This window comes from Desulfoferrobacter suflitae (assembly GCF_022603395.1).
GTDB classification, from domain to species: Bacteria; Desulfobacterota; Syntrophobacteria; order Syntrophobacterales; family Syntrophobacteraceae; genus Desulfoferrobacter; species Desulfoferrobacter suflitae.
The window spans coordinates 1-57,671 of sequence record NZ_JAIBKA010000002.1 but is presented as its reverse complement, the minus strand read 5'-3'; the positions used below and the strand labels follow the sequence as shown (position 1 = coordinate 57,671).

Annotated in this window: 53 protein-coding genes (1 of these 53 running past the window's edge); 26 read left to right on the top strand and 27 right to left on the bottom strand. The window is 54.7% G+C overall.

Annotated elements, in window-relative coordinates; genetic code table 11:
- Both K1V27_RS03185 and K1V27_RS03180 read left to right on the top strand, forming a co-directional pair.
- Nucleotides 1–919, top strand: partial view of a molybdopterin-dependent oxidoreductase gene (locus K1V27_RS03185; RefSeq protein ID WP_258928079.1) — the 3' end only. 2,603 nt of this gene lie to the left of the window's left edge; the window shows 919 of its 3,522 coding nt (coding positions 2,604–3,522); its start codon lies off the left edge, out of view; its stop codon occupies nt 917–919.
- Nucleotides 906–1,814 (top strand): glycosyltransferase family 2 protein, encoded by a 909-nt coding sequence (locus K1V27_RS03180; RefSeq protein ID WP_258928078.1) that lies wholly within the window; start codon nt 906–908, stop codon nt 1,812–1,814. The genes K1V27_RS03185 and K1V27_RS03180 overlap by 14 nt, the downstream gene beginning before the upstream one ends.
- A gap of 37 nt (nt 1,815–1,851) precedes the next feature.
- Here the strand turns inward: K1V27_RS03180 and K1V27_RS03175 are convergent, their stop codons facing one another.
- A complete protein-coding gene (locus K1V27_RS03175) occupies nt 1,852–3,144 on the bottom strand; it encodes an ABC transporter substrate-binding protein (RefSeq protein WP_258928077.1) in 1,293 nt (430 codons plus the stop codon).
- Nucleotides 3,141–4,469, bottom strand: coding sequence for a ribosome biogenesis GTPase Der (der, locus tag K1V27_RS03170; RefSeq protein ID WP_258928076.1), 1,329 nt, complete (start codon nt 4,467–4,469; stop codon nt 3,141–3,143). The genes K1V27_RS03175 and der overlap by 4 nt, the downstream gene beginning before the upstream one ends.
- 259 nt (nt 4,470–4,728) lie before the next feature.
- On the opposite strand from der, the gene K1V27_RS03165 reads away from it, so the two are divergent.
- Nucleotides 4,729–5,754, top strand: coding sequence for a Tim44 domain-containing protein (locus tag K1V27_RS03165; RefSeq protein WP_258928075.1), 1,026 nt, complete (start codon nt 4,729–4,731; stop codon nt 5,752–5,754).
- Here the strand turns inward: K1V27_RS03165 and K1V27_RS03160 are convergent.
- Together K1V27_RS03160 and K1V27_RS03155 are read right to left on the bottom strand one after the other, a co-directional pair.
- A complete protein-coding gene (locus K1V27_RS03160) occupies nt 5,728–6,405 on the bottom strand; it encodes a hypothetical protein (protein WP_258928074.1) in 678 nt (225 codons plus the stop codon). The two genes, K1V27_RS03165 and K1V27_RS03160, sit on opposite strands and share 27 nt — an antisense overlap.
- Nucleotides 6,406–6,510: 105 nt before the next feature.
- The gene (locus K1V27_RS03155) at nt 6,511–7,401 is read right to left on the bottom strand and encodes a DUF1848 domain-containing protein (protein ID WP_258928073.1); all 891 of its coding nucleotides are present in this window, start codon (nt 7,399–7,401) and stop codon (nt 6,511–6,513) included.
- Nucleotides 7,402–7,562: 161 nt separating this feature from the next.
- Between K1V27_RS03155 and K1V27_RS03150 the strand changes: the two genes are divergently transcribed.
- Both K1V27_RS03150 and K1V27_RS03145 read left to right on the top strand, forming a co-directional pair.
- Nucleotides 7,563–7,733, top strand: a complete 171-nt coding sequence (locus tag K1V27_RS03150) for a hypothetical protein (protein ID WP_258928072.1) — start codon at nt 7,563–7,565, stop codon at nt 7,731–7,733.
- 149 nt (nt 7,734–7,882) lie between these two features.
- The gene (locus tag K1V27_RS03145) at nt 7,883–8,968 is read left to right on the top strand and encodes a class I SAM-dependent methyltransferase (RefSeq protein ID WP_258928071.1); all 1,086 of its coding nucleotides are present in this window, start codon (nt 7,883–7,885) and stop codon (nt 8,966–8,968) included.
- A gap of 2 nt (nt 8,969–8,970) precedes the next feature.
- On the opposite strand, the gene tsaB is transcribed toward K1V27_RS03145, so the two are convergent.
- The 9 genes from tsaB to rpsB all read right to left on the bottom strand — a co-directional run bounded on the left by tsaB (nt 8,971) and on the right by rpsB (nt 16,799).
- Nucleotides 8,971–9,681 (bottom strand): tRNA (adenosine(37)-N6)-threonylcarbamoyltransferase complex dimerization subunit type 1 TsaB, encoded by a 711-nt coding sequence (gene tsaB, locus K1V27_RS03140; protein WP_258928070.1) that lies wholly within the window; start codon nt 9,679–9,681, stop codon nt 8,971–8,973.
- A gap of 13 nt (nt 9,682–9,694) precedes the next feature.
- Nucleotides 9,695–10,780 (bottom strand): RIP metalloprotease RseP, encoded by a 1,086-nt coding sequence (gene rseP, locus K1V27_RS03135; protein WP_258928069.1) that lies wholly within the window; start codon nt 10,778–10,780, stop codon nt 9,695–9,697.
- A gap of 10 nt (nt 10,781–10,790) precedes the next feature.
- Nucleotides 10,791–11,957 carry a 1-deoxy-D-xylulose-5-phosphate reductoisomerase gene (locus K1V27_RS03130; RefSeq protein ID WP_258928068.1) on the bottom strand — a complete coding sequence of 389 codons (1,167 nt, stop codon included), beginning with the start codon at nt 11,955–11,957 and terminating at the stop codon, nt 10,791–10,793.
- Nucleotides 11,958–12,094: 137 nt separating this feature from the next.
- On the bottom strand, nt 12,095–12,925 hold the full coding sequence (locus tag K1V27_RS03125) for a phosphatidate cytidylyltransferase (RefSeq protein WP_258928067.1): 831 nt from the start codon (nt 12,923–12,925) through the stop codon (nt 12,095–12,097).
- Nucleotides 12,926–13,006: 81 nt separating this feature from the next.
- Nucleotides 13,007–13,771, bottom strand: coding sequence for an undecaprenyl pyrophosphate synthase (uppS, locus tag K1V27_RS03120; protein WP_258928066.1), 765 nt, complete (start codon nt 13,769–13,771; stop codon nt 13,007–13,009).
- 3 nt (nt 13,772–13,774) lie between these two features.
- Nucleotides 13,775–14,329, bottom strand: coding sequence for a ribosome recycling factor (frr, locus tag K1V27_RS03115; protein WP_353740522.1), 555 nt, complete (start codon nt 14,327–14,329; stop codon nt 13,775–13,777).
- On the bottom strand, nt 14,322–15,059 hold the full coding sequence (gene pyrH / locus K1V27_RS03110) for a UMP kinase (protein ID WP_258928064.1): 738 nt from the start codon (nt 15,057–15,059) through the stop codon (nt 14,322–14,324). Before pyrH ends, frr begins: the two co-directional genes overlap by 8 nt.
- A 208-nt stretch (nt 15,060–15,267) precedes the next feature.
- On the bottom strand, nt 15,268–15,882 hold the full coding sequence (gene tsf, locus K1V27_RS03105; RefSeq protein WP_309573995.1) for a translation elongation factor Ts: 615 nt from the start codon (nt 15,880–15,882) through the stop codon (nt 15,268–15,270).
- A gap of 80 nt (nt 15,883–15,962) precedes the next feature.
- Complete coding sequence (gene rpsB / locus K1V27_RS03100; RefSeq protein WP_258928062.1) at nt 15,963–16,799, bottom strand: 30S ribosomal protein S2; 837 nt, start codon at nt 16,797–16,799, stop codon at nt 15,963–15,965.
- 483 nt (nt 16,800–17,282) lie between these two features.
- On the opposite strand from rpsB, the gene rfbB reads away from it, so the two are divergent.
- The 11 genes from rfbB (at nt 17,283) to K1V27_RS03045 (ending at nt 29,883) form a co-directional block, all read left to right on the top strand.
- On the top strand, nt 17,283–18,356 hold the full coding sequence (rfbB, locus tag K1V27_RS03095) for a dTDP-glucose 4,6-dehydratase (protein ID WP_258928061.1): 1,074 nt from the start codon (nt 17,283–17,285) through the stop codon (nt 18,354–18,356).
- A 90-nt stretch (nt 18,357–18,446) separates the two neighbouring features.
- On the top strand, nt 18,447–19,376 hold the full coding sequence (gene rfbA / locus K1V27_RS03090) for a glucose-1-phosphate thymidylyltransferase RfbA (protein WP_258928060.1): 930 nt from the start codon (nt 18,447–18,449) through the stop codon (nt 19,374–19,376).
- 11 nt (nt 19,377–19,387) lie between these two features.
- Complete coding sequence (rfbD, locus tag K1V27_RS03085) at nt 19,388–20,287, top strand: dTDP-4-dehydrorhamnose reductase (protein WP_258928059.1); 900 nt, start codon at nt 19,388–19,390, stop codon at nt 20,285–20,287.
- Between the two features lie 45 nt (nt 20,288–20,332).
- Nucleotides 20,333–22,480: a VTT domain-containing protein gene (locus K1V27_RS03080; RefSeq protein WP_258928058.1), complete on the top strand. Its 2,148-nt coding sequence runs from the start codon at nt 20,333–20,335 to the stop codon at nt 22,478–22,480.
- Between the two features lie 542 nt (nt 22,481–23,022).
- Nucleotides 23,023–24,060, top strand: coding sequence for a 3-deoxy-7-phosphoheptulonate synthase (gene aroF / locus K1V27_RS03075; protein WP_258928057.1), 1,038 nt, complete (start codon nt 23,023–23,025; stop codon nt 24,058–24,060).
- A 143-nt stretch (nt 24,061–24,203) separates the two neighbouring features.
- Nucleotides 24,204–25,685, top strand: a complete 1,482-nt coding sequence (locus K1V27_RS03070) for an anthranilate synthase component I family protein (RefSeq protein WP_258928056.1) — start codon at nt 24,204–24,206, stop codon at nt 25,683–25,685.
- 25 nt (nt 25,686–25,710) lie between these two features.
- Nucleotides 25,711–26,313 (top strand): anthranilate synthase component II, encoded by a 603-nt coding sequence (locus K1V27_RS03065; protein WP_258928055.1) that lies wholly within the window; start codon nt 25,711–25,713, stop codon nt 26,311–26,313.
- Nucleotides 26,314–26,339: 26 nt separating this feature from the next.
- Complete coding sequence (gene trpD, locus K1V27_RS03060) at nt 26,340–27,359, top strand: anthranilate phosphoribosyltransferase (RefSeq protein ID WP_258928054.1); 1,020 nt, start codon at nt 26,340–26,342, stop codon at nt 27,357–27,359.
- Between the two features lie 119 nt (nt 27,360–27,478).
- A complete protein-coding gene (gene trpC / locus K1V27_RS03055; RefSeq protein ID WP_258928053.1) occupies nt 27,479–28,285 on the top strand; it encodes an indole-3-glycerol phosphate synthase TrpC in 807 nt (268 codons plus the stop codon).
- Nucleotides 28,272–28,994, top strand: coding sequence for a phosphoribosylanthranilate isomerase (locus K1V27_RS03050; RefSeq protein ID WP_258928052.1), 723 nt, complete (start codon nt 28,272–28,274; stop codon nt 28,992–28,994). Before trpC ends, K1V27_RS03050 begins: the two co-directional genes overlap by 14 nt.
- Before the next feature lie 343 nt (nt 28,995–29,337).
- On the top strand, nt 29,338–29,883 hold the full coding sequence (locus K1V27_RS03045) for an NUDIX hydrolase (protein WP_258928051.1): 546 nt from the start codon (nt 29,338–29,340) through the stop codon (nt 29,881–29,883).
- Nucleotides 29,884–29,956: 73 nt separating this feature from the next.
- On the opposite strand, the gene K1V27_RS03040 is transcribed toward K1V27_RS03045, so the two are convergent.
- The 5 genes from K1V27_RS03040 to K1V27_RS03020 all read right to left on the bottom strand — a co-directional run bounded on the left by K1V27_RS03040 (nt 29,957) and on the right by K1V27_RS03020 (nt 36,996).
- Nucleotides 29,957–30,667: a TVP38/TMEM64 family protein gene (locus K1V27_RS03040; RefSeq protein ID WP_258928050.1), complete on the bottom strand. Its 711-nt coding sequence runs from the start codon at nt 30,665–30,667 to the stop codon at nt 29,957–29,959.
- Between the two features lie 101 nt (nt 30,668–30,768).
- Entirely contained in the window at nt 30,769–32,130 is a 1,362-nt protein-coding gene (locus K1V27_RS03035) for a nicotinate phosphoribosyltransferase (protein WP_258928049.1), read from the bottom strand.
- A 72-nt stretch (nt 32,131–32,202) separates the two neighbouring features.
- On the bottom strand, nt 32,203–34,755 hold the full coding sequence (locus K1V27_RS03030; protein WP_258928048.1) for a PEP/pyruvate-binding domain-containing protein: 2,553 nt from the start codon (nt 34,753–34,755) through the stop codon (nt 32,203–32,205).
- A gap of 353 nt (nt 34,756–35,108) precedes the next feature.
- Complete coding sequence (locus tag K1V27_RS03025; protein ID WP_258928047.1) at nt 35,109–35,681, bottom strand: hypothetical protein; 573 nt, start codon at nt 35,679–35,681, stop codon at nt 35,109–35,111.
- Between the two features lie 100 nt (nt 35,682–35,781).
- Nucleotides 35,782–36,996 (bottom strand): sulfite exporter TauE/SafE family protein, encoded by a 1,215-nt coding sequence (locus K1V27_RS03020; RefSeq protein ID WP_258928046.1) that lies wholly within the window; start codon nt 36,994–36,996, stop codon nt 35,782–35,784.
- A 989-nt stretch (nt 36,997–37,985) separates the two neighbouring features.
- Here K1V27_RS03020 and K1V27_RS03015 point away from each other — a divergent pair.
- The 7 genes from K1V27_RS03015 (at nt 37,986) to K1V27_RS02985 (ending at nt 45,022) form a co-directional block, all read left to right on the top strand.
- Nucleotides 37,986–38,387 (top strand): response regulator, encoded by a 402-nt coding sequence (locus K1V27_RS03015; RefSeq protein ID WP_258928045.1) that lies wholly within the window; start codon nt 37,986–37,988, stop codon nt 38,385–38,387.
- 175 nt (nt 38,388–38,562) lie between these two features.
- On the top strand, nt 38,563–40,644 hold the full coding sequence (locus tag K1V27_RS03010) for a molybdopterin-dependent oxidoreductase (RefSeq protein WP_258928044.1): 2,082 nt from the start codon (nt 38,563–38,565) through the stop codon (nt 40,642–40,644).
- A 30-nt stretch (nt 40,645–40,674) separates the two neighbouring features.
- Nucleotides 40,675–41,178, top strand: a complete 504-nt coding sequence (locus tag K1V27_RS03005) for a 4Fe-4S dicluster domain-containing protein (protein ID WP_258928043.1) — start codon at nt 40,675–40,677, stop codon at nt 41,176–41,178.
- A 73-nt stretch (nt 41,179–41,251) separates the two neighbouring features.
- Complete coding sequence (locus K1V27_RS03000) at nt 41,252–43,432, top strand: FAD-dependent oxidoreductase (protein ID WP_258928042.1); 2,181 nt, start codon at nt 41,252–41,254, stop codon at nt 43,430–43,432.
- A 49-nt stretch (nt 43,433–43,481) separates the two neighbouring features.
- Nucleotides 43,482–43,694, top strand: coding sequence for a hypothetical protein (locus tag K1V27_RS02995; protein ID WP_258928041.1), 213 nt, complete (start codon nt 43,482–43,484; stop codon nt 43,692–43,694).
- Nucleotides 43,695–43,794: 100 nt separating this feature from the next.
- On the top strand, nt 43,795–44,244 hold the full coding sequence (locus K1V27_RS02990; protein ID WP_258928040.1) for a CBS domain-containing protein: 450 nt from the start codon (nt 43,795–43,797) through the stop codon (nt 44,242–44,244).
- A gap of 19 nt (nt 44,245–44,263) precedes the next feature.
- Complete coding sequence (locus K1V27_RS02985; RefSeq protein WP_258928039.1) at nt 44,264–45,022, top strand: 2Fe-2S iron-sulfur cluster-binding protein; 759 nt, start codon at nt 44,264–44,266, stop codon at nt 45,020–45,022.
- A 10-nt stretch (nt 45,023–45,032) separates the two neighbouring features.
- Here the strand turns inward: K1V27_RS02985 and K1V27_RS02980 are convergent, their stop codons facing one another.
- Nucleotides 45,033–45,743, bottom strand: a complete 711-nt coding sequence (locus K1V27_RS02980; RefSeq protein WP_258928038.1) for a DUF4410 domain-containing protein — start codon at nt 45,741–45,743, stop codon at nt 45,033–45,035.
- A 521-nt stretch (nt 45,744–46,264) separates the two neighbouring features.
- Between K1V27_RS02980 and K1V27_RS02975 the strand changes: the two genes are divergently transcribed.
- The gene (locus K1V27_RS02975) at nt 46,265–46,972 is read left to right on the top strand and encodes a fumarylacetoacetate hydrolase family protein (RefSeq protein ID WP_353740521.1); all 708 of its coding nucleotides are present in this window, start codon (nt 46,265–46,267) and stop codon (nt 46,970–46,972) included.
- Between the two features lie 5 nt (nt 46,973–46,977).
- On the opposite strand, the gene K1V27_RS02970 is transcribed toward K1V27_RS02975, so the two are convergent.
- On the bottom strand, nt 46,978–47,583 hold the full coding sequence (locus tag K1V27_RS02970) for an NAD(P)H-dependent oxidoreductase (protein WP_353740520.1): 606 nt from the start codon (nt 47,581–47,583) through the stop codon (nt 46,978–46,980).
- 91 nt (nt 47,584–47,674) lie between these two features.
- Between K1V27_RS02970 and K1V27_RS02965 the strand changes: the two genes are divergently transcribed.
- Nucleotides 47,675–49,843, top strand: coding sequence for a PhoPQ-activated protein PqaA family protein (locus K1V27_RS02965; protein WP_258928035.1), 2,169 nt, complete (start codon nt 47,675–47,677; stop codon nt 49,841–49,843).
- Between the two features lie 180 nt (nt 49,844–50,023).
- Here the strand turns inward: K1V27_RS02965 and cydB are convergent, their stop codons facing one another.
- From cydB to K1V27_RS02930, 7 genes are all read right to left on the bottom strand, one after another.
- Nucleotides 50,024–51,040, bottom strand: coding sequence for a cytochrome d ubiquinol oxidase subunit II (cydB, locus tag K1V27_RS02960; RefSeq protein WP_258928034.1), 1,017 nt, complete (start codon nt 51,038–51,040; stop codon nt 50,024–50,026).
- Nucleotides 51,033–52,436, bottom strand: a complete 1,404-nt coding sequence (locus tag K1V27_RS02955) for a cytochrome ubiquinol oxidase subunit I (protein WP_258928033.1) — start codon at nt 52,434–52,436, stop codon at nt 51,033–51,035. The genes cydB and K1V27_RS02955 overlap by 8 nt, the downstream gene beginning before the upstream one ends.
- Nucleotides 52,437–52,540: 104 nt before the next feature.
- Nucleotides 52,541–53,086, bottom strand: coding sequence for a pyruvoyl-dependent arginine decarboxylase (locus K1V27_RS02950; RefSeq protein WP_435051659.1), 546 nt, complete (start codon nt 53,084–53,086; stop codon nt 52,541–52,543).
- A gap of 118 nt (nt 53,087–53,204) precedes the next feature.
- Nucleotides 53,205–54,548, bottom strand: a complete 1,344-nt coding sequence (locus K1V27_RS02945; protein WP_258928031.1) for a thiamine pyrophosphate-dependent enzyme — start codon at nt 54,546–54,548, stop codon at nt 53,205–53,207.
- Nucleotides 54,541–55,659, bottom strand: coding sequence for a transketolase C-terminal domain-containing protein (locus K1V27_RS02940; protein WP_258928030.1), 1,119 nt, complete (start codon nt 55,657–55,659; stop codon nt 54,541–54,543). The genes K1V27_RS02945 and K1V27_RS02940 overlap by 8 nt, the downstream gene beginning before the upstream one ends.
- Complete coding sequence (locus tag K1V27_RS02935; RefSeq protein ID WP_258928029.1) at nt 55,640–56,452, bottom strand: carbon-nitrogen family hydrolase; 813 nt, start codon at nt 56,450–56,452, stop codon at nt 55,640–55,642. Before K1V27_RS02935 ends, K1V27_RS02940 begins: the two co-directional genes overlap by 20 nt.
- A gap of 75 nt (nt 56,453–56,527) precedes the next feature.
- On the bottom strand, nt 56,528–56,959 hold the full coding sequence (locus tag K1V27_RS02930; protein ID WP_258928028.1) for an MOSC domain-containing protein: 432 nt from the start codon (nt 56,957–56,959) through the stop codon (nt 56,528–56,530).
- 409 nt (nt 56,960–57,368) lie between these two features.
- On the opposite strand from K1V27_RS02930, the gene K1V27_RS02925 reads away from it, so the two are divergent.
- On the top strand, nt 57,369–57,671 hold a 303-nt coding region (locus K1V27_RS02925; protein ID WP_258928027.1), incomplete at its 3' end, for a nitroreductase family protein.

Genomic DNA, 57,671 nt, shown 5'->3' with positions numbered 1-57,671 from the left:
TACCATGATACGCAGAGCGGCAAGGAGCCGCAAGGTACCTGTGTGGCAGATGACCGGTCATGCGGATTCCTTGTCTCCGTTTGCCTCTATTGCTGTCCATACGCCGCCCGATTCCTGGCAGAATGTGTTGCAGGCATTGCACCGGGCGGTTCTGGGCAAGAGCTCTGAATTCACTCCCGCTGAGTTCGGCATGGCTGGCGGCGATTGGCAGAATCTGGTGCAGGCAATCTCCAAATCTAACGGCTTGGCCGTCGTGTTTCCCGAAGATCTCTTAGATTCCGACGGAGATGCGGGTGTGGTCGAGGCGTTGCTCCAACTTGCTTTGGATTGCGGTCAATCGAAGCAGGCGGAAGGGGCGGGCATTTATCCCATAACCTCCGAAATTAACTCTACAGGCGCTCTGCTCATGGGACTGAGCCCGGCTTTTCTGCCCGGCTTCAGGGATGTTTCAAGTGCGGGAAATCGCAAGGTCTTCCAGGAGGCATGGCAGGTGGAGGAGTTGCCCGGTGAATATGTATCCGACATGGAAGAAGCCCTGGAAGCAGGACGCATTAAAGGCTTGGTGGTGCAAGACGCAGCATTGCTCTGGGAGAGAGACAAGAAGCGATGGCAGCGCCTGTTGAGCAATCTGGAGCTGCTGGTGCTGCTGGAAAGCGTCCCCAGCCCAGCCATGAAACTGGCTCATGTGGTCTTGCCGTTGGCTGCATTCGGCGAACACCTCGGCACGGTCATTAACCTGGAAGGTCGTCTGCTGAAGCTGGCGCAAGTTTTCTCCCCCGAGGGCGAATCCATGGCGGACTGGGAAGTGATACAAAAAATCATGGCAACCCAGGGAGTAACATTTCCACGAGACATGGCTGCCATTCATGATGAAATCAAGGCTCTGGTACCTCCTCTGAAGGACGGTGATTGGGCTTGAGATGGTCAGTGTCATCATCCCCACCTACAATCGAGCAGACCTGGTTAAAGAAGCGCTCGATTCCGTTCTGGCTCAGACCTTAGACGGTCTTGAAATGGAAGTGATCGTGGTGGATGATGGCTCCAGTGATAACACACGGGTGGTCATCGAGTCCTGCGGTGCGCCGGTGAAGTATTTTTGTCAGCCCCACCAAGGCGTGAGTGCGGCTCGCAATACAGGAATCAAGGCAGCCAGTGGAACCTGGTTGGCCTTTTTGGATTCGGATGATTTGTGGTTGCCGGAAAAACTTCAGGGGCAGCTTAGTTTCTTTCGGCTTCATCCAAACTTGCGCATCTGCCAAACGGAAGAGTTGTGGCTGAGAAACGGGCTGCGGATAAATCCCAGGGGCTACCACAGGAAGCCTTCGGGCTATTGCTTTTCCGCATTGCTGGAGCGCTGCTTGATCAGCCCCTCGGCAGCCGTGTTGCAGCGAAGCCTGCTGGATGAGGTCGGTTTGTTTGATGAAACGTTGCCGGCCTGTGAGGATTACGACTTGTGGCTGCGCATCGGCTGCAAATATCCAATCGGTCTGGTACAGCAACCTTTGGTCGTGAAAAGAGGCGGGCGCTCGGATCAGCTTTCCACCACCGTTGCCGCTCTCGACAAGTATCGCATCACCGCCCTCGTGAAGCTCCTGCGCGCCGGAGTGCTGACTTGTCGTCAGCAGGCATTAACCATGCAAGTACTGGTAAAAAAGTGCAGAATTTATGGGACAGGTTGTGTAAAACGAAGAAGAATCAAGGAGGCAGAAAGAATCTTTTCGTTGCCGGACACAGTTGCTCAAGAAATCGGCTTCCCCCTGAAAATTGCCGGGCATGATTGCCATGAGCTTGGATGGTTCAGCTCTTCAGCCTGAACCATCCCGCAAACCGCTCAAGCGGTATGATCCAGGATCATCGAGGGTCCGTGGAATTTCCACCGGAGGCTGAACTCAGGCGCTTCGATCGGTTCTCTTCCGGCTCGACCGGAACGAACCGCCCGTCACGAAAAGTCATGACCCGAAGGGGACGCTCGGGTTTACCATCCGAATCAAAATAAACCGGCCCTGCCAAGCCTTTGTAGGCATTCAAGGGATTATTGAAGCTGAGAAAAAACGCACCTACGCCAGAACGATTAGTTGGTCCCCTTTCGAGTAGTTCTCCCAGCCAGGACATGGCATCATATCCGAGCACCGCCAGACGTTGAGGTTCCCGCCAGTACTCCTCGCGAAACCGTTCCCGGAACTGTTTGACCGGCTCCGCTTCATCATCGGCGACCAGTGCCGAGCGCATCACAAAAAGCCTGTCCAGGTAGTCTCCCAGAAGATCTTCAATGAGAGCGCCTGTGTAGCTGCGAGGCGCAAGAAAACGGCCGGTGTATCCCTTTTCTGCAAGGGCGCGGATGATTTCAGCTCCCCAAAAGGGAGATCCTGCGAGCCAGATGAGCGGGGGATCCAGCTTAAGAATTTCATCGATGGCACCATCCGCAAAAAGACCATCAGCATCACTGACAAATTCTGCGGTTGTCAGGTGCAACTCCTGCGCCCTGCGCAGGAAAGATTCATACAGAAGCTCACTGTAGATGGACGAGTTGTGAACTACTGCGGCTGTCCTGGTCCCTTCCCAGTGTGCGGCAACCGTTGCCGCATATGCGCCCTCTTCGCCGTCCAGGCAAACCAGAGGCAGAAACGATTCATATTGCGTCAATTGTTGGTGCGAACCGGCGGGCAGCAAAGCGAGCAAGTTGTTCCTCTCGAGAAGGGGAGCCATCTCGATGAGTGAGGCGATCGGCAAGTGGGCAATGATAACAAGGGTGTCGGGATTATGGGCCATTTCCTCAGCCAGCCGCAACGTCTCGCGAGAGCCGGAACCGGCGTCCCCGACCGCCAGTTCAACCGGTATACCCTTTTTCTTGATTTCTTTCCAGGCCAGCTCAATTCCCTGATGCAGCAGTTGGCCCTCTGTCTGAAAAGGACCGGTCAAGGGTAGCAGCAGCGCGATACGCGGATTAGCGATGGGTGGTTCGGCTTCGACCTCCTGCTCGCCATTCACAGGGGTGCCGGGCCTGTGATGATCCTCTCTGGAAAGCCACACAAACAAGCTACCAATGAGCAACAAGAAGCAGATGACGGCACCGATCAGAAACTTTGGACGCGTTTGCTCTCTTTTGCGCGGCGGTTTGCGTCTACTTGATGGAGCGATTTTCACCGTTGCCGCTCCCCCTTTTGACGTCCGCGAAATACGAGGCGAATCGGGGTCTTGGTAAGGCCGAATGCTTCTCTAAACTGGTTGGTGAGGTAGCGCTCATACGAAAAATGAATGGATTCCGGACGGTTGCAAAATAAGACGAAGGTAGGGGGTCTGACCGAAGTCTGGGTGGCATAATAGAACTTGAGAGGTCTTCCCGCAACCTGCGGTGGTTCGTGGCGCTCCAGTGCCTGCTCCAGTGCGCGGTTCACATGACCGGTGGTAATACGTTGATTGTATTGTTGAAAAACCTCAAATACGGTGGGTATGACCCTGGCCACGCGTTTGCCCGTCAACGCGGAAATAGTCAGTATCGGTGCGAATGGTAGAAACTTGAACCGCTCTTGAACTCCTTCCATAAACAGCTTGGTTCGTCTGGGGTCGGTATCGATTGCATCCCACTTGTTGATGCCGATGACACACGCGCGGGAACGTTCCTGAACATAGCCCGCAATATGCAAATCCTGATCGGTAATGCCTTCACCGGCGTCCGTCAAAAGGACCGCTACATGGCTCCGATCTATACTCTGCAATGCCTTTATAACGCTGATTTTTTCCAGTTTCTCCCTGGTTCTGCCTTTACGCCGAATCCCCGCCGTATCGATCAGCACATAGCGTTGTCCAGCGTGTTCAAAGGGGGAATCGATGGCGTCTCGCGTGGTGCCGGGGATCGCATCTACGATAACACGAGGCGCCCCCAGGATGCGATTGGTGAGGGTCGATTTCCCGACATTAGGACGGCCTACAATGGCAACACGAATCTCGTTGGGCTGTTCGACCTCGGTCATCTCCGTTGTGCGGATACTCTCCAGCAGATCGCTCATGAGTTCCCCCATGCCGAACCCATGAGCCGCGCTGATGGGGTGAAGCTTGTCCAGGCCGAGCTCAAAAAACTCGGAAATGTTCTGCTCTTGTCCAGGGCCGTCTATTTTGTTTACCGCGTAGTACACGGGTTTGGAAGTCCGCCGCAGGAGATTCACCAGTGCTTTATCTTCCGGATGCAAACCCGTTTTGCCGTCGGCAATAAACAGGATGAGATCCGCCTCATCTACGGCAAGACGGATCTGCTCTCTGGTCTGTTCATCAAGATCTTTGAATTCATGGCTTACAAAACCGGCCGTGTCAATGATGGTGAAAGGCTTCCCTTCCCACGTCACCTGTGCGTAATTGCGGTCGCGCGTGACGCCCGGAACATCGTCCACCAGTGCCTGCCGTCTGCGACGGATGCGGTTGAACAAGGTTGATTTGCCCACGTTGGGTCGGCCTACGATGGCTATCAGGGTCATACCATTATCTTTCCAGCAAAACGTTAGTCAGCCAGGGATGATTTGCGATCCTAAAAGAGCAAGTAATAGGGAAATTGTCAACAAGGCAGCATGGTGATCCAGGTGCGCCGGCCACATTGGCATGGAGAACTACCGGTTTATGTTGCCTTCGTGGGACCCGTTTGTTAATAGTCCCAGTGAAAATTGACCCGTGCAGCTTCACGTTTTATCGCAGCCCTTAACAGCTTTGCAGAAATGAATCAGAGAGGATAGTTGAACGATGCAGGATAGAAAGCTTTGGCGTTGGACCGTGGTGTTTGCTTTCATTTTCTTTTTTGGTGTAGCACTCGTCTATGAAACGAGTGCCTGGGCCCGGGCCGGAGGCGGCCGCTCGTTCGGCAGCCGCGGCAGCCGATCCTTGTCAACTCCACGGTCTCCATCCAACCCGGCATACAATTCCCCTAATGTTGCGCGACCAGGTGCCACGAGCAATCCTCAAGCCGCCGCATCCCCATTTTCAGGCGGTTGGAGTCGCAGCCCGTTCACTCAGGGACTGTTGGGTGGCCTGGCCGGTGGATTTCTTGGCAGCATGCTGTTTGGCGGCAGCGGTCATGCTTCTTCAGGAGGTGCCGGGGGAGGCGGTATCGGCATGCTGGATCTACTGCTCATTGGTTTGCTGCTTTACCTTCTGATGAGGTTTTTTAAGTCGCGTCGAGCACGCAGTTCCGCATCCGCCAGCTATTATGGTGGAGCGGGTGTTCCTGTCGACCGCACGCAAGGATCGGCCCCTCCTTCCCGGCGTATTGAACCTTCGCACCGAGGACAATATTCCGCAGCTTCGGGCAGCACGACGGAACTGGAGACCGGCCTTGGTCAGATTCGCCAGTTCGACCCTTCCTTCACCGAAGAGGGTTTCAAGGAATTGGCCCAGGATATGTTTTTCCGTATTCAGGCCGCGTGGATGAACCGAGACCTGCAAGGCATTGAACACATGCTGACCGATGAGATGCGAGATTCCCTCCGTGATGAGTTCAGCGTGATGAAACAGCAGGGGAGGATCAACCGGCTGGAAAACATTGCCGTGCGCAAAGTGGAGCTGGCTGAAATATGGCAGGAGAGCGGCAAAGAGTACATCACGGTGTGGTTTACCGCCAACCTTTTAGACTACACTGTGGACGATAAAACGGGCCAAGTGGTCGAGGGTGATCGCCTGAACCCGGTCAGGTTCGAAGAATTCTGGACTTTTTGCCGTGATATCGGGTCTGATTCCGACTGGCGGTTATCGGCCATTCAGCAGAACACATAAGCGTCGGCAGGTTTCTATCAGCCGGGACGGATCAAGGAGGGTGCAAAAATCGACATCCTCCATCAAATTCCGGCATTCGTCGACGGCGAATGTTCGGCAGGGGTTGGGGCGCCATGCGTGAATCGAACAGATGCTCAAGCCCTGGCCGTTCGCTTCCCACAGGAAGGCACAGAACCTGTGGTTGGCTCCCAGTCCATCCGCGAAAAGCCTTTTCCAGGCCGGGGGAATTTCGGTGCCGGCGGGAAAATCCGCCAAACCGCTTGCGATCTCGCAGCAGCCTCCGCAGTGAGTGCAATAGCCGGTATCATGCGGCAGGGCGTGAAATGCGTCAGGTGGGACCACCTTAATCGCAGGTAGTTTGCGGTGCAGGTCGAGCCACTCGTGTACCTCACTAAAAACGCCGCACCTTTCCGTCACAATGCTGAGCAGCGCCGCGCGTTTCTGATGCGGCGGCATGCTCTGCCAGTGAGCTTCCGTCTCTAGAATCATCACGTTGCGAAGCAGAAATGTCAGGGGAAACATTGGATGGTGCAGAACTTTGTGCATGGGTGCGAGATGGCAGCCAGGCCTCACCAGGGCAGGGGAATCCAAGATCGCACGGCGCAATTTTCCCATTTCTACCTGCAGCATCGATGGCCCCTTGATTTTCATCTCATTAATCATCCAACAACGGTTACACGAGCCTGCCGTCCTGAATGTAAATGGTCGCTTGCGCAGCGGCAGGTGTCAAGCCCGGGAACCGGGTCAACAACATCATCAGCAGGCGCAGCCAAGCAACGAAGGGGAATGGGCATCATGTTGCAGGTAGTTTTTTCGGGCGCGCTCATGGCTGCTGGTTGCATAACAGTAGCGGCAGTCAAACAGACAGGAATCGTACATGCCAATATCTTTGCTCACGTCGCATCCACAGTATTTTCTTTGATACCGGTCTTTTTCAGTTTTCATATCCACCCGGAAGACCTCCGATAGGTAGTCGGCATCGATGCATTTTCCGGCTTTGATCCGGCAGTCTGAAAAATCGGTTGCCTGGGCACAGCTGAATAGTTCCATCTCGGTCTGTCCTGCCGTGTCCGCTAGAAACGGCAGCAGCACGGCAATCTTTGAGGCGTCTTCCCCATCAATGGCTAGCCCTTGTTCGGTCAGCGCACGCAGCCTTTGAAGCGACTTTCGATAGATGTGAACCGGACTGATGATGCATCGGTTGGTGTAGCCTCTAAGGGAGCGGGCTATGGATGCAAAATTGCGACGATGGAATTGGAGGTCGGTCACATTGCTCAACACGATGGGATCATAGCGCCAGATGACTCGACTCGGACCCAAACGATCACTCAATTCACGGAAAGTTCGTACAGAATTTTCGATGGCGGGAGTGTTTGCATCCAGCAGACGCGGGTTGTTTAATATGGTGAAGTAAAAAATATAGCGGTAGCCGCATGTGTCCAACTCGTCCAGAAAGGGAATCATGGGATGGGGATTGCGGCTCCAAAATACAACGGCTTCAACGTCGCCGGTCGCCAGGGATACGCGCGAGACCTGCCTGGGGTTGAAGGGATTCGGTACAGTGCAATAGCCCGCGCGTATGCGGTTCATGAACCACCTGGCATAAAACGCAGGGATGTCTGTGCGGCGGCTGGCACTGATGATCACGCCGAAAACCTTCGAATTCTTCCGCTGGGGTAACCGTTTGGATGCATGACTGTTCTCTAAGCAACCCGGTTTTTTTGGTGAAGCGCTTCAAACCAAACCGTCAACTATAGTAAGATGTGCTCAATTATGACACAGGCGTGACTCAATTGGGAGGGTTTAGAATGCATTGGATATTCTATGTGGCTGCGGCTGCTGTGACCGCACTCGCCATCTATGTGCAGATAAAGAGAATCGAAAAGGGGTCGGACGAGAGTGCTGCGGCACCGCATGAAAATAAGGCGCCGCAGCAAACAAAAAAAAGTGCAAGACAAAAAAACAGCAGGCGGCATTAGTGTTGATTTTGCATGATGATTGCGTCGGGTAATGCGCACTCAACACCGCGGCTGAAGATGCGATGCGATGAATGAATGGCCCGGCGCAAACGTTTCTGCTTCGTCGTGGCACAGGATCGTGACAAGCTTAAATGAAGGATGGGGGTTATTTGAAATTGAAAGGGAGAGCTTTTTCGGAAAAGATGGTTGAGGTCTTGAACTACGGCGCAATCAATCTGGCTATGGCCATAGGCTACAGAACCGGACTTTATGATGTCTTGGACACCTTCGACACGCCGCAGCCCATTACCGCCATAGCGCGAGAATCCGGGCTGAATCCTCGATACCTCCAGGAATGGATGGGCGTCATGGTAACTGCAGGGATCATTGAAATTTCCCATTCAGCCGACGGTGAGCACCGATTTTTTTTGCCCAAAGAACATGCTGATTATATCACTCGGCGCGCGGGAAATTCCAACCTCGGGGTGTATACTCAGGAAATTCCTCTCCTCACGCTGTGCGCAATGGAAGAGGTATTCCAGGGGTTTCACACGGGGCAGGGGATCGACTATCATCATTACCCGAAGTTTCAATCCTTCATGTCCGAACTGGCCGACGCCAAGCATCGCAAAATACTTGTAGACCAGTTCCTCCCTTCCGTGGACGAGGGAAAGCTTGTCGAACGTCTCAAACGGGGCATCCATGTGTGCGATGTGGGGTGTGCGGAAGGCGTGGCCGTGCTGCTGATGGCTCAAGCATTTCCCAACAGCCGTTTCCTCGCCCTGGACCTGTCGCCGGAGGCAATCCGGATGGCTCGCGAGGGGGCTCACCGCCGGCAGGTAACCAACGTAGAATTCCTCATCTTGGATGCAGCAACCCTCGAAACCCATGAAAGGTTCAGTCAGCGATTTGATTATGTTACCGCATTTGATTCCATTCACGATCAGACACGGCCAATGGAAACCTTGCGCGGAATACACCACATCCTGGCCGATGGAGGTCTCTTTTCCATGGTGGATATCGCGGCACAAACGGATATGGCCGAAAACCTCGACCATCCCATGGCGCCTTTTCTGTATACCGTCAGCCTCATGCACTGCATGCCGGTTGGATTGGTGGATGGCGGGGCTGGCCTGGGGATGATGTGGGGACGTCAAAAGGCGTTAGAGATGCTCAAAAAGGCCGGCTTCAAAGACCTGGAAGTGGTGGAGATGCCGTTTGACGCATTCAATTGGCACTTCTTGTGCCGCAAGTGAACTCACTCACGCCTTATCCGTTTTTGCAGGGCGTTCCTGTGAATTTCCGCCTCGGATGGACGAACATAGAGAGGGCTGCTGTGAACGGGGTCCTCGCCTTTGCCCGCTGACAGCTTCTGCATGGCCAGGTATCCCACCTGGGAGGCTCTGATCATATGGCACGGCGGCGGAGCTTCAATGATCAGATCTCCCAGCTTCGCCAGCAACTGATTCTTATACAGCAGCCAACCGTCCCCGCAGACTATGGTCTTTTCGGTGACATGACGGACAAGGTGCTCCGGCTTATCGACCAGATAGACTCCCTGCAGAATCTGCCGTCCCTGGCCGTCCGGTCTGTAGAGACCGAAATAGACTTCCTTTTTTCGGGCATCGAGCACCGGGCATACCGGGTGGTGGCCAAACCCGAGGCCACCAGCCAATGCATCCAGGGAAGGGATGCCCACAAAATCTTTCGCCAGGCACCAGGCCAGCGTCTTGACGGTGCTCAAACCGATGCGTAACCCGGTAAAGCTTCCCGGGCCGGTGGTGACGGCGAATCCATCCACATCCTGCAGCGTCCAACGGGCCTGCCGCAGAACATGATCGAGGGACGCGAGCAGGCGTCGATTGTGGGTTTTCGCCGATTGCAGATACCACTCGGCCACCACCTGATCATCCTGCAAAAGAGCCACGCTGCCGGCTGCTGTCGAGGTATCGACTGCTACAATCTTCACGTGCGCCGCCTGGTCAGGGCGCCGGACTGGGTTGGCCGGTGATCAAGCGCATGATGTCGTTGTAGAATACAAAAATCATCAGCACGATGAGGAAAACCATGCCGATGCGTTGCGCCATTTCTATCTTCTTCATGTCGATGGGTCGCCCCAAGATGGCTTCAATGAAAAAGAAGAAAAGATGTCCACCATCCAGAACCGGAATCGGAAGCAGGTTCAAAATGCCGAGATTGATACTGATCAGGGCGGTGAAATAGATCAGATTCAAAATTCCTTCCTGCGCCTGTTGACCTGTCATCTGGGCTATGAGCAGAGGACCGCCAAGGGTCTGCAGGGGAACAACCCGTTCGATCAGCTTGACCACAGTGAGCAGAAACAGCTTGCTCAGATTCCATGTCTGGGCCAGGCTGTAATACCCGGCCAGGAGAGGATTGACCCTCTTGACATTGAATTTTCCCGCAGCAGAGATACCAATCACCGGCCGCTTGATCGACTCCCCGAAAATATTCTTAATTTCCCGGCTCTGCGGTGTTACTGTGATGACCTTAACTTCTTCGCCCCGTTGGATTTCCATCACCAGGGGCTGTTCTCCGTGTTCCTGAATCATATTCGAGAGCTGGTCCCATTGTGAAACGCTCTCTCCGTTGATCGTCAATACCAGGTCTCCCGACCTCAGCCCCGCCTGCTCTGCCGGTGACGCGGGATTGACCGAACCGATCTCGGTGGTCATCTGCGGTATCCCTGCAACCGCATAGACCAGAGCAAAAATGATGATGGCAAACAACAGATTTGAAGAAGGTCCGGCCAGCACGATCCCGATACGCTTCCATACGGATTGTGCGGGAAAGCTCCTCTCTTTGTCTTGTTCAGGGACTTCTTCCTCGGCATCCTCTCCCAGCATCTTCACGTAACCCCCAAGGGGAACCGCGGATATGCAATATTCCGTTTCGCCGCGTGTCACGCTGACAATTCGGGGGCCAAATCCCAGGGAAAAACGCAGCACCCGCACTCCAGCCCATTTGGCTACGAGAAAATGGCCAAGTTCGTGAACAAATATTAAAATCCCGAGGACCACAACGGTGGCAATGATCGTTGTCAGCAAAATGGAACCCTCACTTCTGATTGACTAAACGCTCGGCTTCCAACCGAGCCCACTTGTCCGCCGCAAGGATTGCGTCGAGATCAAGTTCGCCTGAAATTTGGTGGTGCTTCATCACACTTTCTATCAATCGGGCTATATCCAGGAATCCGATCTTTTCCTCCAAGAATGCGTTAACCGCCACTTCGTTGGCAGCATTGAGCACCGCCGGCATGGTGGAACCCCGGGCACATGCTTCATAGGCAAGGCGCAGGCAGGGGAATCTATCCGTGTCCGGCGGATAAAAAGAAAGCTTCTGCAAATGGAACAGGTCCAGCGGTGGATTCCTCACCGGCAATCTCTCCGGATAAGCCAGAGCATAGGCAATAGGAATGGTCATATCGGGAATCCCCAACTGGGCAATAACCGATCCGTCGATGTATTCGACCATCGAATGCACGATACTCTCCGGGTGGATATGGACGTCAATCTGATCGGTCGGAACGCCAAAAAGCCATTGCGCCTCTATGACCTCCAATCCTTTATTCATCAATGTAGCGGAATCAATTGTGATTTTTCTTCCCATGGACCAGTTGGGGTGCTTGAGCGCACCCTGCGGGGTGACCTTGGCAAGCTCCTCCAAGCTTTTTTGAAAAAACGGTCCTCCCGAGGCTGTCAACAAAATCCTGCGCAAGCTTTTCCTGTGGTTCCCTTGCAGCGACTGAAAAATAGCGCTGTGTTCGCTGTCGACCGGAAGTATGCTGATGCCGTTTTGGATGGCCAATTCCATGACAATTTGGCCGGCAATCACCAGGGTTTCCTTGTTGGCCAGCGCCAGGTGCTTGCCTGCCTTGACGGCGGCGATGGTCGGCAGCAGACCGGCCGCCCCCACCATGGAGGAAAGTACCATATCGACTTCGGGCAGGGTGGCGACCTGTTCATAGCCCGAAGCGCCGTAGACAATTTCCGGTTGTGGATCACCCGGGCCCAAAAGCCCGGACAATTCTTCGGCCAACTCCCGGTTGAGCACCGCTACCAGTCGAGGTTGAAAGGTTCTAATTTGCTCAAGCAGCAGGGAAACATTGCGACCTGCCGCCAACGCCGCCACCCGAAAGCGATCCGGAAATTGTTGAACCACATTTAGAGTGTTTGTACCGATTGATCCGGTGCTTCCGAGGATACTCAGAACTCTGTTCGCCATAACAACAACCGTCAGCTCCTAGTGAGCTGCATCTCAAGCGGAACGCGGGTTAGTGCCTTCACCGTGCGCAGAGTATGCGAGGGAATTGCTCCTCTGTGTGGAGCTTCATGCCTACTCATGACTATCGACTTTAACCGTTATGGGTAATCAATCCAATGCAAAAAAAACCAAACCACCGGAAATACGAAAAGCAGGCTGTCCAGTCGGTCCAGAATGCCCCCGTGTCCCGGCAAAATGTTGCCCGCGTCCTTCACTCCGCAGAGTCGTTTGGTCAGAGACTCGATGAGATCGCCGATCTGTCCGATGATTACCAAAATCAAACTCAGCAAGATCAACCACTTTATGGGTACCGCCCCAAGGAACAGGGAGCCGAACAACGTTCCGACCACAATCCCTCCCATCACGCCCCCCAATGACCCCTCGATGGTCTTGTTGGGACTGACTTGTGGGTAGAGTTTGTGGCTCCCGAAATACTTGCCAGAGTAAAGTGCACAGGCATCGTTGGCGATGGTGATCAGCAAAGCAAAAAAGACCCAGCGATTTCCGGAGCTCAAGGGCTGTATTAGCAGCACGTAAGATAAGAGATAGGGAACATACAGCCAACCCAGGACGAATCGGGCCGCGCGCGAGATACCGCCGGAATCAGTCGGGGCGGCGAAAAGCGTGGTGGAAAATGCTGCAAACAGGACAAGGAAAAGGGCCCCATGGAGCCCTATCGGCCCTAAACCGGATGCTCCAAGGGGGAACAGCAGGCCTGTTGCCACATAAAAGGCCTGCCACCAAAACGGCAAGCCCCTCTGGAAGACCATTGACTGAAATTCCCAAAGTCCGATTCCGGCAAGAACTGCCACGAGTGCGGTCCAGCTCCAGTAAGGGCCGATGGTGAGCGCGATAACAACCGGGGCCGCCAATAATAAGGCTGTAGCCCAGCGTTGGACATGGGGATCCCAATGATGCCGGCTTGACATATCAGCCGTTAACCCGCAATGAGGTCACGCGGAACGCTGAAGACCATCCCTGTTGGTTGACGGTTGCCAGCCCGCATCGGGTCATTGCTGGCTTCCGGCGGCACAACGTTGCGTTGGTGTCTGATCATCATAATAGGTACCGAAGCGCCGTTCGCGCTTTTGATAATCCCTCAGTGCCGCAAGAAATTCTTCTTCCCTGAAATCCGGCCAGAGCACATCGGTGATGTAGAGCTCAGCGTAAGCAAGTTGCCACAACAAAAAGTTGCTCACCCGGTATTCACCGCTTGTGCGGATAATCAGGTCCGGGTCGGGTGTGCCTCGAGTGAACAGGTAGCTGGAAAAAAGCTCACCTGAGAGTTCTTCGGGAGAATACCTGCCGCTGCGCACATCTTCAGCAAAAAGCCTCGCAGCCCTCTCGATTTCCTGCCTTCCGCCGTAATTGACGGCGAGATTTACCACCAGCCGATCCAGGTGCTTGGTCTGCTCGATTACCTTCAACAACTCCCGAACCACATCGTCCGGTATGCCCTCCAGGTCACCAATATGACAAACACGAATTCCCTTGTCGAGCAGTTCCGGCAACTCTGAAATCAGGAACTTCTTGAGCAGGTGCCAGAGGGCATCCACTTCCGAGGGCGGCCTTTGCCAGTTTTCTTTGGAAAAGGCGTACAAGGTCAGGTAAGGAATCCCAAGTTCCCGGCAACTGCGCACCACCGCTCTCACCGAATTGGCCCCTTCTTCATGGCCGACGATGCGGTTCAGGAATCGTTTCTTGGCCCAACGGCCGTTGCCGTCCATAATGATGGCTACATGGCGCGGAAGTTGATCGACATCCAATTGATGCATCCCTTAGATTTCCAGAACTTCAGTTTCCTTGTTGTTGTACGCTGCGTCAATGTTGCCGATGAATGTGTCCGTGATTTTTTGAATTTCGTCCTGTGCTCTGAATTGATCGTCCTCGGATATTTCCTTTTCTTTCTTGAGGTCCTTGATCATCTCATTGGCGTCGCGGCGGATGTTGCGCACGGCAACTTTGGCTTCCTCCGCCATTTTCTTGATGATCTTGACCAGGTCGCGGCGACGTTCTTCCGTGAGCGGAGGAACATTGATACGAATGATCTTGCCATCGTTCATCGGCGTCAGGCCAAGTTCGGATTTCAATATGGCCTTTTCCACTTCCCCTACGATGGTGGTATCCCATGGCTGTATCATGATCGTCCGCGGTTCAGGAATGGTGAGAGTTGCCAATTGATTTAACGGTGTCGAGGTCCCGTAATATTCCACTCTGATGCCGTCTACCAAGGCAACTGAAGCTCTTCCCGTGCGCAGTCTCTTGTAATCCCGCTCCAGACTTTCGAGGGCTTTTTGCATGCGATCCCGTGCATCTTCATAGACATCATTCAACATGACCGAATCCCTCCACCACTGTGCCTACAGGTTCACCCAGAATCACCTTCTTGATGTTGCCGCGAGTTTTCAGATTGAAAACCACGATCGACATATCCTGATCTCTCGCCAGAGAAATGGCGGTTGCATCCATCACCTTAAGATTCTTCTGCAAAACTTCGGTAAAGCTAATCCTGTCAAATTTCACCGCGGCGCGATCCTTTTCAGGATCAGTGCCGTAAACCCCATCCACTCTCGTTGCTTTGAGCAATACTTGGGCATTGATTTCCACGGCCCTCAATGCGGCCGTGGTATCCGTGGTAAAGAACGGGAGACCCGTGCCCGCCGCAAAGATCACGATCCGCCCCTTTTCCAGGTGTCTGATGGCCCGGCGCCGGATGTAAGGCTCAGCCACCTCCTTCATATCGATGGCCGACTGCACCCGAGTAGCAATTCCATGCTTTTCCAGTGCCTGCTGCAACGCCAAAGCGTTCATCACGGTGGCCAGCATGCCCATATAGTCTGCGGTGGAACGATCCATTCCCTGGGAAGCACCGGACACTCCGCGGAAAATATTGCCCCCGCCGATGACCAGGGCAATCTGGACCCCCATTTGGTGGATTTCATCGATCTCGTCCGCGATTTCTCTCAGCACGTCAGTGTCAATGCCGTAGGGCTCCTTGCCCATGAGAGCTTCTCCGCTGAGCTTGAGAAGAATTCTGCGGTACCGGGGTTTCTGCTGGTTCATTGCCGCCTGCCGTCATGATCGCGTGCCGGCTGGATCGCTCCTGCCGATCGGTAAGTGATGAGGGCGCCTGACCTGATTAGCAGGTCCGGTAAGTCCAGTTGGATCACGCTGCAAGGCTTCACTCTCGCCGCACGCGCTACCCCGCGGAACATCCAAACCGCGCTGCCGGCACCCTGACACGGAGATTTCCCAGGGCATATCGACGAATCTATTCAGACCCCAGTTGGTATCGGCAGAAGCGCCGGATGACAATCTTTTCGCCGATTTTTGCGACCAATCCATTGAGGTAATCTTGTATGGTTATGTTGGGATCCCTCACATAGGCCTGTTCCATGAGCACCGATTCTTCATAGAACTTGCGCATTTTTCCTTCGACCATCTTTTCCAGAATGTTTTCCGGTTTGCCCGATTCCCTGGCCTGATCCATATAGATGGCCTTCTCGCGCTCTATCACTTCTGCGGGAACATCTTCACGTTGAATGCCAAACGGGTTTGCCGCGGCGATATGCATGGCAACATTCTTTACAAATTCTTGAAAATCTTCGCTCTTGGCAGCAAAATCGGTTTCACAGTTCACTTCCAGCAATACCCCCAGACGTCCACCCCCATGAATATAAGCGTGGACCATCCCCTCCGATGCCTCTTTGCCGGCGCGCTTCATGGCTTTGGCAAGGCCCTTTTTGCGCAGCAAATCGATGGCTTTGTCCATATCGCCCGCGGTGTCCTGAAGGGCTTTCTTGCAATCCATCATGCCGGCATTTGTGGCTTCCCTTAATTCTCGCACCATTGCAGCTGTAACTTCCAACTGTATCCTCCTGTCCATCCATACATGTGACAATCAAACAACGTAAAATAGAAAGAAGCCGGGTGTTTCCGGCTTCCTTCCGCTTGATCAATTGACGGCTATTCCGTGTCTTCAGTTTCCGTTGTGGATGCGCCCACCGGATTGACTATCTCCACGATGGGACCGCTTTCTTCTTCACTGAGCAACTGCCCGGCCGGAACCTCTTCCAGGTAAGTCGATTCCTTGTCCTGCACAGCCTGCTGAGCTTCCTCGTAGCGCCGTCGTCCTTCTATGCAGGCATCGGCCATTTTGGAAGTGATGAGCCGGATGGCCCGGATGGCATCATCGTTGCCCGGGATGGGATAGTCGATCATATCCGGGTCGCAGTTGGTGTCGACAACGGCAACAACCGGAATACCGAGTCGGTTGGCTTCGGCTACCGCTATTTTTTCCCGCTGTGTGTCCACTACGAACAGAATTCCGGGCAGCCGGGTCATTTCCTTGATTCCGCCCAGGTTTTTTTCCAGTTTTTCACGTTCGCGCTGCAGGGAAAGAATTTCTTTCTTGGGAAACCGATTGATGCTCCCGTCCTCGACCATGGCATCCAGTTCTTTAAGACGATCGATCCTCAGTTTGATGGTCTTAAAGTTGGTCAGCATGCCACCCAGCCAGCGCTGATTGACATAGTACATGCCGCATCGCTGGACTTCTTCCTGAATGGTATCGCGGGCCTGCTGTTTGGTGCCGACAAATAGAACCGTTTCGCCGTTTGCCGTGCCTTCAACTACGACCTGATAGGCTGCGTGGAACAAACGAACCGTGCGCTGCAGATCGATGATATAGATGCCGTTGCGCGCGCCAAAGATGTAAGGTTTCATCTTGGGGTTCCAGCGGCGCGTCTGGTGGCCGAAGTGAACTCCCGCTTCCAACAATTGCTTCATACTGACGATGGCCATACAAATCTCCTTCTGGTTGAGCCTCCACCCTTCATAACCCGCGTTGTCGATCGTTTCGGGCACCAAAAGGTTTTCAGGGTGTGCGGTTAAAAGCAAATCGTATCTTTTTAACATGATCGCCAAAATAGTTGCAACAAAAAATACACACCCATTGCTTATTAAGGTTCGTGCGATTGTAAAAGGTTTAACGTTTGTTGACAATCTCAGCAAGTCAATATAGGAAATGATGCGTAACCGTTGCAGTGTATTTTCCCCGCGTGCGCAAGCCGCACAAGCTGCATCGGGCAGGCTGTTGCGATCCAGGAGGATGGCGCCTGGGGTGCTGCTCTGCCATCACGCTCAGTGCCGGAACCCGCCAGGTTCGAATCTCACTGGAATTCGGCCGCTTCGGTGGTGCCTTCTGGGAATGACCTGGGAGCGGTATTTTCGGGCAAGCTCATCGACAAGGGGATGTGTTTGTCGTAATGGAAAAGCGAAGCCGTCATGAATAAAAAGACTTTGCTGGTAACCGGCGGGGCCGGTTTTATCGGCAGTAATTTCGTACTCGCTGCATGCAAACGGGGCCATGCCCGCATTGTGAACTTCGACCTCCTGACTTACGCCGGTAATCTGAAAAATCTTGACTCCTTGAGTGGACATTCCGACTATGTTTTTGTTCAGGGAGACATTGCCGATCGGGACCTGGTGGGCAGCGTCCTGGCCCGATATAAACCCGACGGCGTGGTCAATTTCGCTGCAGAATCGCATGTTGACCGATCCATTGCGGGTCCCGAGGCATTCATTCGCACCAATGTGGTGGGCACGTTCAACTTGCTCGAAGCAGTTCGCAGCTATTGGCTCGACCTTACAACGGCAGAGCGTGGCGCCTTCCGCTTCCTGCATGTTTCCACCGATGAAGTGTACGGTTCGCTCGGACCTGATGATCCAGCGTTTACGGAAACAACTCCGTACGCCCCAAACAGCCCTTATTCCGCTTCCAAGGCCGCCAGTGATCACCTGGTCAGAGCTTACCACCACACCTACGGGATCCCCTGCCTCACCACCAATTGTTCCAACAACTATGGTCCAATGCAGTTCCCGGAAAAACTCATTCCGCTGATGATCTTGAACGCATTGGAAGGGAAACCGCTGCCGATTTATGGCGATGGGCGGAATGTGCGCGACTGGCTTTACGTGGAGGATCATTGCGAAGCCATCAGGCGGGTTCTGGAGCACGGTCGTGGCGGAGAGATCTACAATGTGGGTGGGCGCTGTGAGAAAACCAATCTGGAAGTTGTTCACAGCATCTGCAACCTTCTGGATGAAATGCGCCCTCAATCTCCCTTTAAACCGCACACGTCACTCATTACTTTTGTCAAGGATCGGCCGGGGCACGATTGGCGTTATGCCATCGACTGCAGCAAAATAGAAAGGGAATTAGGTTGGAGCCCCCGGGAAACATTTGACAGCGGCCTCAGAAAGACCATTGACTGGTACCTGCAACAGGCCGATTGGGTTCAATCGATCAGGACGGGTGCCTATCGAGCATGGATCAGGAGTCATTATGGAGCATCCTGAGACCGTTCGACAGGCTGCAAATATTTGCTTGCCTGGGGCGCTGCCATTCAACCGGGTTGCAAGCCGAACCCAGCTATCGAGGGTTGCGAAATGATCGACTCGTGTAACACTAGCCAGAGCCATTTAGCGGTACACCAATGGAGGGGCATTATCCTCGCCGGCGGCGCTGGCACCAGGCTTTATCCCATCACCAAGGTGGTCAGCAAGCAGTTGCTGCCGGTCTATGACAAGCCAATGATTTACTATCCCCTGTCGATTCTGATGTTGGCCGGAATCCGTGACATTTTGGTGATATCTACTCCGGAGGATCTGCCCAGATTCAGATTGCTGCTGGGGGACGGCAGTCAGTGGGGTGTCCGGTTTTTCTACGAGGAACAGGCAAAACCCGAAGGGTTGGCGCAGGCGTTTATCATTGGTCGAGAATTCATCGGCCGCAACAAAGTCTGCCTGATCCTGGGGGACAATATCTTTTACGGGCACGGTTTCAAATCAATCCTGCGCAGGGCCGTAAGCCTCGAGAAGGGGGGCCTGATTTTCGGCTATTGGGTGCGTGATCCCGAGCGCTACGGCATCGTCGAATTCGATCCATGCGGGACAGTGATGGGCATTGAAGAAAAACCGCAGCAACCCAAATCCCGCTACGCGGTCCCCGGCCTGTATTTTTATGACAACGATGTCATCGACATTGCCGCGAATTTGCAACCCTCGGCACGCGGAGAGCTCGAAATCACGGATGTCAACAAGGAATATTTGAGACGTGGGGAGTTGCGAGTCGAATTGCTCGGCCGCGGATTTGCCTGGTTGGACACCGGTACGCACGATTCGCTCATTGAGGCGAGCAGTTATATCGAAACCATAGAGAAACGCCAGGGGCTGAAGATCTCCTGCGTTGAGGAAGTGGCCTACCGCATGGGTTTCATCGATGCCGAACAAGTCAGGAGACTTGCTGAGCCCATGAAGAAAAATGGCTACGGACTCTATCTGCTCAACATTTTGCAGGACGAGGTCATTTTCGAATAAGGATTCTTGTGATGCGAGTTCTTGTGGTGGGAAGCAACGGCATGCTGGGGCGGGATCTCATGTCCACTCTGGTGCAAACGGAATATACCGTATTTGGCCTCGACATACCGCAGATCGACATCACCCGGCAACACGAGCTGTCTGGTGTTGTGCGGGATTTGTCCCCCGCTTTGATCATCAATTGTGCGGCTTATACCGCCGTTGATAAGGCGGAGCAGGAAACCGAGCTGGCTTTTTCGATCAACCGTGATGGTTCTGCAAATCTGGCGACCGTCTGTCATGATCAGGGCATCCCGCTGATTCACATATCCACCGATTATGTATTCGATGGAACCGGCAGACGACCTTACCGTGAGAGCGATCCTGCCAGCCCCATCGGCGTCTATGGTCGGAGTAAATGGGAAGGGGAAGAAGGGGTTCGGGACCACCTGCGGGAGCATCTCATCGTCAGAACTGCCTGGTTGTATGGAGTTCAGGGGAACAACTTCGTCAAGACCATTCTCCGGCTGAGCAGGGAAAAAGAGCGGATCCGAGTCGTTGCCGATCAGTTTGGCTGCCCGACCTGGGCGCGCGATCTTGCCGAGGGTCTGGCGCGCATGGCCACACTGATTTCGGATGATCCAGCATCGGTCCAATGGGGTACCTATCACTTTTGCGGTCAGGGGCAGACTACTTGGCACGGCTTTGCCGAAGCCATTGTTGCCGAAGGACGGCGCAGAGAGGAACTCAAGGTGCAACAGGTTGTCCCGGTAACGACCGCCGAATATCCGACTCCCGCCGCTCGGCCATCCTGGTCTGTGCTGGATTGCCGTAAGCTGGAAGAAAATTTTGGGATAGTCCCGCGCCCGTGGCAAACAGGCTTGAGTGAGATGATGGAGGAGCTTTACAGAGGAGACTTCCCACGGCAGTAATCCATCCGTATATCACGTGCCCAAGTCACCAAATGGCGGTGGACTGTGCCGAGTGAACCTGTTCTGAAGGAAGGCAGGAACTGCTGGCGCATCGCCCAGGCAGATCGTGTATCCTTTTTAGTCGATGCCGCATCCTATTTTTCGGCGTTCGTGGGAGCGCTAAAGCACGCCCAAAAATCCATTCTCATCGTTGGATGGGACATTGACAGCAGAGTTTCCCTGGTGCGCGGCGATGAAACCATGAAGCTGCCGAACCGTCTCGGAGACTTCCTTAATACAGTGGTATCTCGCGTCGATGGCCTGGAAGCGCATGTGCTCGCCTGGGATTTCGCCATGATTTATGCTCTGGAGCGTGAACCTCTGCCGATTTTTAAACTCGGTTTGAGTACTCACAGGAGACTGCATTTTCGACTGGATGGACGCCACCCGGTAGGCGCATCCCACCATCAGAAGATTGTGGTAGTGGATGACCGAGTCGCTTTCGTAGGCGGTATCGACCTGACCAGATTTCGCTGGGACACGCCGGAGCATGCAGCGGACGATCCCCGCAGGGTCGATGAGAGTGGCCGGAAGTACCGGCCGTTTCACGACGTGCAGATGGCGGTTTCGGGCAGAGTCGCTGCGGTTCTGGGAGATTTGCTGAGAGAGCGTTGGCTGCGGGCGACGGGGGAGCGGCTGAATGCTCCGCAGTTGGAGACGGAAACAGACTGTTGGCCGCCCGGTTTGCACCCTGACCTGAACGATGTGGCGGTAGCCGTTGCGCGCACGGAACCGGCTTATGAGGATTATTCCGAAGTCCGTGAGATAGAAGCTCTTTACTGCGATGCCATCGGTTCTGCACGGCGCTTTATCTATATTGAAAACCAATACCTCACTTCCAAGGTGGTGGGAGATGCTCTGGCCAAACGCCTGCAAGAGGAGGATGGCCCGGAAATTCTCATCATTCTTCCGGAAAAGAGCTCGGGGTGGCTCGAAGAGTCCACCATGGATGCTTTGCGGGCTCGTCTGCTCAAGCAGCTTCAGGAGAGCGACCGGTATGGTCGGTTGGGCGTTTATTTTCCGCATATGCCGGGTCTCGGCGAGGATTGCATCAATCTTCATTCCAAAGTGTTGGTGGTCGACAACAGGTTTGTGCGCATCGGGTCGTCAAATTTGAGCAATCGGTCCATGGGCTTTGATACGGAATGCGACCTGGCCATCGAAGCCGCTGGTGAGGAGCGGATTGAAAAGGCCGCAGGAGGTTTTCGCAACCGGCTGCTCGGCGAGCACCTCGGAACTTCAGCCGAAGCGGTCGCAGAAACAATCGCTGCAACCGGATCATTACTCCAGGCCGTCGATGAGTTAGCCGGGCAAGGACGTAGTCTGCGACCGCTGAACACAAAGGTGCCCGAATTCTTGCAGGATCTGATGGAAAGCGCCATATTGATCGATCCTGAAAAACCGGTCGATCCGGATCAGCTCATGCATCAGTATGTGCCCAAAGATGTTGGAAAAACCTGGAACCCTCGACTCATTGGCAGCATAATACTGCTGACGGCCCTGCTCGGCTTTGCGGCAGCCTGGCAGTGGACGTCCTTGAAGGACTGGCTGGATCTCGAGTCGATCATTGGGCTGGCAAAAACCATTCGAGAGGACCCGTTCGCTCCGCTGATCGTCATCGGCGTCTATATTGTGGGCGGTCTGGTGAGTTTCCCCGCGACCGTTCTGATTGTTGCCACTGCCATTACCTTTGGACCTTTGTATGGTTTTGTTTACGCCTTGCTGGGCTGCGTACTGAGTGCGGTGTGTGCGTTTGGAGTGGGGCATATGCTGGGAGGAGAGGTTTTGCGCAGGTTTGCCGGCAGGCGCATCAACCAGATCAGCCGCCAACTGGCCAATCGCGGACTCCTGGCCATTATGATCATACGCCTGGCGCCGGTGGCTCCCTTCACGGTGGTCAATATGGTGGCCGGTGCCTCCCACATCAAATTCTGGGATTTTACCTGGGGAACAGTCTTCGGCATGGCCCCCGGGCTTTTTGCGGTGACTCTTTTTGGCGATCGCCTGGAGTATGCAATGCGCAATCCGAGTCTCAAGAGCACGGCCCTGCTGGCCGGAATCATCATGGTTATTGTTGCGGCCAACCTAATGTTCCGCAAATGGCTCGCGAAACGGGATGATGCCGGTTTAAAAGATGATCACAAGGCCGGCTAGCGGTGTTTATTAAAGATAAATATTCAAAATAATTTCTTGACATGCGATTGGGTTTGTTGTTACAGAAAGACCGTGTTTATGGAAACTAGGAAAGGCAGTCATATGGACAGCGATCAATTTGCAGCGAAATGTTTCTGGTGCTGGTGGTGGAGCAAAGACCGGACGGGTGTGCCGAGGAGGTCTTAACGAGCTGACCATCAGCTGAATGGATATTAAAGGACCGTGGGCCACCTGGCCCCCGGTCCTTTGTTTTTGTAAAAGGGACCGTGGGGATTTGCCCCCCGGTCCTTTTTTTTTCAGGACTGACTTGGGAAGTGTCTGAGCGTAACGGCCTCACATCATCTCGGCACACTACCGCCAGGGCGACGGAGATCGGATGATGTGCGCGGTCACCGCATTCCAGGAGATAACAGCATGACTGAACAGTACTTTTGAGCCGTTCCTGAGCATATTTTCGACCGGTATCAGGTGGTGCGGAAACGGATTGCTCAGTGCGCCGTGGCGCATTTCATTGGAATCGACAAAAAATGAGGAGAACCAAAATGCTTGTGGTCATGAACAAGACGGCAACAGCGATGGAAATCAATGCGGTGGTTGCCGCCATCGAGGCAAAAGGTCTAACGGCCCGTCCTATTCCCGGAGGTCAAAGGGTCGCCATTGGCGTTTTGCACAACCAGGGTCACATCGACGCATCCCCCTTCCTGGGGTTGCCCGGAGTGAAGGAAGTGATTCCGGTTACGCGACCCTATAAGCTGGTCAGCCGAGAATTCCAGCCGGACGACAGCATCATTCGGGTCGGTGAGAATGCCATCGGCAACGGTCATCTGACTATCATTGCCGGCCCGTGCGCCATTGAAAGTGAACGGCAGGCTCTCACCATTGCGAGGCTGGTCAAGCAGTCGGGTGCTAAACTGTTCAGGGGCGGAGCATTCAAGCCGCGCACTTCTCCCTATGCATTCCAAGGGCTTGGAGAAGATGGCTTGAAAATCCTGGCACGAGTGCGGGATGCGACAGGCATGCCGGTGGTGACAGAAGCCATGGACCATGAACTGTTTGATTTGGTGGAAGAATATGCCGACGTGGTCCAGATAGGAACGCGCAACATGCAGAATTTCAGCCTGCTGCGCCGCGCCGGCCGTTCGGATAAAGCGATTCTGCTGAAGCGGGGGCTGTCAGCAACGATCGAGGAGTGGCTGATGGCGGCCGAATACATCATGGAGGCGGGCAATGCCAGGGTGATTCTGTGTGAAAGAGGGGTGCGCACGTTTGCCCATCACAGCCGCAATACCCTCGATCTTTCAGCGGTCCCGGTCGTTCAAAAGGAAAGCCATTTGCCGATCATTGTCGACCCGAGTCATGCGGCCGGGCGGCGTGACCAGGTCATTCCGCTGAGCCGGGCGGCCGTTGCGGTCGGAGCTCATGGGCTCATGGTGGAGGTGCACCATCAGCCGGAGACGGCCCTCAGTGACGGCGCTCAGTCCCTCTATCCGGAGCAGTTCACAGAGCTCTGCTCACAGGTGGCGCCAATTTTCAGGATATTTCGCCCTGACGGCATTGCCCCCGTCATCTCGATACCTTGATAGTCCTGGAAGTGCTATGGCTGCTTCAAACCCGACCACAACAAACGGTGAAAATCCAAGGCTTGCTTACCGAATGCACCGGCTGCTGCAGTTGTAAAATGCACCTGCAGTTGTTGCCTTCAATGTCCCTGGGAGATGAAACAATGAAGATCGCACGCTATCCGGAAAAGGAAGAGTTTTTTAGGCTGTCCGAACGGGGGAACCTGGTGCCCGTCTGCCTGGAAATTTTGGCGGATGCCGAGACTCCGGTCTCTGCCTTGGCGAAATTCTATCGAGGAGACGGGCCGCTGTTCCTGCTTGAAAGTATGGAGGGAGGAGAACGCTGGGGGAGGTACAGCTTCCTGGGTGCTTCCGCCCAGGGACAGATTCGTGTTTTCACAGACCGGGTGGAGGTCGACAATGGCTCTTCCACACAGCACCTGCCCCATCAAGGTGATCCCCTGGCAGTCCTGCGTTCTCTCATGGAAAAATACAAGCCGGTTTCTCTCCCCGGCCTCCCACGGTTCTGGGGCGGCATCGTGGGCTATCTGACCTACGAAATGGTTGCATTTTTTGAAGCCATTCCCAATCTGCTTCCGGAAGACAAGCCTTTGGCCCATTTCATTTTGCCGGATCAACTGCTGATTTTTGACAATGTGCGCCATACCATGACGCTGGTGGCCTATGCGTTTCTGGAGGGTAAGGACCCTGCGCAGGTTTACGAAGACTGCCTGAACCGCCTCGATAACATGCAGGCCATATTGAATCAACCAATTGCGATAGAGCAGCAGGCTTCGATCCCTCCCTGCAAGCTGAAGGCGCGGGTAGACCCCGAATCGTTTCGCTCTCAGGTCCGGCGAGTGAAAGACCATGTGGCTGCCGGCGACATCATACAGGCGGTCATCTCGCAACCCTTCGAATGCGCACCTCCCCCCGACCCCTGGTGGCTGTATCGCGGGCAGCGCTACATCAATCCATCCCCTTATCTCTTCTTTCTGCACCTGGGTGAGACAGTCCTGGTGGGGTCCTCGCCGGAAACGATGGTGCGCCTGGAAAATGGGGTGGCTACCCTACGCCCCATTGCGGGAACCAAACCGAGAGGCAAGAGCGAGCAGGAGGACAGGAAGTTGGCTGACGAACTTTTGCAGGATCCAAAGGAGAGGGCGGAGCACCTGATGCTCGTGGATCTGGGGCGAAACGACCTGGGCAGGGTGGCCGAGACCGGCACGGTGCAGGTGACCGACCTGATGATCGTGGAGCGTTATTCCCATGTGATGCATCTGGTTTCCAACATCTCCTGTGACCTGAAGACCGGCTGCGACGCCTGGGATCTGTTGCGGGCGACTTTCCCGGCAGGAACTCTGTCAGGGGCGCCCAAAGTCAGAGCCATGGAAATTATCGCCGCCATGGAAAAGGAGCCCCGGGGACCGTATGGCGGGGCGATTGGCTACTTCTCTTTCACCGGGAATATGGATCTTGCCATCACCATTCGCACGGCTTGCATCCAGGATGGAAAGCTTACCGTCAGGGCGGGAGCCGGAATAGTGGCGGATTCTGATCCCGAACGAGAACGGCAGGAAACCGTCAATAAAGCCATGGCCATCGATAGGGCGCTTCAATTGATCAGGGAAGCGGCCGATTCCTGAAAATTCACACAGCTTGGAGGTCATCATGATCGTCATGATTGATAACTATGATTCATTTACCTATAATCTTGTCCAATACTTACAGATGCTTGGGGCGGACGTGAAAGTGGTCCGCAACAACGTGGTTTCGGTGGATGACGTCAAATCATGGAAGCCCAGGGGAATTGTGATTTCCCCGGGACCCGGGGGACCTGAATCGGCCGGAATTTCCATTTCCCTGATTCAGGAATGTTCGGGCCACATTCCCATTCTGGGCGTTTGCCTCGGCCATCAGGCCATTGCGGTCGCCTTCGGGGGCAAAGTCATTCGCGCGCGGCACCTGATGCATGGCAAGGTCTCCACGGTCACAACGGATGGTGAGTCGTTGTACCAGGGAATCCGCTCTCCATTTCAAGCCATGCGTTATCATTCTCTGGCGGTTTCAAAGGAGCAGCTGCCGCCCTGTCTGCGAGTCACTGCACAGGCGGAAGATGGTGAGATCATGGGTATCAGGCACATGCATCATCCAACGGAGGGAATCCAGTTCCATCCCGAATCCATCATGACTCCGGTGGGAAAAAGATTGCTGAGGAACTTTTTGAATAAATCGAATGGCATGGGCAAAGACGAGAAGCATACTGTTGGGTAGTTGCCGGGAAAAGGAGAATTGAACCAATGATTCAGGAAGCGGTGAAGAAAATCAGCAAGAGGCAGGATTTGGATGAAGCTGAAATGGCCGAAGTGATGACCGAAATCATGTCGGGCAATGCCACCGACGCTCAAATTGGTGCTCTTATGGCTGCTCTTGCCACCAAGGGAGAGACTTTTTCGGAGTTGGCCGGGGCTGCCCGGGCCATGCGCCGCAAGGCGACCAGGATTCAGGCTTCGGCCGATACCGTGGTGGATACCTGTGGAACCGGCGGAGACAGAGCCCGCACTTTCAATATTTCTACGACTTCTGCTTTTGTTGTGGCAGGTTGCGGGGTTACCGTTGCCAAGCACGGCAACCGATCGGTTTCCAGTCAGTGTGGCAGCGCTGACTTACTCGAGGCTCTGGGCATGCATCTGGATGTGGTGCCGGAGGTGGTGGAAGAGGCTGTGCAGGAAATAGGCATAGGATTCCTGTTCGCTCCTCTGTTTCACGGAGCCATGCGGTATGCAGCCAAAGCGCGCAAAGAGGTGGGCATCCGTTCCATATTCAATATGCTTGGTCCGCTGACCAACCCGGCCGGAGCCAACTGCCAGCTGCTTGGCGTGTATGCTCCGGAATTGACGGAAATGTTTGCCGAAGCGCTGCGTTTGCTCGGCAGCCGCAGAGCCTTTGTTGTACATGGCCATGACGGATTGGACGAGATCACCATTTGTGCTCCCACGCGCGTGTCCGAATTGGCTGACGGTTTGATCAAGACTTACGATCTGACCCCCGATCAGCTGTTGGGAACAAGTGCGCAACCACAGGATCTCGAGGGGGGTGATCCCGTTCAGAATGCACAAATCACCCGGCAAATCCTTGCCGGGGAAAAGGGTCCCAAACGCGATGTGGTGGTGGTGAATGCGGCAGCCGCCCTCATTGCGGCGGGTGTTGCGGGAGACTTTGCCGACGGTGTTAAGCAGGCGGAAAACTCCATCGATTCGGGTTCAGCCGCGGCCAAACTCGACGCGCTGATCCAGTACACCAGGGACAATGCGCCTTGATGTTTCGCTGCCGCGCCTGAGGGGGTTAAACATGGCGCAGTGATCCTGATCGATGTCGTTATCCTTTAACGAACAGGTGGATTCATCCGCGTGAACTACCATGAGAATGTGAGCCCCATATGCAATCAGACTTTTTGACTACCATTCTGGAAAAGAAAAGAAAAGAAATCGAAGAGGCCCGAAAAAAAGTCCCGGCAAGGGAGCTACGCGCCAGAGCAGAAGAGCGCACCGTTCGGCGCTCTTTCTTTGGACATCTGCAAGCTCCCGGCACCCACGGAGCGAATATCATTGCCGAAATCAAGCGCGGCTCGCCTTCGCGTGGGAAAATACGCGAATCACTGGATCCCGCTCAATATGCGCGCCTTTATGAGGAGGGAGGGGCGGCCGCCATATCCGTTCTCACGGATCAGACCTTTTTCTTCGGCAGCTTTGAAGATCTGCGCAGGGCACGGGAAGCAACCCGACTTCCAGTTCTGCGAAAGGATTTTATCCTCTCGAGCTACCAGATCTATGAATCCTGCGCCCTGGGGGCCGATGCCGTGTTGCTGATCGTGAGGGCACTCGCTTCCGAACAGCTCAAAGACCATCTGCAGCTCTGCACAGAGCTTCAATTAGACGTTTTGGTAGAAGTTCACTCGGAAGCCGAGCTCGAGGGCGCGACCCGGGCGGGCGCCCGTCTGATAGGAATCAACAATCGCGACCTGACCAGCTTCAAAACAGACATCCAAACCTCAATGCGTATGGTGCGGCTGCTCCAAGCGGATCAGGTTGCGGTGGCAGAAAGCGGCATTCGTACTCGCAAACAAGTCGAGGAGCTTTTGCAGGCCGGCATATGGAACTTTCTCATTGGTGAGAGTCTGGTGCGGGCAGAAGATCCCTCCTTGTTTCTCAGAGAACTGTTGGGGCAAGCGGATGATACTCTCTGAAAACACTGCCGAACCGCGGTTCGGCGAGGCACCGCAAGTTAAGATATGTGGCCTGACTCATCCCGATCAGGCGCTGGCCTGTGCGGAGCTCGGTGCGGATGCCATCGGCTGCGTGTTCTACCCTCCCAGTCCCCGTTATGTGACTGATGAGCAGGCTGCGGAAATTTGCCGCCGGTTGCCCCAGCATGTCTGCACCGTTGGGGTGTTTGTCGACGAGACCTTTGTAACCATTATGCATAAAGTCGAGCACTGCGGATTACAGGCGGTGCAGTTGCATGGACGGGAAGATCCCGATTTAACGGATAAGTTGATGCTGGAGGGGCTCTTGGTGATCAAGGGACTTTATGTCAATAAGCAGCCTTCCATTGAAACGGCGGACTTGTATCGAGTGACAGCATACCTGGTGGAGTGCGCGGGCGGGGCGCTGCCCGGCGGCAATGCGCTGCAATGGGATTGGAGCTCGGCCGCGACGATCTGCCGGCGCAAACCGGTGATTTTGGCAGGAGGCTTGAACCCCGACAATGTAGCCCAGGCGATACGCTCGGCATTGCCGGCCGGCGTCGATGTCAGCTCGGGCGTCGAGGCCTTTGCCGGAATAAAGGATATAGACAAGGTAAGAACGTTCCTGGAAGCGGTCGCCAGGGTGAGCCTGCCGGGAAGCTGCTACAAGGTTTTCCCTGAAACCCGTGGCAAGTGCCTTGAGGTCTAGGTTCGAGACGTTTATGATAAAATTTTGCGGATCCACGCCATGAGCGCCGATTTGAACTTTTTTACGGTGCAAAGTTATTTGTCAGCCGCCCATGAACGCAGATCAGACAAGGCTTCTGGGTGCAGCTGTGGCGGCTGGTCGGGGTGACTCTACCCATCCTACCTCAAAGTGATTACGGGCAGTGCCGTAATGCCTAGGATCGGTAGAGCGAAGCGAAACTCATCAACAAGGCCTGCAAATGAGGAAAGGGGCTGAATGACATGCCTCATGATGTTGAGCGAGCGTCGGTTTGACGACGGAAAGAAAGAAGCTCTCAATCGGAAATTGCTTACAGGAAATCAGCATGAATTTTTGCAGTAAGTGCGGCGCTCAGGTGACCTTGCGCATTCCCCCGGAAGACGATCGGCCGCGCCATGTATGCGATCGCTGCGGCACCATCCATTATGAAAACCCGAAGATGGTGGTGGGCTGCATAGCGGAAAAGAACGGACAAATATTGCTCTGTCGCCGCGCGATACAGCCCGGATACGGTAAATGGACTCTGCCGGCCGGCTACATGGAAAACAATGAGACGGTTTATGAAGGCACCAGGCGCGAGGCGTGGGAAGAAGCCGGAGCAACAATCCAGGACCTGACGCCGTTTGCCCTTGTGAATCTGTCATTCATAAGCCAGGTCTATCTGATGTTTCGGGCTCGCCTGGTGAAAACCAATTTCACTTCGGGGGGAGAGAGTCTTGAAATTCGGCTGTTCGAGGAAGCGCACATTCCTTGGGATCAGCTGGCATTCCCGGTGATCCGCGAGACGTTAAGGCTTTATTGTGCCGACCGCCCACGGGGTGCATTCTCTTTTCACGTGTGCGACCTGCATGCTGACGGTCGAGTCGGTTGAACGCCCTGGCGTTCCGTGTGGTTCAATTTTACAGCTGAAGGGGCAAATTCTTCGGTTTCTAAGCGGAAGGCTGCTACACCGCCCTTTCCCCCTTGAACTTCTTGACGATGACGGGAATGAAGAGGGAAAAGATGAACAACCCAACAGAGACAAATACCCTGGTAGAAAGGATTTGCCCCCAATCCCCGGATGCCCAGATCTGCTTGAGAGTGCCGAAAAAGAACGCGATGACAAACGTTCCCACAACGATGCCCAGGGCGGTGCCGGCAAAATAATCCCAAAAGCGCACCTTGGTGATGCCCATGCCGAAGTTCATGGGAGTGAAAGGGAAATAAATCAACCGCAGATACAAAACCGTTGTAAACCCGTTTCGCTCGATGGCATCATCATATTTTTGCAGCCGGTCGCCGGCCAGGGATGCCGCAAATTCTCTGCCTAAGGTTCTGCCGATTAAGAAGGAAGCGCTCGCACCCAGCATTGCCCCCAGCCACACCCAGACAAATCCCCAGTACGGCCCGAATAGCGCGGCACCCAGGCCCGTCAGGAGACTTCCGGGAATAAACAGGCACACGCCCACTGCATAGATGAAGATAAAGGCTATCGGCGCCCATGCACCTGCGGCCTCCAACAATTGGCTCAAAGCCGCAACGGTGAAATGCTCCTTGACGGGGGAAAAACGCACCAAATAGACGGCAAACAGGATGAACGCGAGCAGTATGAAAGCCTTGATAAGAGACCCGGTGCTGCGTGATCCGGGTCGTGCGGGATTGCTTCTCGATTCCAATGTAAAGCCTCCTGCCATCACAACTGTTGTGCGGTGCGGATTTGCGAGGTGGGCACAGTTATCCCCCCTGGCAGCCTCACTGCAAGACGATTGTTGGTTTATCAGCTCTCCCCCAGTTCCTTTTGTCTGGTCTTCTGTACAACTTCCTCCTGCAGCTTCTGCAGGCCGGTTCCCAGTTCAACCGGGTACAAATTCGGCTTCTCGATGGCCTTGTAAGCGTCGTCGAAGGTGGCGAATTCGTCGCAAAAGCGATCCCGTATTTTCTCCAGAGGCTCCGGTGCATACAGCCTTTTCCCGCCCTGCATGACCATTTTCAACAAAGGATCCCCGGTGAGTACCTCATGACGCAGCCCAATGACGTCCTTCACGGTTCGGCTACCTTGTTTCAACCGGAATACCTGCTTTTTGCCCACGAGGGTCTTCTTGCCGCTGCTCAATTTCAAAACCGGTCGTCCATCGTATTCCACCAACTTATAGGCCATGTCGTTGTAGGGGGCATCAGCGGACACCCCCATTTTCGTCCCCACTCCAAAGGCGTCGATTTTACACCCCTCCCGGACATATCTCGCGATTTTGAATTCGTCGAAACCGCCGCTGGCGAAAATGCTGACCTTGTCCAGTCCCGCCTCATCTAAGATCTTGCGCACGTCTTGACTCAGCTGCGCCATATCCCCGCTGTCCAGTCGGACCCCCTGAAGCATCTCTCCCCGCTCGAGCATCTCTCTGCCCACAACAGCTGCTTTGCGCGCCCCTTCCAGGGTGTCATAGGTATCGATGAGCAGCACGGTGTTCTTGGGAAAGGTTGCGGCAAAGGCTCGGAAGGCGTCGATTTCTTCGTCAAAACTGGTGATGAAAGAATGCGCCATGGTGCCCGATGCCGGAATGTTGTAAATCTTTTCCGCCAAGACATTGCTCGATCCCGCAAATCCGGCAATGTAACTGGCTCTGGCCACTTTCAAGGCGGCATCGGTTCCCTGCGTGCGTCTCAATGAAAAGTCCACCAAACCCCGCCCGGCGGCCGCATGAAAACAGCGTGCCGCTTTGGAGGCAATGGCCACCTGCAAATTGATGGCGTTGATGATAAAGCTTTCCACCATCTGAGCTTCGATGATGGGCGCGGTGACCTCCAGCACCGGTTCATCCTTAAAAAACAGGTGCCCTTCGGGAATCGCATGGACATCGCCGGTGAAACGCATCCGGCTCAAGTAGTGGAGAAAGTCCTGGGAAAAACGCCCGGTCTTGTCCAGAAAATCGAGGTCTTCCCGAACGAACTGAAAGGATTCCAAGAACTCGATCACTTCCTCGAGTCCCGCGCTGACGAAGTAGCTGCGATTGGGAGCGTACTTGCGGATGAACAAACTGAAGGTTGCGGGGGCGAACATGGCATGTTTGTGATAGCCGGCGGCCATGGTCAGTTCGTACAAGTCCGTCAGAAGGACCAGTTCCCTTAAATGTGCGTGCATGAAATGCTCCTTTTCCGACCCAGGTAGTGCGCCTGTCGCTGCAAATCATCCGTGCCCATGCTAAACAATAAACTAATCATGGTGCTGCGGACTGGAATCTTTCTGCAGGAATTCTTCGATGAGCTCCTGCAGATGCCCGCGATCCTTAATCCTGATATCAAGCAGGCGGGTGTAACCCAGCAACCGGCCCAGCACCTGCAGTTTATTTTCTGACTCCTCCTGCGTTGATCTGCGCAAATCGGCTTCGATCCAATCCCCTTGCGGGTAGGTCTTGAATCCTGATGCCTGCAGGACTTGACTCAAAAATTGCACCCTCATGCGCCGCCCCTGCGAACCTCCGCCGCCCCCTTCAAAACGCATGGAGATGTAGTTTTTGTCGGCAACGTGACCGCAAACGCCGTCAATGACTACAAAATGATAGCCAAAGCGGATGTTGATATTCAGATAATCCTTCGAGACCAAGGCAAAGCTGGCCAGTAGCGTGGATTCGAAGTCCACAATCCCGGCGCTCACTCGATCGAACTCCTGCCAGTCGAAAGCGGGAGGCAGTGACGACCAGTCTATGCCGGAGTGGTTGAGACCTTGCCAGAGTGCTCGCAGACCGGGGTTGTTCAGATCCTCCACAGAGACCTGCTTCCTCTCTCCGGCTCTCTTGCGAATTCCATCGCCCAGGTCGAGTATATGCAGCGATACCGGGATAGCGGACTTGAGCTTCCGGGTCCCTCGAAACTTGCCGCGTCCTTCCTCTCCCAGCGAGAAGACCTCGGCAATAGCCTTTTCGTGCGCAAAACGGAGGATGTCATTGATGGTCCGGCAATTTTCCGGAGTGAAGGAGGCATCTCTTGGATCAGTTAAATTAAGCGGTGAAACGTGTTTGAGAATGCTCTGCAAGCGCTTCTGCACAGGACTTTCGAAATACCTGTTGGGGGGGGTGCAGTGTGCTTCACTCAATCCCCGCACTTCGCCGGCAAAAACTATTTGCCGATCGGCATCAACCGTTACCGTTTGGCCGTCACGCAAAACGCATGTGGCTTTTCCAGTGTTTACCAGGGTAGGTATCCGGTGTTCCCTGGCAACTGATCCCAAATGGCCGGCCACCGAGCCCACATCCGTGACTATGGCGGACAGCCTGGTGATCACCTGAGCAAATTCGGGAGAGGTGGTGGGTGCAACCAATACCGAACCCGTAGTCAGTTTCTGCAAATCCGAATCGGAAAGGATTTTTGCGACCTTTCCCGTTGCCTTCCCGGATGCCGCTTTTTCACCCTCGTGGAGGAGAATCTCGTTCGGCACCTCAATGGCAATATCCCGGCAGGCATCCGCCGTCGCTTCCGATTTTAGCGGACGTGTCTGCAGCAAATAGAGCTTTCCGTCAACATCCATGCACCACTCGACGTCCTGGGCGACTCCGAAATGGGATTCCAGCTTCACGCCCCATGCCGCCAAGTGCTTTGCCGATTCATCGTCCAGTGAGATACTGTGTGCTTCCGAAGGATCGAGCTCAATCAGTTCTATGCCCTTCCCATCCATCGCAAGTACCGCTTTATGCCTTTTTGTGCCCCGTTCCCTTTGCTTGATGGTGCGGCTGCTGTCTTTGAATATCTCGAATACATCCGGCGCTACACTTCCCTTCACCAGGGGGTCGGCCAGTCCCCAGACCGAATATATCTTGACACTGTCGGCTGCGGTCGAGAAAGGGTCCTGTGTATACAGGATGCCGCTCGCTCTGGCGTTTATCATCTGGATAACCAGTACGGCCATGGGGGTTTCTGAATCCAGCAAACCATTAATGATGCGGTATGAGAGGGCTCGCGCGGAATACTTGCCGGCGATCACTTCCTTGTAGGCTTCGACAAGATCCTCGGCAGCAACATTGAGAACAGAGCGGTATTGACCGGCAAAGGAGAATTCGGAATCCTCGGCGACGGCACTGCTGCGGAGAGCGAGAGGAATTGTGCGCGTGCCTACCAGACGGGCACAAAAAAAGGACATGGCCTCTTCAAGATCGGCAGGCAGCGCGGACTGCTTGATCATTGTCATGATTTTTTCAGACGTCGCCTTCATTGAGGAAGTCGATTCAACGTTGAGTTCAGCAAGCAGTTTATCGATTTCGGGTTCGAGCCGGTTGAACTTGATGAAGTCCTGAAAGGCGCGCGCTGTCACGACAAATCCCGCTGGAATGGGCAGTTGTAAATTCCTTGAAACGGCGGCAAGATTCGCCGCCTTGCCGCCGACCATCTTTTCGGAGTGATCGGGTATTTCATCCAGCAGCAGCACCTGGGGCATTGACCGGTCATACCCAGCCGCGGCCAGTGCACAATGAATCGCCTGGTCGATGTGCTGAAAGATGTCGGTCAAGGCCTCATAGCGGCTCGGTGCCAGGGTGCGAAGTTCTTCGATCATTGCTGAGATCGCGTGGGATAGTTGCAGGTAAGTTTTCCTGACGAAGCAGAAATCAACCCGCTCCTCCTCATCGCGCACTTGTTCGAGCCGTGCCATGAGGCTGTGGCCCAGACTGTCGAATTCCAGAAGTGACCGAAACGCCTGATATTTTTTGCGTACGAGATGGTCCGGAGTAAAGGTTCGGGAAAAAATGTGCCGTAGTCTCTCAATCAGAGGCATCATCTGGATTCCTCACTTAACCTCGCACAAACTGGGAAATTGATGCAAATATACCGCACAACGGCAGCAAAGATTGTAGCATGTCGTGAGCAAGAACGCTGGATTTACTGTTCACCAAGAGTATCATTTTTGGCCGGCGCAGCCTGAAGCGACACGCCTTGGGCATGTGCAGGTAGCTTTCGATCGCCAGAGGAAAGGGAATTCTCGTGCTGCTTTCCCGTCTTGTTTAGGCTCCTGGATTCGGTTCAGATTCGAAAGCCCGCGGGGGGATTAGAGGCATGCTGAAGGGGTCTTGCCAACTGCGGCCCCTCGGTGGCACCAGAGGCATGGACCCGACTCAGCCATGTCGTCGGAGACTATGCTTCGGATGTTTTTCCGGCGGTGTTCGCATGCAGATCGAGAGTTTTTTGAATGTGTCTGAAATAGGGCAAGTAACCCCTTATGTTTTTGAACACAATGCGTGCCAGAATATAAAGCAGAATAAAAATTGTAATGTATTGTGTCGAAGACCAGAGGATGGAAAGAGGGTAGGCAAGTTGGAATTCAACGCCTAAAAAGCGGCTCTGCATCCACGAGAGTGCAAAGGGCACCGGCCACAAACAGGCGGCGCTGTAGGCGATCATGTTGAAGAAATATTTGCCAAACACATCATTTGCCTGTTTGTTGCAAGCCTTGTAGCCTTGCTGATCCTTAAGCTGCAGGGCCGCCATGGAAAGCTGGTGCTGTTTGGTGAGCTCATCCTCCATAGTTTCGATGTGCCGCCGGTTGAAGCGCAGGGCGAGAGAGACGGTGAATTCTCCCAGCACTACAGTGATCATGGCCAGAAGAAAGGTGCCCAGCAGGAAATTGACCATGGCATCTGCGGTCATTCGATACAAACTGATCAGATAGTGATCTAGAAACGTGGGAATGCTGCTAAAAAATTCCATCTTGAAAACACCTCACCAAAAAAACTGCCAGGCCGCGGGCACACTCCCTGCCCGCAGCCTCTGCCCTTTACACAGTCCGTTCAACCTGCCGGTACCCGGATTAATACGGCGGCACCCAACTGACTCCGAAGAAGCCTTTGGAGAAGTAGCGAAGGCCGGTATAAACCGCCAGGACAATGAAAAGAATTTTCAACCCCTTTTCCGGGATGTACTTGGAAGTGCGTGGTCCGATCATGGAGCCGACAAATATTCCCACCAGTTCCACTCCGACGAGGCTCCAGCTGACCATGGCTCCAGCCATCATGTAATTGAAAATACTGGTGATCATAGAGATCAAAACGGTCAAGGCGGAAGTTCCCGCCACAATGTACATGGGCAGACCGGTCACGCTGGTAAGAAATGGCACGTACAGAAATCCGCCGCCCACACCGATGAATGAAGAGATGGCTGCAATTCCGATTCCGCCGAGGAACGGCCAGATCGGGTTAAATTTGAACTCGACGCCGAAGAATGAAAAAGTGATCTGGCTCAGGCTGAACCTGCTGACCTTCACACCCATAGCCGCGATCTCCGCCTCACTCTTTTTCTCTTTGATGCTCTGTTCGAATGCCCGGGCTGCTGCTTTTGCCTCTTTCTTGCTCTTGGCTCCCGCAGGAGTCATCTCATAGGTGAGGAAGCCGCCCAATACCAAAACGATCAAGCCGAACCAGCCCTGATACTGGCTGAGCTTGATTTTTCCGGCGGTCAGCCAGGGTATGGCGGTGGCACCCACTACTGATCCCAAACCCAGAGCAATACCCAGAGGCAATACGATACGCCCCAACTTGTAATAGTTCAATGTCGATATGGCGGCGCTCAAACCCACCAGATATTGATTGGATACGCGGATACTGTCGGTGATGAGCTTGTTCAGAAAGGGCGAGGATTGCTTGAAAGTGCGGGCATAATCGCCCAGGCCGAAAACCGTCAGATGCCCTACACCCGCCATAATTCCACCGAAAGCTCCCACCGTCGAAAAGATCCAGCCGACCCATACCGCCCAGAAAAAGCCGAGGACGATTCCCGGTGAAGGAGCGCCGGGGATGCCGAGGTAACCGGGGGCGGCGTCAGCCGGCAACGTTCCGTCAGCCTTGCCCCGTTCGATCGCTTCCGCCAATGACTTGACCTCTTTTACAGGGGCTTTTTCCGCAATCTGTGCCGGAGATGCCTGAGCAGGTGGAGGCGGGGTGACAGCCTGAGGCGCCGGCTTGGGTGCCTGCTGCGGTGCACTGCCCGGAGCGGCCTGTTCCGTTGTCTGTTCTTGTGTCTGAGCCATAGTTGCCGGTGCAACCGCCCACGACAAAAACCAAGCAGTTAAAATAAAAATAGCAACTAGGAATCCAAATTTCATTCGCATAAATAATCTCCTCTTACGGGAATTCTAAAGTTTTGAACTTATATTTCAACCGCTTCATATTCAGGATGGCCCAACGTCTGGACGAAATCACCAATGGGCTCACCGTTGACTCAATTCACCTCCTTTCAAGTGATTATTCTTTTGCGAAGCTGCCAAGCGGTTAATACGAAATGCGGGAAGTTACTTGAGCAAACTTTATGCCAGCACATTCACGTGCTCCATTTGCCTCGTCGGTCATCCGAGCAACGCAGACGCTCATCCATGTTCGAGCAACATCTCAGTGTTGCTTGTGCAACCAGGCGTAGTCCAACCATGCCGTGTCCGCGGTGTGTTCGGCGAAAATACGATATTGCCTGTACGCCCCAATATTCTCGAGGAATAACCGGGAGCTTGCCCGAGAAGGGGAAATTATTCTCCCCCTTGACGGCGATAAATTGGGCTAAAGGTTGAATTGTCCATGACTTACATCATCACCCTCAAGGCGGAGGGAGTCCTCGGACAAGCTCCCGGGGGAACCCCCCTTGAAGTACTCCACCAATTTTCGGAGACCAAGTGATTTTAGGTGCAACAAAACCTTGCACCAATGATAGGCTAATAAATTTACTATGTGTAAAAACAATATATTGCACGGGAGAACTAAAAAATTTGCAGTGCAAAAAAATTATTGCACCATGTTCGTCACAGCGCTGCATACCGCGAGAATCTAGCGGTGCTGAAAGTGGCTGCATCGATATATTCCAGCGGCGCCCCTGGCTGGGTAGGAAACGACGCGCCCCTTTGTCCCTGCGGAAGTTGATCGGGGTTATGGCTCTTTGCCCGGCGGTGAGGAAAGCTGCACCGGCAATTAGCGCCGCAGGGTGCGGTTCATGGGTGGTATAGAAATTGCTTTCCAAGAAGCCGCGGCAAACATGGCGAAACCACTCCCTATGACGATCGAGGACAGTGCGATGGGGCTCATTTTAGTAGTCGATGATGAAAAGGATGCAGGCCGACTCATGGAGCGTGTGTTATCCACTTCGGGGCATAAAGTTTGCGCCATAGCTGATCCCGACGAAGCAATAACGTGGCTGCAGCAGAATACTCCTGATCTTGTGCTGCTCGACGTCAAGCTCAAAGGCAGGAGCGGCATAAGCGTTCTGGAGTATCTGCACGGCCATGAAATTCAGACGAAAGTGGTGATGGTGACCGGGTATTCATCGCCGGAAACCAGGAACAAGGCGCGCCAGTTAGGGGTCCAGGAGTATTTGAGCAAACCCGTTGAAATTGACGAGTTGGAGAGTCGTATCAACAAGCTGCTTGAAGCTGGGTGAGGCGGGATATTGCCAACGGCGTACTGAAACGTTGTCCAGTTGCTCGTTTAATCCGGAGATTGCGTCATAAGTTGCGAGAGTTTATAGAAAAATCTGTTTAAATGAGTTATCGTGAAGTCACCATCAAGGGAGATAACAATTCAACATAGGTTCTTGGGCAAGTTGGAGGAAGCTAATGCAGAAAGAAACTTACAGTCTTTGTTTTATGTGTTCAGTGCGCTGCCCCATTCGCGTGGTTACAGAAAATGGTCAGGTCAGGTGGATAGAGGGCAATCCGCATGTGGCAGGGATGGAGGGCAGTCTTTGCCCGCGCGGATCTGCCGGGATTGCCTTGCTCAATGATTCGGAACGACTGCAGACTCCGCTGATTCGTACCGGGCCCCGCGGTTCGGGCAAATGGCGGCAAGCCGACTGGGACGAAGCACTCGACATGGTGGGTGAAAAGCTCAGGGAAATCATCGACCAGTACGGCGGGCACAGTGTTGTTTTGGGCGAACGGACCAATTTGAGTACGCATGTCAGCAAGACTTTTCTGAAGGCCATCAAGTCGCCCAATCACTTCACCCACGATGCGTTGTGCAAGGGGTCAGTCAACACCGCCTGCCGATCCCTTTTCGGCTACACCGATGCGCAATTGGGCATCGACTACAAGAACACCAAGCAGCTGATTCTTTATGGGCGAAACATCTTTGAGGCCATCGAAGTTAAGGTTGCCAACGCAGTGACTGAGGCACTGGATAAGGGGGCGAAGCTCACTTACATCGATCCGCGTGTCAGCGTAACGGCCACTAAGGCCAACCGTTACTGGATGATTCGCCCGGGAACCGACCTTGCCCTGAATTACGCCCTCATCCATGTCATCCTCAAGGAGCGGCTTTACGATGCCGGCTATGTGGAGCGCTGGGTGGACGGGCTGCACCGGCTGCAGGATTTTGTGCGCCCCTACACGCCCGAATGGGCAGAGCAGGAGACGGGTATCCCGGCGGAGGAGATTGTAGATTTCGCCAGGGAAGTGAGCAAGGATAAGCCTTCCGTCGTGTTCCACATGGGGTATCGCGGCGCCAGTCACACTGATGAGATCTATCTCAGACGCTCCATTCTCATTCTCAATGTGCTCATGGGCAGCATAGAAGCCAAGGGCGGCTACTTTATCAAGAAGGGGCCGGGAGAAGTAGGAGCCAAACCCGCGCGCAAGCTCACCGAACAGGATCTGCCCAAAGTCCAAGTCGCGAGATTCGATAAGGTGGGAACGCCGGATTTCCCATTGCCCGACCCCAACCACGGTGTCGGACAGATGCTTCCGTTCGCCATTTTGAACGAAGATCCGTATCCCATCAAAGCAATGATCGCCAACCGCTTCGATCCGCTGATGTCCATCCCGGACACCAATCTCACCAAGCAGGCTCTGGATAAGCTGGATCTTATCGTGACCATCGATATCAACTTCAGTGACATCGCCTGGTATTCGGATGTCATTCTGCCCGAATCCATTTATCTCGAGCGGACGGACTGCGTGCAGCAGGCGAATGGACTGAAGCCCCAAATGTTTCTGCGCAAGCAGGTTATTCCACCGCGCTATGACACCCGACCGGCGTCCATCATCCTCAAACAGATTGCCGAACGTTTGGGGGTCGCCCAGTACTTCCCGTACGAAACCATGGAAGATCTGGTCAGGTGGCAATTGGAAGGCACCGGCTTCACCCTGGAGGACTTTGACGAGAAGGGATTTGTCGCCTACACGGACAAACAGATTCTGTGGGACCGCCAGGATGGGATCAAGTTCAAAACCCCTTCCAAGAAGATCGAATTGGTCTCCTCCTTGCTCGAAAATTCCGGATTCGAGTCATTCCCTGCCTACCAATCCAAGATTTCGCCCGAAGACAAGTTCCGTTTGACCATGGGGCGGTGCGCTCTGCACACCCATGTATCAACCCAGAACAATCCGTATTTGAGTGAAATCGTACCGGAAAACGTGTTGTGGATCAACACCCGCAGGGCGGCCCAGCTGGGTATCTCAGACGGTGCGCTGGTGGAAGTGACGTCCAGTCGCGGGGCCGGCAAGATCAGGGCATATGTCACGGACTTCATTCACCCTGAAGCGGTCTTCATGCTGCATGGTTTCGGCCATGAAGCCCAGGCTGCAACCCGCTGCTTCAACAGGGGAGTATCCGACAGCCTGCTGTTGGAAAATATCAGTGATACGGTGGGTGGAAGTCCCGCACTGCACGATACCTTTGTTGCCCTAAAGTGTGCTTAACGCAACCATTCTCAGACGGAGAAGTCGCTAATGAGTAACTATTATCTGTTTCAGGACGTAAAGAAATGCATCGGCTGCCACAGCTGCGAAGTAGCCTGCAAAAGCAACAAGAACCTGCCTGTGGGTCCCAAGATTTGTCAGATCGTTACGGTGGGCCCCAAATTTGTGGGGAAGCTGCCCAAGACCTCCTATACCTTCATGCCCTGCTTCCACTGTGAAAATCCGTGGTGCGTGGCGGCTTGCCCCACCGGGGCGATGCAGAAACGCCCCAGAGACGGCATTGTCTTTGTGGATGAAAATCTCTGTGTAGGCTGCAAAACGTGCATGTCTGCCTGCCCGTGGGGAGCGCCCCAGTGGAATCCGGAAACCGGCAAGGTGGTCAAGTGCGATCACTGTAAAGATCGCGTCGACGCCGGATTGAAGCCGGCCTGCGTGACCGTGTGTACGACCCACTGCCTGCATTTTGGAAAACCGGAAGAGATCCCGCAGGTGAGACGGGAGCGCTACGCCAAAGCCATGTCGGCTTTGGAGTAGGGGGGCCGATCTCCCATTGCGGGTGCCGGATATCTGATACCGATTAACGAAATCCCGAGAGGAATCAAAATTCATGGCGAGTCCCATTTGTGAAGTCACCAGGACCATAAAAAGTGTAGCGGAGATGCTTTCCTCCGGGCGACTCACCTATCCGCGTTGCAGGCATCGAGCTGAAGAGCTTTTAAAGCTGTTGGAAGACGTTTCCTGGGGAAGAGGGGGAGCCGAGCACTACACGGCCATGGAAACCCTCGCCAGGACGTTGGTGGACGAGGGGCCGGATGAGGCCTGCGTGGAGGCCGGGAGTACTGTTCTCTCGGCTCTGCACGACCATCGCGAGGTCTTTGCGAGCCACATCGAAACGCACATCTGCCCCACGGGAGAATGTGTCAAACTGGCCCCGGCGCCTTGTCAGATCGCTTGCCCTGCAGGGATCGATGTTCCCAGTTATGTGACTTTGATCGGTTTGGGGCGGGATGCCGAGGCGGTCGAGCTGATCCGCGAAGACAATCCGTTCCCCTGGGTTTGCGGCCTGGTCTGCACGAATCCGTGTGAATTCATGTGTGTTCGGGGACGTATGGATAAGCCCATATCCATCAAGTATCTGAAAGGATTTGCAGCGGAACGGGCCATGTCTGAAATGCGCTATAAAAATCCGTCGAAAGCTCCGGACAACGGGCGCAAGGTGTGCATCATCGGTGCCGGCCCAGCCGGAATGACGGCAGCCTATTATCTCGCGCTGAAAGGCTATCGAGTCACCATCATTGAGGCGCTGCCCGTTCCGGGGGGGATGATGATGGTCGGCATTCCCCGTTATCGACTGCCGCGTGAAGTGATTGATCGTGAAGCGGGGGCCATCGAGGAGTTGGGCGTCGAGTTCCGCTACAACACCAAACTGGGGCAGGATGTGACTTTCGAGGAACTCAGGCGGGAGGGTTTCGAAGCGTTCCTCATTGCTGTCGGCGCCCACGACGCCTACAAGCTCATGGTGCCGGGTGAAGAGGACTATCCGCAAGTGATTGATGCCATAGGGTTTCTGCGCCGTGTGGCGCTGGGCGACCGACATGCTCCGGGCAAGAAGGTTGCCGTTGTTGGCGGGGGCAATGTTGCCATCGATGCTGCGCGCACCTGTATCCGGCTGGGTTGTGAATCGGTTACCATCGTCTATCGCAGAACCCGCTCGGAGATGCCGGCTCATGAGGAGGAAGTCACACAGGCGGAGGAAGAGGGAGTCAATCTCGTCTTTCTGACGGTGCCCGTTGCGGTTAAAGGGGATCAGGACGGCATCACAGGACTCCAGTGCCTGCGAGCCGAACTGGGTCAGCCCGATGAAAAAGGCAGAAGACGCCCGGTGCCGATCGAGGGCAGCGAACACCTGCTTGAAGTCGATGCAGTCATATCCGCCATCGGTCAAACGGTCGACAACGTGGGACTCACGGACCTGGAGGATCTCAAGTGGTCCAAGCGCAACACCATAGCGACCAACACCGTGACCATGGAGACTTCTGTTGCGGGAGTTTTCGCTGCGGGAGACGTGGTTTCCGGTCCTGCTACGGTGGTTGAGGCCATCGGCGGGGGGAAGAAGGCTGCCGAAGCGATCGACCGCTATCTGCACGGGATTCCACAACCCCAAATGCCTCCGGTTCCGGTTCGCAGACGTCGCCTCGAGTGCATCGAAATGCCTGCGTCGACAAAAATGAGCCTGACTCGACCGGAAATGCCCTTCCTCAATACGGACCGAAGACGTATCACCTTTCAGCAGGTGGAGTTGGGCTATCCCGAGAACGCCGTCAGAGAGGAAGCCAGGCGTTGCCTGCGGTGCGATATCTGCAGACGCTGCGGACGCTGTGTCGAAATCTGCCGTGACATGATGGGAGTGAACGCCCTGCAGCTCGGCTATCTCGATTTCGATCACCCAGTGCCCACCGATTTGCGCTCCACTGCCGAACGGTGCATCGCGTGCGGAGCCTGTGCGGCCAACTGCCCTAATGAAGCCATGATCGTACGCGACCAAGATGGGGAACGCTGTGTCATGCTCTGCGGGACCGTGCTCAACCGCTTGAAGCTCGAATATTGCCAGCAATGTGGAGTCCCGGTCGGCCCCGCAAGGTATCACGATTATATAACCAAGAGGATCAAAAGCGTTGGACCCACCGCCGGTGATTTGACTCTGTGCGTCGCATGCGCTAGAAAGTTGGCAGCCGAGCGACATTCAGAGATTTCGCCGCCTGCTTCGACAAGAAAGCCGGCAGATTAGCCGGCGCGCGGGTGGAAACGTGTTTTGAGACCATCAGGAGGGCAGCAAGATGAGCTTTCGCAGGGGCCAAAAAGTGGTTGTCTTCAGACCATCGGAGGATGAAAGCTGGCAGGACTATATGAATCAGTACATCGGCATGCACGGAATTATTACTGATCCGGACATCTCCAAAAATGATCCCGACGCGCTGATCGAAGTCAGCCTCGACGAAAAAGGAACACACCGCTTCCCACAGGACTGTCTGCGCCCTCTTGAGGAGTGAGGAGGATGCGATCCTGCATTGAAAAGTTCGGTTACAGCGCCCGGTGGGTCGACGGCATGGCCCTTGATAGCGGCGGTGGAACACCACAGATGAGGCTTTGATGCGACTGCAGGATTTGCCTGATGCCGGCGGAATGTCCGTTCACTTTGTATCGGGGGATCTCAGCGTCGAGGAGGCAATCGATCTGATGGCGCAGAGCAGAGCCGGTGCCTTGATCATCGCCCACCAAGATCAACCGGTTGGAATCTTTACGGAACGCGATGTCATGCGCTGTCATGCCCATTATCGGGGCCGGCCGATTTCCCAGGTGATGGTGCGTCAGGTCATGACCAATCGGCTGTTCGTTGCCGAATCCACTGAAAAAGTCAGTGAAGCTCTGAGCACAATGCTGCAGATGGATATCCGCCACCTGCCGGTTGTCGAGGGAGGCCGAATCACCCGCATCATTCCCCTCCGGGAGATAGTGCAGCACCATGTGGCTTCACTGAATGCCGAACTGCGATATCTTCACGACTACCTTGCCGACCTGCAGGAAGCAGGACAGGATTAGACATCATGGGAGATCAATAATGGTTCAAGTCATATTGAATGATCAAGCCCTTCAGGTGGAGGAGCAAAAAACCATTCTTGAGGTGGCCAGAGCAAACGGCATTAAACTACCGACCCTTTGTTATCACCCGGCCCTGAAGCCGTCCGGTTCGTGCAAGCTCTGTGCGGTCGAGGTGACCGGGCAGACAGGGCGGCAGCTCACCATGCTTTCCTGTGTTCTCAAGGTGAAAGAAGGACTCATCGTCAGGACCGAGAGCGACTTGGTGCAAAAGGCTCGCACCAAAGCTTTTAAAGATCTTCTGCAAATGGCGCCGCAATCCAGGGTGATCCGAAAGCTTGCGGATGATTATGGTGTGGAACTTGGTCCCCCACCCGACGGGTGTATTCGCTGCCGGCTCTGTATCCGAGTGTGCAAAGAAATTGTGGGCGCCAGAGCCTTGAAAATGGAAAAGCGCGAAACGGGAAATTTTGTGGTGCCCACCGAGGGGCTCTGCATCGGCTGCGGCACCTGCGTCAACATTTGTCCTACAGGCGCCATTGAACTGGTCGATAGGGAGAGTGTGCGGACTATTTCAATTCGCGGCGAGGTCATCGGCCGGCACGTTCTTGAGCGGTGCGAAGCCTGTGGGAAGCTTTTTGCCACCGAAAAGTTCCTCCGCCATGTCCAGGATCGCGTCATACCTCATCCGGATGTAAAAGAGCATCACCAGTATTGCCCCACGTGCGCTAAGCTGTTTTCACCACGCGTCAGGTCAAGCTCAAAATTCAGGCGCATTTAAATGTGACATTTTACTGGGTTGGTCCAAGCAGACCCCGTTCTTTCATGTACTTGACGATTGCTCCGGCGATTTCGGCGCCGGCCCGGTCTACGTCCTCATTGGTGGCGTTTTTTGCCAGAACAAATTTTGCCGCCGCCGCATAAGGATTCATGGTGACCACCGCGCCCGGCTTCCTGCCACTGCCCGTTTCCGCGCCAAATGACAGGAATGGGGTGTCGGGATGTGATGCCAGATCGCACACCTCCACGTGGATCTGCATGTCCGTCGCGCCTTCCCCGAAGCCGATCACGGCGCGACGCAGTCGATTGCCCTCATCTACCTGCAGGAACTGCCCTCGCACCAGCCAGCCCATAGCGGGTACCGACTGATCCTTGGGGATTCGCACCGCGGGTATGTTCCTTGCGTTTAGCCCTTCGACTATGGAAGCTGCCAAACGGCTCACCAGGTTTGCCGCCACTGCGGACGCGTCCTGCCCTTGTTCCAACGGTCCGTGCCTTTCCAGCAGCCTGCCTTTGAGCAGGCCTCCCCTGTTGAGAATACCACTATCCTCGTGGATTTCAGCGACATCGATGGCAAAGTCTGAAACATACACCATCCCGGGCATGATCCCAGGTTGGACCGTCTGGTCGAGGTCGCCTTTATTCTTGATGGCACCATGGGCAGCGACTGCCGGCAGCAGCGTCACCCAGACAACAAGGCAAATGGTTGGCAGAGGCTTCATGTCGCACCCTCATTCTGGAGCATGTCAATCGCGCCCCGTGTGTTACGCACAACAATATTGAGTGACAAAATAACAGTATTGAATCAAGCATAGCACAACGGTAAGCCGGCCACTAGCCCTATTGTGCATTACGCTCAGAATGGCGTTCAGACCATCTCGAGTTGCCCTCATGCTCTGCCCGAAAGCACATTACCTGCTCTTGTTAACAGAAGGGATGATTTGGCTTTCTCCAAACCCGCAAGCGTGCTTTGGTGATCCCTCGGCCGCTATCCTGCCGGTGCGGCAAAGGGAAATGGTTAACCTCAATTTGAGGGTGTGCTACATTCTTTGGCGGTCATCTTTTAATGAGGCCATACGCTCCTGCGAGTGCGTACGTAAAGGTGTCAACTCCGCCAGTCCGAGAAAATTCGGAATCTTGGGAGGTCCGTGACTGCGGGCTGCCGGGATGACGGAGCAGCACTTTGAACCCACTGCAGGGTAGCCTTTCAGTCTGTGGATTAACAATGCGCGGAGTAGAGATGATGGTGACGCTACCGGTCTTCGGCAAAAAAGAAGTGTACGTGGTCAATCCCAGCAAGATCATAGCACTCGGTCTCAATTACCGGGATCATATTGCGGAGAGTCATTCCGTCAGGGTGCGCGGGTTCACCGACGAGGTTCCCCGTGAGCCGATCTTGTTTCCCAAGACTCCCAACGTGCTGATCGGTCACGAAGAGCCGATCATAATACCGAAATTCTTGAAAACCTATGGCTTCGAAGAGATCAGAAATGATTATGAAGCGGAACTGGCCATTGTCATCGGGGACAGGTGCAAAAATGTGCAGGAAGATCAGGCGATGCAGCATGTCCTTGGATACACCTGCATGAACGACGTGAGCCAGCGCAATCTCCAAACGGGAGATCGCTCCGGCTGGTTTCGCGGAAAGTCCCTGGACACTTTTGGTCCCATTGGACCTCGATTGGTGCCGGCGGAAGCTATCGGCGATGCCCAAAACCTGAATATTCGGTGTCGGCTGAACGGCAGGACGGTGCAGGACTCCAACACGCGCCACATGATTTTCCCCATCCCCAGGATCATTGCCTTCATATCCATGAATTTCACTCTCATGCCGGGGGATATCATTGCCACCGGCACGCCAAGCGGCGTGGGCCCCATCAAACATGGTGATGCGGTGGAAATCGAAATTGAAGGAATCGGCATCCTGCGCAATCCGGTTGTCGAAGAGTAGACGATTCAGCTAACGGCTCGTGCAGGAAAAAACCGATCAATGGTGGACCTCGCCTCCTGCAGCCACCGCTTCCTTTCATCGTGCGTGCTGGTGACCACCACGCTGAAGGTGAAACGATAAAAGGCACTGACGCCACAGAGACCAAAGACGCAGTTTTTCCAAATGGTTTCAAGTGGATCGCCAAAGATGTTCTGTTCCCTTTCCGGAGGAGTATTGGAGGTATTGAAGACGACGGCAGCCGTGGCGCGCAGCAGGCCCTTGGGAGTGCCCTCACCGCTGTCACCCTCCAGGAACTCGTAGGCTAGCCCGGGGCGAATCACTCGGTCGATCCAGCCTTTGAGCACTGCAGGGGGTTGTCCCCACCAGTTGGGGTGAATGACAACGATGCCGTCTGCCTGGCGAATCTCTTCGCAGTGCTCTCTAATTTGTGCCGGAACGGTTGCGTCTTTGGGGATTTCTCCTGCGGGCAGCAGCGGGTTGAATTGCTCGCCGTACAGGTCATGAAAAAAGACGCTGTGCCCGTTCGCCTGGAGCTGCGCGACAACCGTGTGCGCAATGGCATGGTTGAAACTTGTCTGGACAGGATGGGCAAGGATGACTGATACTTGCATAGCCGCCAATAGTCCTTTCTTGCTCGCGCTATCGTCGACGGGATAGTTCCATCGGCTCAATAGGAAAAACAAGAAAAAGGAGATGATCCGAATGTCAAACAACATCCATGCCAGGCTTCCTTTTGTGCTTGTGTGCACCCTGTTTCTTGCGCTGTTCCCGCCAAATGGCGCAGCGCTTGCCGCGACGAACTACCTTTCCCTGACCTCCATAGGCGAGGGAGCCACCGATCCGGCCGTAGGAGTCCACCGGTTATCCGACGACAGCCAGCGGACGATCACCGCGATACCTGCCGATGGCTGGCAGTTCGACCACTGGGAAGGCAGCCTCAGCGGCTCAACCAACCCTGCCCAGCTGACGATGAATGAAAACAAGCGTGTCACGGCTGTGTTCATTCCCAACCAGGCCGGTGCGGAAAATGCTCTGGCACGTTATGCCGGTAAACTCGACACGAATTATACATGGTATGAATACAAACGCGACCACAATATCGGGTGGACCAAGTACACAATTCGACTGATTTCGCAGCAATGGCGCTCTGCAGACGCAGTGGATCGCGTGCTGTGGGAGCATGATCTCGGCATCATTGAGCCCCTGTTCAGAACGGACAAAGTGCTGATGGTGATCGGCGGGGGCGACAATGGGGATTTGCCCGCAGAGGCGAATGACGCAATTGCTGCGGCCTGCCTGCTGACCGGAATCACTTACGTGCAATTGGACCAGGTGCCGAATCAGCCCCTCAAATTCGCCGATGACCATGGCAAGAGCCGCAAGGAGGATGCAATCCTGGCATACGGGCTGGATAAAGCGCTGGTGACCGGCGATCAGGAGTGGATCGCCCATATGGCTATGGTCAAGGCCGTGGTTCGCGCCATGGACGTGGTTCAGGAAACATTGGGCGATGTCAGTGAATTCATGCTTGCTGGTGCATCCAAGCGGGGTTGGACGACCTACCTGACAGCCGCTGTTGATCCTCGAGTGAAAGCAATGGTTCCAATGTCAATCGATATTCCCAACATCCTTGAAAACATCAAACACCACTGGGAAGCCTATGGATTCTATGCCCCAGCCCTGCACGAATACGTTAAATTCGACCTGTTTTGTCGCATGGAAAACCCGGCCGAAATCCATGCAGAGGATGCTCTGAAGATCATCGACCCCATGACCTACTTCTCAAAATACACCATGCCAAAACTGCTGGTGGTGTCTGCCGGCGATCAGTTCTTCCTGCCGGACTCGAGCCGTTTTTACTTTTCCGCCCTGCCCCAGGTCAAACATCTGCGCTATACGGTCAACACCGATCACAGCCAGCAGCAGGCCATCGAAAAGTTGATCCTGTTTGCTCTGTCATGGGCGGGCAGGGCCATATATGAGGAAAATTTGCCGCAATTCACCTGGTCGTTTGAAGCCGACGGTTCCATCAGGGTAGAAACACAGACCACTCCCAATGCAGTCCGCTTATGGCAGGCCCATAACCCTGTAGCGCGTGATTTTCGTCTGGAAACCATAGGTCCCGTTTGGACCAGTTCGCCACTCTTTGACCAGGGCGACGGCGTCTACACTGGTTACGTGCCTCAGCCTCCAACAGGATTCTGCGCGTTCCTGGTAGAGCTTGACTTCGACCATGCCATTACTCTGACCACAGAAGTTGCCATCACACCGGACTTCCTTCCGTTTGCAGGAACTCACTGCCAAACGGGTCTGTTGTTCGCTGATGTGCCGGTCGATCACTGGGCTTTTGGCGACATCGAAAAACTCTACGCGAACGGCATCACTGCCGGCTGCAACAGTTCTCCCCTGATGTTTTGTCCGCGATATGCCCTCACCCGCGATCAACTGGCGGTGTTTCTGGAAAGGGGGGTGCATGATGGTAATTTTGTGCCCCTGCCCGCCTCCGGCATTTTTGTGGACGTGCCGCTGGGTCACTGGGCGGCGGATTGGATAGAACAGTGCTATCAGGACGGCATCACTGAAGGATGCAGCACCAACCCCCTCAGCTTCTGCCCGGACCGGCAGGTGACCCGTGCCGAAATGGCCATCCTTCTTTTGCGGGCAAAATATGACAGTTCTTACTCACCTCCGGTTTCCACCGGACTTTTCGCCGACGTACCGCCAGGATACTGGGCCGCCGATTGGATTGAACAACTCTATCGGGAAGGAATCACCACCGGCTGCAGCGCCGGTCCGCTGATGTTTTGCCCCGACGACCCGGTAACGCGCGAGGAGATGGCGGCGTTCCTGGTCCGCACTTTCGATCTGTAGAGCAAATGAGGGGTTCTCCCAAGGCGTCGGGCGTGGTTTGGCAATGTATCGATGGAGAACAGAGGGTTCTAAATTCCCCGGGCAACCGAGAGGAGCCACCGAAAAATATGAGCGAGGGTCGCCGCGGTACATAGCCCTCCAAGCCACAGCAGTGCAAACCATAGCCATTGTCGTTGCTTGTCAGTAAGTGCTTTCATGGGATGCCTTGCCGCGAAAGATGTAGTAGCAATAGGCTGTGTATGTGAGCACCACCGGCAGCAGGATCACTGTGCCGACCAGCAGCAGGGACTGGGTCGGTCCCGCCGCCGCCGCCTGCCGAAAGGTGACTTCAAACGGTACCAGCCACGGCCATAAGCTGACGCCAAGGCCGATGTAACCGGTCAGGAAGACTCCGATGCCGAGGAAAAAAGGTCGGGTTTCATGCCCCCTGTGGAGATCCGACCAAATCAGGCCGAAGAAAAATATTGTCAGCAAAGGGACGGGCAGTAGACGAAATAGATTGGGAGAGCTGAACCACAAGTTCTGAATCCGTTCATCCATCATTGGCATGCTGATGCTGACCACTACCAGAAACAGCCCGACAAGGCCCAGCACGTAAGCCGCACACTTTCTCGCCCAGACCTGTGCGATGCCGTCCGTTTTCATCACCAGCCAGGTGGCTCCCAGCAAGGCATAGCCAAAGATGAGCGCTATCCCTGTCATGACACTGTAGGCATTCAGCCAGTCCAAAGGGCTCCCGCCAAAACTGCGGCCTTCCACCGCAATTCCCTGCACAAATGCCCCCAGAATCATGCCCTGCATCAAAGCGGCCGCAAGCGAGCCAAAATGGAACGAGTAGTCCCATATCCCGCGAGACCTGTGCGCCTTGAAGCGAAATTCGAAGGCCACCCCACGAAAAATCAATCCCAGCAGCATGCAGGTGACCGGAATATAAAGTGCCGGCATCAGAATCGAGTAGGCCAGCGGGAACGCGGCAAACAGCCCACCGCCGCTCAGCACCAGCCAGGTTTCATTGCCGTCCCAGAACGGGGCGATGGAATTCATCATCCTGTCGCGGCACTGTTCAGAGGGGGCAAAGGGAAACAAAATGCCCACTCCCAAATCGAAACCGTCGAGCAGTACATAAAGAAATATTGCCGCAGCGATGAGGCCGAACCAAATGAGGGGCAAATCCAGGAAGGTATCGAAACTAAACATGGCGGCCTCCTTTTTCGGAACCTAAGGTGGTGATGAGGGGCGGCTGTTTGACGCCGTGGGAGCCATAGGCATCATCCTCGGTATCGGGCCCGTTGGCGATCAATTTCAGAATGTAGTAGGTGCCGGCGCCGAACACGAAGCTATAGGTGACGATAAAGGCAGTCAGTGACATGGCAACGGGTGTCGACAGCAGGGGCGATCCGGCATCAGCCGTGCGCATATAGCCCTGGATGATGTAAGGCTGCCGGCCGACCTCGGTGACGAGCCAGCCTGCCAGGACGGCAAGGAACCCGGCAGGAGTCAAGGCCATGCACCAATATTGAAACCAGCGGGTATCAAACAAGCGTTTTCTCAAGAACAGAACCAGTCCGCTGAGGCCGGTCACAATCATCAGTATCCCGATTCCCACCATGATGCGAAACGACCAGAAAACCGCTGCCACTGGAGGGCGCTCATTCCTGGGCCAGTGCTTCAGTCCCTTCACTTCACCGTCCAGGCTATGGGTCAGGATGAGACTCGACAACCTGGGAATTTCAATGGCATAGCGGGTGATCTCGTGTTCCTGGTCCGGCCAGCCAAACAGCCGCAGTGGAGCGCCTCGCTCGGTTTCCCAAAGACCTTCGATGGCGGCAACCTTGGTGGGCTGATGTTCGAGGGTGTTGAGCCCGTGCATGTCGCCCAGCAGCAACTGCACCGGGGCCACGAAAATGGCCATGATCATGGCCATTCCCAGCATCACTCGAGCATGCCTGAGATAGATGCTGCGCCACAGGTAGAAGGCGCCGACTCCCGCCACCACGAAGGCGGTGGTCAGGTAGGCGGCCGTGACCATGTGCACAAAACGGAATGGAAAAGAAGGGTTGAAGATAATCTGCAGCCAGTTGCTCGGGTAAAACAGGCCGTCCTTCGCCACGGCGAATCCCTGCGGTGTCTGCATCCAACTGTTGGCAGACAAGATCCAGAAGGCGGAAATGAGGGTCCCAACCGCCACGATGACGGTCGCTGAAAAGTGCATCCTGGGGCTCACCCGGTTCCAGCCGAACAGCATCACCCCAAGGAAAGAGGCTTCCAGGAAGAACGCAGTCAGTACCTCGAATCCCAGTAGCGGGCCTAGTACATTTCCGGCCCGGTCGGAAAAGACCGACCAGTTGGTGCCCAACTGAAAAGACATGACCACGCCGGAGACAACCCCCATGCCAAAGGTGACGGCGAAAATCTTGACCCACATGCGATAAACTTCCGCATAGACGGGGTTGCCCGTCCTCAACCAGCGCCACTCGAGCACGGCAAGCCAGCTCGCCAGTCCTATAGTGAAGGCCGGAAAAAGAATGTGGAAGGAAATGGTGAAGGCAAACTGGATACGGGACAGCAAAACAGGATCCAAACCATCGAACATGATTGTAACCTCCGAGCGAGGAGTTGGAAAAAATATTCCGGTCGGCCGAACAGAAAACTTCTTCTCCGATGAATGGGGGTCCGCAGCAGCCCCCAAACGGCCCGTCACTCGATGAATACCGCACAGGATATCACCGTCACGTAGCCGCCTTTTCTGCCCATGGCGACACACGGAAAAGATAATGCTTCAACAACCTTTCCGCTCATCAAATAAATCTCTCTTCTCTCGTCGTAGTCCTTGTCCGGATCGAACTCCACGCCGAGGGTTGTGGCAAGCATGGTGGAAGCCAGGTCCTCGGCAAAATCTCCCACCTCGATCTCTTCCTTGCCAAATGCATGATACTCGCTGATATAGCCGTAATGTCTGCGGTCGGCAGGGAAAGCGATGCCGACGGATGCGCCGATCATTCTGCCGTACTCGTTGGCACTCAGCTTGGCCATAACGCAAAATGTGATCTGTCCGGGCTTCAGAAGCCTCAATCCCTCCTCCAAACCGATGATTTGACACTCGGGCGGGAAGATGCTCGATACACTGACAATATTCTGCGTTTCAATGCGTGCATCGCGCAGCGCCAGTTCGTACGATTGGAGTTCATTTTTGTGGAAGCCAATCCCCTTGGTGAAAAATGCCTTGGTCGGGACAATCATCAGTATGCTCCTGTCACGCTGTGATACAAAGTTTAGGTTGCTGTGATGCAATCGCCGCCTTTAAAGACGCAGGTCATGGGTCGCCACGAAGATGTTACCATGTTGATCAGGGAACAACCGTCTAAAAATTTTCCGTGATGGATTCAATACAGGCGTTACGCTGCATGAAAGTTTTGGTGAAGGTGTGATGGATGAGGGCTTTCACGGTCTCGCGCACGGGCGGCTTGAACTGCAGATTGATCGCAGCGTCCAGCATGGCGCGGCTGATGGCTTTGTTCATTGCGGCCAAAACCGCAAGACAGGCCAGCGCCCAGTCGGATTTTTTGAGGTGCAGTGCCTGGAAATCGAGCGAGATCACTCGGGCCCGGCTGGCGGGAACAGCGATTCCAGTTGCCTGAATGAGCAGGGTCTTGGAATCCAGCCGGGAAAACATATCCCGGTGACGATCGATTCCTTCCTTGGCCAGAGCAATGACAATGGTTGGTTGGGTGATCCCTGTGAAATGGATGGCTTGCGGCGACAGTATCACTTCGCTTACCGAGGGACCGGTCATGACCGTGATGGCGTAATCGGTCTTTTGCGTGACCTGCAACCCGGCGGTCAAACCGGCAATGCACAGAACTTCACCCGCTGTCTGAATACGTTGTCCCGCTTTGCCGAGCAATACAATCTCCTGGCGTTCGGAGTCGGGCGGTTTGCAGGTTACTTCGATCGGGCTGGGCGGCTCGGCCGGCTTTAGCCGTGCGGTGATGCTGGCATACGCGTCGAAATATTCCGGTCGTTCATTTTCTGCAACGGCACCCTCCAAAGGATGCAGTTTGGACAGGTTCTCATTGATCATTTGCGGCGTCAACCTGTTGTGTTTCAGGTAGCGGCCCGGGCAGATGCCCTGGATATCGACGAAGCTGAAACCGCGATAACGCAGGGCACATTCCAGCAGGTGGGCGAGATTCCTATGGTACGCGGATACCCGGGCAACATAGGGAGCGCCTGCCGCTGTTGCTACTTGGCCGGCGTCCATGGGGCGTTCGATGCTGTTCAAAAACCCCGAGCCGATGGAAGCCGCAGCAGGTGTTGTGGACGAGAACTGGCCACCGGTCATGGCGAAGTTGAAATTGTTGAGCAGGAGCAGCGTGAGATCCAGGTTCCTCCGGCACGCGGCGAGTAGATGGGCGCCCCCGATACCGAGACCCCCATCGCCCATTGTCACCACCACCTGCAGGTCCGGGCGTGCCAGCTTGATTCCGGCGGCATAGGTCAACGCCCGGCCATGCAGTCCATGCAAGGCGTGTGTGTTGAAGAAAGTGTCAAACAACCCGGAACAGCCGATGTCGCTTACCATCACGATCTGGTTCCGGCACAGGCCCATATTCTGAAAGGCTCGGTCAAGAGCGCGCAGTACGGTTTCGTGTGAACAGCCGGGGCAAAACACCGGAGGGCGATTCTTGTTAAGTAAGCTAGCCAATGGCCGCCTCCCTGATCTGTGCGGGAGTGATCAAACGGCCGTTCATCTGCCCCAGGAATTCAACGGACTTATGCTTCAGGATACGCTTCACTTCCGTGACGTACTGGCCGAGGTTCATCTCTACTACGAGCACGCGTTTGGCATCCTGAGTCTGCTGCCGGATGAGTTCCTCGGGGACCGGCCAAAGGGTCTTGAGAATCAGGAGGGAAGCGGGTTTCCCCCGGGCTTTGAGCTCCTTGCAGGCGTCTCGCGCCGCCCTCCCGGTAATGCCGTAGGTGACGATCATGGTTTCGGCCTGCGGTTCGATGACCGCCTGCGCGTAACTGAAGCGGTCGACCCGGCTCTCGACTTTGCGCTTCATGCGCTCATTGATAGATGAAATGACGGCGGGATCGGTGGTGATATAGGCGTCCGTGCCATGAGTCGAAGACGTCTGCCGCACCAGAGTGGCATCTCCCAGGGGCAGGAAGCCCGGCACGTCGCTGTCGGGAAGCGGTTGGAAAGGCAGGAACGGCCGGTCGGCACGGGGAGGAGCGCGATCGATTATTGCTGGTCGTTCCATGCTGCTCCAGTCGACAGTTTCCCGGGTCAGTGCCACTTCCTTGTTGGAGGCAAGAAACACCGGGCAGCGATATTGCTCAGCCAAATTAAAGGCGTGCAGGGTCAAAGTGAAACAATCCCCCGCGTCCACCGGAGCAAGTACGATCACCGGCAGGCCCCCGGAAGTGCCCCAGCGCAAAAACTGGATATCCCCATCGGCGCCCTTGGTAGCGGATCCGGTGGAAGGGCCGAGGCGTTGAACATCGACGACCACCAGCGGTATCTCAGACCCTATGGCGAATGAAAGCTGCTCCGAGTAAAGGCTGAGACCCGGACCGGAAGTGGCCGTCATGGCTTTCAGACCGCACATGGATGCTCCGATGCAATACCCCATGGCGGCTATTTCATCTTCCGCCTGCAAAACGATACCGCCGGCGGGTGGGAGGATGTTCAGCATGGCGTTGAAGATCGATGTGGCCGGCGTGATGGGATACCCGGCAAAAAAGCGGCAGCCGGCTTCAAAAGCAGCCCATGCCAGCGCTTCGTTGCCGTCACACAGGCGAAGTTTCATCACATGCTCCCGCTGCGGGGTTGAGCCAGTCGACGCGGTCCTGCAGGGCTGGAAATTGTGCGCGGGCCCGATCTACTCGAGCACGATCGACTTGTGCCTTGAGGATCACTTCGTGGTCTCCGGCACTTGCTATGGCGATCCCCCATGGGTCGACGGTCATGCTGCGGCCTGCCATGAGAATCCCCTGATCAAAGCCAACGGAGTTGGCCGAAATAAGGTAACTTTGATTTTCCAGCGCACGAACTCGATTGAGCAGAAGCCAGTGTTCCAGTCGCGCCTGCGGCCAGGCCGAACAAACGGTAAACAGTTCTGCTCCAAGATCGATCATGCGGCGGAAAAATTCCGGAAAACGGAGATCGTAGCAGGTAGCCATGCCGATTCTGCCGAGTGGTGTGGCGACCACCGAGATTCTCTTTCCCGCCGTCAGGATTTGAGCTTCCAGGGAATGGTAGCCGAACAGGTGGATCTTCCGATAGTTCCCCAGCAGATCGCCTTTTGGCGAAATCAGGTAACTCGAATTATAATAATGATCCCCGTCTTTTTCGACAAAGCTGCCGCTGTGCAGGTAGGCTTTTAGTTCCGCCGCCAGTTCCCGCAGTGCGGACAGAGTCGGTCCATCCCTGCTTTCTGCTTCAGGTATGTAGCGATCGAAGCTCATGAAACCGACATTCCAAATTTCCGGCAAAACGATCAAATCCGAACCCCGGCACGACCGAATTAGACCGGTCGCCTTGTCTATCGTCTTGGATTTGTCTTCATCAACAGCGGACATCTGAATGGATGCCACTTGCATGATCTTCTCCGAAATGGTGCGAATTCTTCTCAACCGCATCATCCCACCGCACACTGTTCGAGGTGACGCGGTGCATCACTGCAGGCGCCTAATGACGTCCCCCACTCGAATGACGCCTCCCTCGAGAACCCGGGCAAAAACACCCTCGCGCGGCATGATACAGTCCCCGGCCTGGTAATAGATGGCGCATTTCTTATGACACTCTTTGCCGATCTGAGTGATCTCGACAACAGCCTTTTCACCCAATTGAAACTGAGTCCCGAGGGCTACTGTAAGCCAATCGATTCCTTCCGTGGCAATGTTTTCTGCAAAATCGCCAAAGCTAACCTCGAGTCCCTGACTGCGCGCTCGTGCAATGCTTTCAGCCGCCAGAAAGCTTACCTGCCGGTGCCATTCCCCGGCATGAGCATCCCCATCCAAACCGTGGTCCTTGATCACGACGGCATGATCTACCCGCGTCTTACGCGTTCCTTTCTTTGGGCTGAACGCAATGGATACAATTTTCATGGATCGCACACCTGAATCGTCTACAGGGGGAATCTGTGTCAGTGGTTTCCAATAAGTCTGCAAAGGTTATGGCATTCAATCGTTCATACATCGCCTGGGCGACCTCCCGCCAAAAAAGGCGGGTGATGCATCCGGCGGAACGATCACAGGCTTGCATCCATGGCTGCATCCCCCCGAGGTAGCGAGATGATTCCCAAAGAAAACCCTGTTTATCAAATGGCAAAGAAAACTCTACTGGAACACTATAATATCGCGTCTGTTCCCGGGGGGTCAACAAGTTGACCCGACATTATCGTCGTTCAAAACATGTACAAAAACACAGCAAAGATGGTATGAGGGATAATGTTATAGAGCTCTGTGCAGAAAGACCTGCGAAGATTGTTTTTATTCGGAATTAAGGTGGATTGCCATGGATTTGGATTCGGCCATAAAAGAACGTCGAAGTATCCGCAAATATATGCCCAGAGAAATCCCGCAGGAGCTGTTGCAGGAAGTCTTGGATACGGCATTGTGGGCGCCATCGGGGATGAATCGACAGGATTGGGAACTGGTTGTGGTGCAGGGGGACAACCTCGAACGACTGAAGGAAATCGTTGCAAAGTCCAAGGATTATATACTGCCGCACCTGGAAGAGCTTTTCTCGGAAAAGATCATCAAAATATCCCTGCAGGTCTTCAAGGACTTTGGCGGCGCGCCGGCCGTGGTGCTGGTC

Excerpts from the sequence above, each read along its gene's own strand:
- K1V27_RS03050 (WP_258928052.1), top strand. The coding sequence starts at position 28,272 with ATGATACTCTCTGAAAACACTGCCGAACCGCGGTTCGGCGAGGCACCG.
- K1V27_RS03035 (WP_258928049.1), bottom strand. The coding sequence starts at position 32,130 with ATGCACGCACATTTAAGGGAACTGGTCCTTCTGACGGACTTGTACGAA.
- trpD (WP_258928054.1), top strand. The coding sequence starts at position 26,340 with ATGATTCAGGAAGCGGTGAAGAAAATCAGCAAGAGGCAGGATTTGGAT.
- K1V27_RS02995 (WP_258928041.1), top strand. The coding sequence starts at position 43,482 with ATGAGCTTTCGCAGGGGCCAAAAAGTGGTTGTCTTCAGACCATCGGAG.
- K1V27_RS03125 (WP_258928067.1), bottom strand. The coding sequence starts at position 12,925 with ATGTCAAGCCGGCATCATTGGGATCCCCATGTCCAACGCTGGGCTACA.
- rfbA (WP_258928060.1), top strand. The coding sequence starts at position 18,447 with ATGATCGACTCGTGTAACACTAGCCAGAGCCATTTAGCGGTACACCAA.
- aroF (WP_258928057.1), top strand. The coding sequence starts at position 23,023 with ATGCTTGTGGTCATGAACAAGACGGCAACAGCGATGGAAATCAATGCG.
- K1V27_RS03165 (WP_258928075.1), top strand. The coding sequence starts at position 4,729 with ATGCAGGATAGAAAGCTTTGGCGTTGGACCGTGGTGTTTGCTTTCATT.
- K1V27_RS03000 (WP_258928042.1), top strand. The coding sequence starts at position 41,252 with ATGGCGAGTCCCATTTGTGAAGTCACCAGGACCATAAAAAGTGTAGCG.
- pyrH (WP_258928064.1), bottom strand. The coding sequence starts at position 15,059 with ATGAACCAGCAGAAACCCCGGTACCGCAGAATTCTTCTCAAGCTCAGC.
- rfbB (WP_258928061.1), top strand. The coding sequence starts at position 17,283 with ATGAATAAAAAGACTTTGCTGGTAACCGGCGGGGCCGGTTTTATCGGC.
- tsf (WP_309573995.1), bottom strand. The coding sequence starts at position 15,882 with ATGGACAGGAGGATACAGTTGGAAGTTACAGCTGCAATGGTGCGAGAA.
- K1V27_RS03020 (WP_258928046.1), bottom strand. The coding sequence starts at position 36,996 with ATGGCTCAGACACAAGAACAGACAACGGAACAGGCCGCTCCGGGCAGT.
- K1V27_RS02990 (WP_258928040.1), top strand. The coding sequence starts at position 43,795 with ATGCGACTGCAGGATTTGCCTGATGCCGGCGGAATGTCCGTTCACTTT.
- K1V27_RS02975 (WP_353740521.1), top strand. The coding sequence starts at position 46,265 with ATGGTGACGCTACCGGTCTTCGGCAAAAAAGAAGTGTACGTGGTCAAT.
- K1V27_RS03010 (WP_258928044.1), top strand. The coding sequence starts at position 38,563 with ATGCAGAAAGAAACTTACAGTCTTTGTTTTATGTGTTCAGTGCGCTGC.
- K1V27_RS02985 (WP_258928039.1), top strand. The coding sequence starts at position 44,264 with ATGGTTCAAGTCATATTGAATGATCAAGCCCTTCAGGTGGAGGAGCAA.
- K1V27_RS03065 (WP_258928055.1), top strand. The coding sequence starts at position 25,711 with ATGATCGTCATGATTGATAACTATGATTCATTTACCTATAATCTTGTC.
- der (WP_258928076.1), bottom strand. The coding sequence starts at position 4,469 with ATGACCCTGATAGCCATCGTAGGCCGACCCAACGTGGGCAAATCAACC.
- K1V27_RS02970 (WP_353740520.1), bottom strand. The coding sequence starts at position 47,583 with ATGCAAGTATCAGTCATCCTTGCCCATCCTGTCCAGACAAGTTTCAAC.
- cydB (WP_258928034.1), bottom strand. The coding sequence starts at position 51,040 with ATGTTTAGTTTCGATACCTTCCTGGATTTGCCCCTCATTTGGTTCGGC.
- K1V27_RS03130 (WP_258928068.1), bottom strand. The coding sequence starts at position 11,957 with ATGGCGAACAGAGTTCTGAGTATCCTCGGAAGCACCGGATCAATCGGT.
- trpC (WP_258928053.1), top strand. The coding sequence starts at position 27,479 with ATGCAATCAGACTTTTTGACTACCATTCTGGAAAAGAAAAGAAAAGAA.
- K1V27_RS02930 (WP_258928028.1), bottom strand. The coding sequence starts at position 56,959 with ATGAAAATTGTATCCATTGCGTTCAGCCCAAAGAAAGGAACGCGTAAG.
- uppS (WP_258928066.1), bottom strand. The coding sequence starts at position 13,771 with ATGCATCAATTGGATGTCGATCAACTTCCGCGCCATGTAGCCATCATT.
- K1V27_RS03150 (WP_258928072.1), top strand. The coding sequence starts at position 7,563 with ATGCATTGGATATTCTATGTGGCTGCGGCTGCTGTGACCGCACTCGCC.
- K1V27_RS03015 (WP_258928045.1), top strand. The coding sequence starts at position 37,986 with ATGGCGAAACCACTCCCTATGACGATCGAGGACAGTGCGATGGGGCTC.
- K1V27_RS03025 (WP_258928047.1), bottom strand. The coding sequence starts at position 35,681 with ATGGAATTTTTTAGCAGCATTCCCACGTTTCTAGATCACTATCTGATC.
- K1V27_RS02940 (WP_258928030.1), bottom strand. The coding sequence starts at position 55,659 with ATGAAACTTCGCCTGTGTGACGGCAACGAAGCGCTGGCATGGGCTGCT.
- K1V27_RS03160 (WP_258928074.1), bottom strand. The coding sequence starts at position 6,405 with ATGAAAATCAAGGGGCCATCGATGCTGCAGGTAGAAATGGGAAAATTG.
- K1V27_RS03045 (WP_258928051.1), top strand. The coding sequence starts at position 29,338 with ATGAATTTTTGCAGTAAGTGCGGCGCTCAGGTGACCTTGCGCATTCCC.
- K1V27_RS02935 (WP_258928029.1), bottom strand. The coding sequence starts at position 56,452 with ATGCAAGTGGCATCCATTCAGATGTCCGCTGTTGATGAAGACAAATCC.
- rfbD (WP_258928059.1), top strand. The coding sequence starts at position 19,388 with ATGCGAGTTCTTGTGGTGGGAAGCAACGGCATGCTGGGGCGGGATCTC.
- rpsB (WP_258928062.1), bottom strand. The coding sequence starts at position 16,799 with ATGGCCATCGTCAGTATGAAGCAATTGTTGGAAGCGGGAGTTCACTTC.
- K1V27_RS02965 (WP_258928035.1), top strand. The coding sequence starts at position 47,675 with ATGTCAAACAACATCCATGCCAGGCTTCCTTTTGTGCTTGTGTGCACC.
- K1V27_RS02955 (WP_258928033.1), bottom strand. The coding sequence starts at position 52,436 with ATGTTCGATGGTTTGGATCCTGTTTTGCTGTCCCGTATCCAGTTTGCC.
- K1V27_RS02980 (WP_258928038.1), bottom strand. The coding sequence starts at position 45,743 with ATGAAGCCTCTGCCAACCATTTGCCTTGTTGTCTGGGTGACGCTGCTG.
- K1V27_RS03070 (WP_258928056.1), top strand. The coding sequence starts at position 24,204 with ATGAAGATCGCACGCTATCCGGAAAAGGAAGAGTTTTTTAGGCTGTCC.
- K1V27_RS03030 (WP_258928048.1), bottom strand. The coding sequence starts at position 34,755 with ATGATGCCTCTGATTGAGAGACTACGGCACATTTTTTCCCGAACCTTT.
- K1V27_RS03005 (WP_258928043.1), top strand. The coding sequence starts at position 40,675 with ATGAGTAACTATTATCTGTTTCAGGACGTAAAGAAATGCATCGGCTGC.